Origin of the sequence: Pantoea sp. SO10 (assembly GCF_005281435.1) — a bacterium.
GTDB lineage: Bacteria > Pseudomonadota > Gammaproteobacteria > Enterobacterales > Enterobacteriaceae > Pantoea > Pantoea leporis.
In genome coordinates this window covers 1,436,626-1,494,296 of record NZ_CP040095.1, presented here as the reverse complement: position 1 = coordinate 1,494,296, position 57,671 = coordinate 1,436,626, and the positions used below count along the sequence as shown (strand labels likewise).

The 57,671-nt window shown below is 53.5% G+C and carries 49 protein-coding genes and 1 pseudogene (2 of these 50 only partly in view); 19 read left to right on the top strand and 31 right to left on the bottom strand.

Annotation, left to right across the window (positions count from 1 at the left end):
- The 12 genes and pseudogenes from FCN45_RS06885 to serC form a co-directional block, all read right to left on the bottom strand.
- Positions 1–26, bottom strand: partial view of a YcbJ family phosphotransferase gene (locus tag FCN45_RS06885; RefSeq protein WP_101760952.1) — the start only. It extends 868 nt beyond the left edge of the window; only the first 26 of its 894 coding nucleotides appear in the window; the start codon lies at positions 24–26; its stop codon lies off the left edge, out of view.
- Positions 27–136: 110 nt separating this feature from the next.
- A complete protein-coding gene (gene kdsB, locus FCN45_RS06880; RefSeq protein WP_049851021.1) occupies positions 137–886 on the bottom strand; it encodes a 3-deoxy-manno-octulosonate cytidylyltransferase in 750 nt (249 codons plus the stop codon).
- Positions 883–1,065 (bottom strand): Trm112 family protein, encoded by a 183-nt coding sequence (locus FCN45_RS06875; protein WP_007887424.1) that lies wholly within the window; start codon positions 1,063–1,065, stop codon positions 883–885. The genes kdsB and FCN45_RS06875 overlap by 4 nt, the downstream gene beginning before the upstream one ends.
- Positions 1,066–1,155: 90 nt before the next feature.
- A pseudogene (locus FCN45_RS06870) lies at positions 1,156–2,374 on the bottom strand (winged helix-turn-helix domain-containing protein).
- 22 nt (positions 2,375–2,396) lie between these two features.
- Positions 2,397–3,398: a tetraacyldisaccharide 4'-kinase gene (lpxK, locus tag FCN45_RS06865; protein WP_137385495.1), complete on the bottom strand. Its 1,002-nt coding sequence runs from the start codon at positions 3,396–3,398 to the stop codon at positions 2,397–2,399.
- Complete coding sequence (msbA, locus tag FCN45_RS06860) at positions 3,395–5,143, bottom strand: lipid A ABC transporter ATP-binding protein/permease MsbA (RefSeq protein WP_101760956.1); 1,749 nt, start codon at positions 5,141–5,143, stop codon at positions 3,395–3,397. The genes lpxK and msbA overlap by 4 nt, the downstream gene beginning before the upstream one ends.
- A 34-nt stretch (positions 5,144–5,177) precedes the next feature.
- Positions 5,178–7,436 (bottom strand): DNA internalization-related competence protein ComEC/Rec2, encoded by a 2,259-nt coding sequence (locus FCN45_RS06855; protein ID WP_137386860.1) that lies wholly within the window; start codon positions 7,434–7,436, stop codon positions 5,178–5,180.
- 205 nt (positions 7,437–7,641) lie between these two features.
- On the bottom strand, positions 7,642–7,926 hold the full coding sequence (gene ihfB, locus FCN45_RS06850; protein WP_003849360.1) for an integration host factor subunit beta: 285 nt from the start codon (positions 7,924–7,926) through the stop codon (positions 7,642–7,644).
- Between the two features lie 86 nt (positions 7,927–8,012).
- Positions 8,013–9,689, bottom strand: coding sequence for a 30S ribosomal protein S1 (gene rpsA / locus FCN45_RS06845; RefSeq protein ID WP_052025984.1), 1,677 nt, complete (start codon positions 9,687–9,689; stop codon positions 8,013–8,015).
- Positions 9,690–9,810: 121 nt separating this feature from the next.
- Positions 9,811–10,491: a (d)CMP kinase gene (gene cmk / locus FCN45_RS06840; RefSeq protein WP_137385494.1), complete on the bottom strand. Its 681-nt coding sequence runs from the start codon at positions 10,489–10,491 to the stop codon at positions 9,811–9,813.
- 197 nt (positions 10,492–10,688) lie between these two features.
- Complete coding sequence (aroA, locus tag FCN45_RS06835) at positions 10,689–11,975, bottom strand: 3-phosphoshikimate 1-carboxyvinyltransferase (RefSeq protein ID WP_137385493.1); 1,287 nt, start codon at positions 11,973–11,975, stop codon at positions 10,689–10,691.
- Positions 11,976–12,055: 80 nt separating this feature from the next.
- The gene (gene serC, locus FCN45_RS06830; RefSeq protein ID WP_137385492.1) at positions 12,056–13,141 is read right to left on the bottom strand and encodes a 3-phosphoserine/phosphohydroxythreonine transaminase; all 1,086 of its coding nucleotides are present in this window, start codon (positions 13,139–13,141) and stop codon (positions 12,056–12,058) included.
- Positions 13,142–13,451: 310 nt separating this feature from the next.
- Here serC and ycaO point away from each other — a divergent pair, with 310 nt between their 5' ends.
- The 4 genes from ycaO (at position 13,452) to pflA (ending at position 19,690) form a co-directional block, all read left to right on the top strand.
- Positions 13,452–15,215 (top strand): 30S ribosomal protein S12 methylthiotransferase accessory factor YcaO, encoded by a 1,764-nt coding sequence (gene ycaO / locus FCN45_RS06825; RefSeq protein ID WP_137385491.1) that lies wholly within the window; start codon positions 13,452–13,454, stop codon positions 15,213–15,215.
- Between the two features lie 357 nt (positions 15,216–15,572).
- A complete protein-coding gene (gene focA / locus FCN45_RS06820; RefSeq protein ID WP_101760961.1) occupies positions 15,573–16,433 on the top strand; it encodes a formate transporter FocA in 861 nt (286 codons plus the stop codon).
- Positions 16,434–16,502: 69 nt separating this feature from the next.
- Positions 16,503–18,785, top strand: a complete 2,283-nt coding sequence (gene pflB, locus FCN45_RS06815) for a formate C-acetyltransferase (protein ID WP_137385490.1) — start codon at positions 16,503–16,505, stop codon at positions 18,783–18,785.
- Between the two features lie 164 nt (positions 18,786–18,949).
- Complete coding sequence (gene pflA / locus FCN45_RS06810) at positions 18,950–19,690, top strand: pyruvate formate lyase 1-activating protein (protein ID WP_137385489.1); 741 nt, start codon at positions 18,950–18,952, stop codon at positions 19,688–19,690.
- Between the two features lie 55 nt (positions 19,691–19,745).
- Here the strand turns inward: pflA and FCN45_RS06805 are convergent, their stop codons facing one another.
- The 6 genes from FCN45_RS06805 to lrp all read right to left on the bottom strand — a co-directional run bounded on the left by FCN45_RS06805 (position 19,746) and on the right by lrp (position 28,780).
- The gene (locus tag FCN45_RS06805) at positions 19,746–20,897 is read right to left on the bottom strand and encodes an MFS transporter (RefSeq protein ID WP_110865841.1); all 1,152 of its coding nucleotides are present in this window, start codon (positions 20,895–20,897) and stop codon (positions 19,746–19,748) included.
- A gap of 313 nt (positions 20,898–21,210) precedes the next feature.
- Complete coding sequence (gene serS / locus FCN45_RS06800; RefSeq protein WP_137385488.1) at positions 21,211–22,503, bottom strand: serine--tRNA ligase; 1,293 nt, start codon at positions 22,501–22,503, stop codon at positions 21,211–21,213.
- 99 nt (positions 22,504–22,602) lie between these two features.
- On the bottom strand, positions 22,603–23,949 hold the full coding sequence (locus FCN45_RS06795) for a replication-associated recombination protein A (protein WP_137385487.1): 1,347 nt from the start codon (positions 23,947–23,949) through the stop codon (positions 22,603–22,605).
- A gap of 7 nt (positions 23,950–23,956) precedes the next feature.
- Positions 23,957–24,568, bottom strand: a complete 612-nt coding sequence (lolA, locus tag FCN45_RS06790) for an outer membrane lipoprotein chaperone LolA (protein WP_137385486.1) — start codon at positions 24,566–24,568, stop codon at positions 23,957–23,959.
- Positions 24,569–24,743: 175 nt separating this feature from the next.
- The gene (locus FCN45_RS06785) at positions 24,744–28,166 is read right to left on the bottom strand and encodes a DNA translocase FtsK 4TM domain-containing protein (protein WP_137385485.1); all 3,423 of its coding nucleotides are present in this window, start codon (positions 28,164–28,166) and stop codon (positions 24,744–24,746) included.
- 119 nt (positions 28,167–28,285) lie between these two features.
- On the bottom strand, positions 28,286–28,780 hold the full coding sequence (lrp, locus tag FCN45_RS06780) for a leucine-responsive transcriptional regulator Lrp (protein WP_006118610.1): 495 nt from the start codon (positions 28,778–28,780) through the stop codon (positions 28,286–28,288).
- Between the two features lie 522 nt (positions 28,781–29,302).
- Between lrp and trxB the strand changes: the two genes are divergently transcribed.
- The 5 genes from trxB (at position 29,303) to infA (ending at position 35,204) form a co-directional block, all read left to right on the top strand.
- Complete coding sequence (gene trxB / locus FCN45_RS06775) at positions 29,303–30,268, top strand: thioredoxin-disulfide reductase (protein ID WP_137385484.1); 966 nt, start codon at positions 29,303–29,305, stop codon at positions 30,266–30,268.
- Positions 30,269–30,413: 145 nt separating this feature from the next.
- Positions 30,414–32,183: a cysteine/glutathione ABC transporter permease/ATP-binding protein CydD gene (cydD, locus tag FCN45_RS06770; protein ID WP_137385483.1), complete on the top strand. Its 1,770-nt coding sequence runs from the start codon at positions 30,414–30,416 to the stop codon at positions 32,181–32,183.
- On the top strand, positions 32,183–33,913 hold the full coding sequence (gene cydC / locus FCN45_RS06765; protein ID WP_137385482.1) for a cysteine/glutathione ABC transporter ATP-binding protein/permease CydC: 1,731 nt from the start codon (positions 32,183–32,185) through the stop codon (positions 33,911–33,913). The genes cydD and cydC overlap by 1 nt, the downstream gene beginning before the upstream one ends.
- A gap of 33 nt (positions 33,914–33,946) precedes the next feature.
- Positions 33,947–34,639: a leucyl/phenylalanyl-tRNA--protein transferase gene (gene aat, locus FCN45_RS06760; protein WP_137385481.1), complete on the top strand. Its 693-nt coding sequence runs from the start codon at positions 33,947–33,949 to the stop codon at positions 34,637–34,639.
- 346 nt (positions 34,640–34,985) lie between these two features.
- Positions 34,986–35,204, top strand: coding sequence for a translation initiation factor IF-1 (gene infA, locus FCN45_RS06755; RefSeq protein ID WP_002211347.1), 219 nt, complete (start codon positions 34,986–34,988; stop codon positions 35,202–35,204).
- Positions 35,205–35,294: 90 nt separating this feature from the next.
- On the opposite strand, the gene clpA is transcribed toward infA, so the two are convergent.
- Positions 35,295–37,574 carry an ATP-dependent Clp protease ATP-binding subunit ClpA gene (clpA, locus tag FCN45_RS06750; protein WP_064740732.1) on the bottom strand — a complete coding sequence of 760 codons (2,280 nt, stop codon included), beginning with the start codon at positions 37,572–37,574 and terminating at the stop codon, positions 35,295–35,297.
- Positions 37,575–37,629: 55 nt separating this feature from the next.
- Positions 37,630–37,950, bottom strand: a complete 321-nt coding sequence (gene clpS / locus FCN45_RS06745) for an ATP-dependent Clp protease adapter ClpS (protein WP_007887621.1) — start codon at positions 37,948–37,950, stop codon at positions 37,630–37,632.
- A gap of 323 nt (positions 37,951–38,273) precedes the next feature.
- On the opposite strand from clpS, the gene cspD reads away from it, so the two are divergent.
- Positions 38,274–38,501 carry a cold shock-like protein CspD gene (gene cspD, locus FCN45_RS06740; RefSeq protein ID WP_007887624.1) on the top strand — a complete coding sequence of 76 codons (228 nt, stop codon included), beginning with the start codon at positions 38,274–38,276 and terminating at the stop codon, positions 38,499–38,501.
- 92 nt (positions 38,502–38,593) lie between these two features.
- Here cspD and FCN45_RS06735 read toward each other — a convergent pair whose 3' ends face one another.
- The gene (locus FCN45_RS06735; RefSeq protein ID WP_137386859.1) at positions 38,594–40,234 is read right to left on the bottom strand and encodes an ATP-dependent endonuclease; all 1,641 of its coding nucleotides are present in this window, start codon (positions 40,232–40,234) and stop codon (positions 38,594–38,596) included.
- 137 nt (positions 40,235–40,371) lie between these two features.
- Between FCN45_RS06735 and FCN45_RS06730 the strand changes: the two genes are divergently transcribed.
- The 3 genes from FCN45_RS06730 to ltaE all read left to right on the top strand — a co-directional run bounded on the left by FCN45_RS06730 (position 40,372) and on the right by ltaE (position 44,162).
- Positions 40,372–41,268, top strand: a complete 897-nt coding sequence (locus FCN45_RS06730) for a lysine exporter LysO family protein (RefSeq protein ID WP_137385480.1) — start codon at positions 40,372–40,374, stop codon at positions 41,266–41,268.
- 103 nt (positions 41,269–41,371) lie between these two features.
- Positions 41,372–43,093, top strand: a complete 1,722-nt coding sequence (gene poxB, locus FCN45_RS06725) for a ubiquinone-dependent pyruvate dehydrogenase (protein WP_137385479.1) — start codon at positions 41,372–41,374, stop codon at positions 43,091–43,093.
- A 67-nt stretch (positions 43,094–43,160) separates the two neighbouring features.
- A complete protein-coding gene (ltaE, locus tag FCN45_RS06720) occupies positions 43,161–44,162 on the top strand; it encodes a low-specificity L-threonine aldolase (protein ID WP_137385478.1) in 1,002 nt (333 codons plus the stop codon).
- Positions 44,163–44,199: 37 nt separating this feature from the next.
- On the opposite strand, the gene FCN45_RS06715 is transcribed toward ltaE, so the two are convergent.
- Together FCN45_RS06715 and FCN45_RS06710 are read right to left on the bottom strand one after the other, a co-directional pair.
- Positions 44,200–45,024, bottom strand: a complete 825-nt coding sequence (locus FCN45_RS06715; protein ID WP_137385477.1) for an N-acetylmuramoyl-L-alanine amidase — start codon at positions 45,022–45,024, stop codon at positions 44,200–44,202.
- Positions 45,024–45,344 (bottom strand): heavy metal-binding domain-containing protein, encoded by a 321-nt coding sequence (locus FCN45_RS06710; RefSeq protein ID WP_007887640.1) that lies wholly within the window; start codon positions 45,342–45,344, stop codon positions 45,024–45,026. Before FCN45_RS06710 ends, FCN45_RS06715 begins: the two co-directional genes overlap by 1 nt.
- A 98-nt stretch (positions 45,345–45,442) precedes the next feature.
- Between FCN45_RS06710 and FCN45_RS06705 the strand changes: the two genes are divergently transcribed.
- The 6 genes from FCN45_RS06705 (at position 45,443) to artJ (FCN45_RS06680) (ending at position 49,954) form a co-directional block, all read left to right on the top strand.
- Positions 45,443–45,982 carry a lipoprotein gene (locus FCN45_RS06705; RefSeq protein WP_101760977.1) on the top strand — a complete coding sequence of 180 codons (540 nt, stop codon included), beginning with the start codon at positions 45,443–45,445 and terminating at the stop codon, positions 45,980–45,982.
- Between the two features lie 239 nt (positions 45,983–46,221).
- On the top strand, positions 46,222–46,950 hold the full coding sequence (gene artP, locus FCN45_RS06700) for an arginine ABC transporter ATP-binding protein ArtP (protein ID WP_101760978.1): 729 nt from the start codon (positions 46,222–46,224) through the stop codon (positions 46,948–46,950).
- Positions 46,951–46,965: 15 nt separating this feature from the next.
- On the top strand, positions 46,966–47,697 hold the full coding sequence (artJ, locus tag FCN45_RS06695; protein WP_137385476.1) for an arginine ABC transporter substrate-binding protein: 732 nt from the start codon (positions 46,966–46,968) through the stop codon (positions 47,695–47,697).
- Between the two features lie 6 nt (positions 47,698–47,703).
- Complete coding sequence (gene artQ, locus FCN45_RS06690; RefSeq protein WP_110865829.1) at positions 47,704–48,417, top strand: arginine ABC transporter permease ArtQ; 714 nt, start codon at positions 47,704–47,706, stop codon at positions 48,415–48,417.
- 2 nt (positions 48,418–48,419) lie between these two features.
- The gene (artM, locus tag FCN45_RS06685; protein WP_008102451.1) at positions 48,420–49,088 is read left to right on the top strand and encodes an arginine ABC transporter permease ArtM; all 669 of its coding nucleotides are present in this window, start codon (positions 48,420–48,422) and stop codon (positions 49,086–49,088) included.
- 134 nt (positions 49,089–49,222) lie between these two features.
- Complete coding sequence (gene artJ, locus FCN45_RS06680; protein ID WP_101760980.1) at positions 49,223–49,954, top strand: arginine ABC transporter substrate-binding protein; 732 nt, start codon at positions 49,223–49,225, stop codon at positions 49,952–49,954.
- 63 nt (positions 49,955–50,017) lie between these two features.
- On the opposite strand, the gene rlmC is transcribed toward artJ (FCN45_RS06680), so the two are convergent.
- The 8 genes from rlmC to rimK form a co-directional block, all read right to left on the bottom strand.
- Positions 50,018–51,154 (bottom strand): 23S rRNA (uracil(747)-C(5))-methyltransferase RlmC, encoded by a 1,137-nt coding sequence (rlmC, locus tag FCN45_RS06675; protein WP_137385475.1) that lies wholly within the window; start codon positions 51,152–51,154, stop codon positions 50,018–50,020.
- A 48-nt stretch (positions 51,155–51,202) separates the two neighbouring features.
- A complete protein-coding gene (locus tag FCN45_RS06670) occupies positions 51,203–51,670 on the bottom strand; it encodes a YbjO family protein (protein ID WP_137385474.1) in 468 nt (155 codons plus the stop codon).
- A 74-nt stretch (positions 51,671–51,744) separates the two neighbouring features.
- Positions 51,745–52,590, bottom strand: coding sequence for a putrescine ABC transporter permease PotI (gene potI, locus FCN45_RS06665; RefSeq protein WP_101760983.1), 846 nt, complete (start codon positions 52,588–52,590; stop codon positions 51,745–51,747).
- Positions 52,587–53,543, bottom strand: coding sequence for a putrescine ABC transporter permease PotH (potH, locus tag FCN45_RS06660; RefSeq protein ID WP_101760984.1), 957 nt, complete (start codon positions 53,541–53,543; stop codon positions 52,587–52,589). The genes potI and potH overlap by 4 nt, the downstream gene beginning before the upstream one ends.
- Positions 53,544–53,552: 9 nt before the next feature.
- Positions 53,553–54,686, bottom strand: coding sequence for a putrescine ABC transporter ATP-binding subunit PotG (gene potG / locus FCN45_RS06655; RefSeq protein WP_158238594.1), 1,134 nt, complete (start codon positions 54,684–54,686; stop codon positions 53,553–53,555).
- 114 nt (positions 54,687–54,800) lie between these two features.
- Positions 54,801–55,910, bottom strand: a complete 1,110-nt coding sequence (potF, locus tag FCN45_RS06650) for a spermidine/putrescine ABC transporter substrate-binding protein PotF (protein ID WP_137385473.1) — start codon at positions 55,908–55,910, stop codon at positions 54,801–54,803.
- Positions 55,911–56,282: 372 nt separating this feature from the next.
- Complete coding sequence (locus FCN45_RS06645; protein WP_008102469.1) at positions 56,283–56,762, bottom strand: YbjN domain-containing protein; 480 nt, start codon at positions 56,760–56,762, stop codon at positions 56,283–56,285.
- An 87-nt stretch (positions 56,763–56,849) separates the two neighbouring features.
- A protein-coding gene (rimK, locus tag FCN45_RS06640; RefSeq protein WP_137385472.1) for a 30S ribosomal protein S6--L-glutamate ligase crosses the window boundary here: on the bottom strand, positions 56,850–57,671 show its 3' portion. The gene runs 81 nt beyond the window's last position; only the last 822 of its 903 coding nucleotides appear in the window; the start codon falls outside the window, past its right edge; its stop codon occupies positions 56,850–56,852.

The window sequence follows — 57,671 nt, the reverse complement described above, 5'->3', positions numbered from 1 at the left end:
GCGAGTTCTGAACGGAGCTGTTCCATGCAATATCCTCCGACGTCAAAGGGCTGGAATATGCTGGAGGTGATGGCGGCGCAAAACTTAGCGCCAGATCAAACTTTCAGGCCAGCGAGAGCCGCTGGCCGGTCGGAGATTAACCCTGCATAGCGAGACGAACCCGCTCAAGGTCTTCCGGCGTATCCACCCCAACACTTGGGATAGTTTTTGCCACCGCGACGTGAATCTTTTCACCGTACCACAGCACGCGCAGCTGTTCGAGCAACTCAATGTGCTCCAGCGGGCAAGGTTCCCACGCGATGTAGCGACGGATGAAACCGGCGCGATAGGCGTAGATGCCAATGTGGCGGAGCAGCGTGTCGCCAATCTGCTCGCGAGAACGCGCATAACGCTCGCGATCCCAGGGAATGGTGGCGCGTGAGAAGTAGAGCGCATAACCTTTGGCGTCCATCACCACTTTCACCGCGTTCGGGTTAAAGGCTTCTTCTGCATCGGTGATCGGCACCGCCAGCGTCGCCATCCCGGCTTCAGATTGCGCCAGATTACCTGCCACCTGACGTACAATCTCCGCCGGGATCATCGGCTCGTCGCCCTGCACGTTAACGATGATCGTGTCGTCGGCAAACTGATACTTTTCGATCACTTCGGCCAAACGCTCAGTTCCGGACTGATGATCGACCCGCGTCATGCACACTTCGCCGCCAGCCGCCGTTACCGCCGCAGCCACATCCGGATGATCGGTGGCGACAATTACGCGATCGGCACCCGATTCACGGGCGCGTTCCATAACGTGTAGCACCATCGGTTTACCCTGAATATCCACTAGCGGTTTGCCGGGCAGACGGGTTGAAGCATAACGCGCAGGAATAATGGCAACAAAACTCATGGATGGATCTCTTCAACAGACAGCGTACGCGCTTCCACTTCCAGCAGCACTGGAATACCGTCACGTACCGGGTAAGCCAGGCCATCCGGTTTACAGATCAGCTCTTGCTGCTCTTTGTTGAAATAGAGTTTTCCGTTGCATACCGGGCAAGCAACGATTTCGAGTAAACGGTGATCCATAATCTTCTCCATTCAGGACCGATTCAGACGGGTAGCATAGCATAATAGCGTGCGCGTGAATGACGCACTCAAGCCGGATAAATGGCAGCTTTATTCACCAATCGACCAGCGATTTGACCAGGCAGCCAGCAGTTCTGCCGGCGCATTTTCGATAATCACTTGGTTGGCGCCTTGCCACGCGGCGAAGCGATTAATGGCTTTTTGGACGTCATTAAGGAAAGCGTTACTGATGCGTGTGCCCTCTTCCAGCCAGAATGCACGAATCACTAATTGCTGCGCCTGACGCTCCATTTTGGCATCAATGCGCGCTTTCAATAATCCGCGATGCAGGACCGGCAGGACAAAATAACCATATTTGCGCTTTTCCGCAGGCGTGTAGCACTCAATGCGGTAATCAAAAATCAAACAGCTCCAGCGCGCGACGACGATCCCAAACCACCGGATCAAAGGGGGATAATAGCGCGGTATGCGTGGCAGAGAGTGGCTTTTCCAGCAGCGGCAATAAAGCGTGGTGTAACCACATTTCGCCCAGTTGCTCGACCTTAACACGCACAATTTCTCCGCGCGCAGCCGCATCCTCAAGCCATGATTTGAACGGTGCGCGTTTGAGCCGGTAATAATCGGCTAACCAACTGCCACGGAAAATGCCGAGACTGCGCGCGCTGTGACTCAGCATCTGTATCACCGCTTCGTCTTCACTTAACGCATGCTGTTCATCAATCCAGTCCGGCATCACGCGGCTGTGCAGATCGTAAACCCGCTGGAAGTTGCGCCGCTCCACCACCATCAACTGACCCGCGCTGAACAAATTCTCCAGATGACGCTTATGCGGCTTCCACGCCCACCAGCCCGGTTTGGTCTGTTTATCATTACTGAAATCGGCTGCTCGCACTGGGCCGTTGGCGGAGATGTGTTGCAGAAGGTCAGTGATTTCCTGTTGATGTTCCTCACCCCATCGCTGGTTGTACTTCCAGCCCAGTCGCTGCGGTTCCAGCATGCGGTGGCGCAGCAACGGGTAATCTTCGGAAGGAATAAAACAGGCTTCATGAGCCCAATATTCAAATAATGCGCCCGAGGCCAGCGCCTCTTCCAGCCAGTTGGTCTGATACGCGCCAAGGCGGCTAAACAGCACCAGATAAGGACTGCGTGCCACCACATTGATGGTATCAATTTGCAGCAAAGACATCTGACGCACAGTCGCGTGTATATCAGCAAAGCGCGCACGTCGGCCTAAAGGACGTAACAGTCCCTGAGCAGCCAGATGCAGATGACGAGCAGTTTGCAACGAGAGGGAAGCGACGAGGTTCATAACTCCATTCCCTTTTTGGTGGTTAGCGCGAACGGGCGTCGCGCGCGGTAGTGCAGAGATGGGTGATATCGTCTAACAAGGTTGTCACCGCCGTGCCTTGCAGATGCGCATCAACCGGCAAATACCACCAGTTTGGGCGAGCAAAACTACGGCATTTTACCGCATCTTTTTCCGTCATCAGCAAGCACTGATCTGCCTGAGTCAGACGCCGCAATTCGTCTTCGCTGTAAGCATGGTGATCGGCGAAGGCAATTTCAGCCACTGGCTTGATGCCTTGCTGCTTAAGCGTGTTGAAGAAGCGCGGCGGATGACCTATGCCGGCCATCGCGACAATTTCCGGCAATTGCGCTAACGCCACGCTTGCACCGTTGATCAGGTTGACCGCCAGACCGGGCTGCAATGACATCGCAATTTCGCCCGCCTGCGCATCGCCGCCGTTAACGATCACCGCATTTACGGTGCTAAGTCGTGAGGCGCGTTCACGCATCGGCCCAGCCGGTAACCACCAGCCATTGCCAAAACGACGCATCCCATCCACCACCACGATTTCGCGATCGCGCTGCAGCGCGTAATGCTGCAGGCCATCATCGGTGATAATCACATCCAGATCGTGCGCAGCGAGCAAGCCTTCTACCGCCAGACGCCGCCGTGGCGCAACGGCGACCGGCACTTGCGTGCGTTGAGCGATCAGCACAGGTTCATCGCCGGCCTGCGCCGTGGGCGTTTCAGCGGTAACCAGCAGCGGATAACGTTCAGCTTTTCCGCCGTAACCCCGCGACACCACGCCAGCACGTACTCCACGTTGTTGCAGCGCCTGCACCAACCAAATCACTACAGGCGTTTTACCATTCCCACCTGCGGTGAGGTTCCCCACCACAATCACAGGGCAAGGCGCGCGCCAACTTTTTCGCCAACCGCGCTGGAAGCTGAGGCGAATCAATAGGGTGATCGCCCCATAAAGCAGACTCAGCGGCCATAGCAGCAGCCATAACGGCGAACGCCCGCTCCAGATGCGTTCGATCATTGACCGAACTGCAGTTTGTGAAGCTGCGCATAGGCGCCCTTCTGTTCAAGCAGCACGCTGTGAGTACCGCGTTCGACAATGCGACCATCTTCAACTACGACGATCTCATCGGCTTTCTCAATGGTCGACAGACGGTGCGCAATCACCAGTGAGGTGCGATTTTTCTGCAGCTCATCAAGTGCGGCCTGAATCGCCCGCTCAGATTCGGTATCGAGCGCTGATGTGGCTTCATCGAGAATCAAAATCGGGCAGTCGCGTAGTAACGCACGCGCAATCGCAATACGCTGACGCTGACCACCGGAAAGAAGCACGCCATTCTCACCTATCACGGTATCAAGGCCATTATCCATCTTCTGGATGAAGTCCATTGCATGCGCCATGGTCGCAGCCTGCTCGATTTGCTCGCGCGTGTATTGACCATTACGGGCATAAGAAATGTTGTTGGCGACGGTGTCGTTGAAGAGATGAACGTTCTGGGAAACCAACGCCACTTGATTACGCAGTGAACGCAGGGTGTATTCGCGCAGATCGTGGCCATCCAGCAGAATTTCACCGCTATCAATGTCGTAGAAGCGCGTCAGCAAGCTTGCCATAGTGGATTTACCAGAGCCAGAACGGCCGACCAGTGCAACGGTTTTACCGGCAGGCAGCGACAGGTTGATATCACGCAGCGCAGGAATTTCTCGGCCAGGATAGGTAAAGGTCACGTTGCGGAATTCCACATCACCCTTAGCACGATCCATTTCACGCTTGCCGTTATCCACTTCCTGCTCACTGTCAAGAATCGAGAACAGCGTCTGACAAGCCGCCATACCGCGCTGGAACTGTGCATTCACGTTGGTCAGTGACTTGAGCGGACGCATCAAGGCGATCATGGATGAGAAGACCACGGTGATGGTACCGGCTGTCAGCGTTTCCATCACGCTTGGGAAACTGGCGGCATAAAGCACAAATGCCAGTGCCAGCGAGGCAATCAACTGGATTACCGGATCAGAGATTGAAGATGCTGACACCAGTTTCATGCCTTGTTGGCGCATCCTGTTACTGACCTGAGAAAAACGCTTGGCCTCCACTTCCTGGCCACCAAAGATCAGCACTTCTTTATGCCCTTTTAGCATCTGTTCGGCGCTGGTGGTGACCTGTCCCATGGTGTTCTGCATGTTCTTACTGATGCTGCGGAAACGTTTGGAAACAGTACGAATAGCAAAGGAGACGATCGGTGCCAGCACAATGAGAATCAAAGACAGCTGCCAGCTGTAATAGAACATCATGATGAACAGGCCAATGATCGAGGCCCCTTCACGCACCACCGTAACCAGTGCACTGGAAGAGGAAGAGGCCACCTGTTCAGAATCGTAGGTGATGCGTGACAGCAGCGTCCCCGTTGATTGCTGATCAAAGAAGGTTACCGGCATGCCCATCATATGGCCGAACAGGCGGCGACGCATATTCATGACCACGTTGCCGGACACCCATGAGATGCAGTAACTGGAGATGTAGCTGGTCACGCCACGTACCAGCATCAGGCCAATTACCACCAGCGGCATCCACAGCATTACGGATCTGTCTGCTTTACCGAAGCCATCATCCAGTAAAGGTTTCAACAGAGAGAGCATCAGGGTATCGCCTGCCGCATTGAGTATCAGCGCCACCGCTGACACATACAGGCCAGCCTTGTGGGGCGCAATCATCGGCCAGAGTCGACGGAATGTCTGCCACGTTGAGAGATCTTTATCTTGATGCATTATTTATTCACGCTGTTTGAAATAGCCGCTCATTCTACCTGGAATCGCGTTTGACGCCAAACCACTGATGGTACCATCGAGGCATTATTTGCTCTCTTAAGCCCTTAATTTGCCAATGACCTTGTCTGATACCCACATGAATCTGACCCGATTGTGCCGTGTCGTACCACATATAGCCTTGCTGACGATAGCGTTGCACCACGGCTGGCGCAGGCATACGCCAGGCGTTATACCGCGCCACCGAAGCAATTGCTGCTTTCCCAGCAACATTACGTAACAGTAATGCGCCTGATGAAGTCCGACTACCATGGTGCGGAACCTGCAAAATTGTCGCGTTCAGAGCCTCTTTTTCCAGCGCGACAATTTTTCTCTCGGCTTCTAACTCAATATCCCCGGTGAGTAACACGCTGAAGAGCCCGTCATCGACTCGCACCACACAGGAATCGTTATTTTGTCCCTGGGTCTGATTCTCCGGCGGCCACAAAGCGGTAAATTGCAATTTGCCCCACTGCCACCGCTGACCACGGAAGCATGGCAGGTGTCCGTCTTCCGCCAGGGCACTACGAATTGCTACCGCTGGATTAACTTTGAGCAATGAGTGTAGCCCACCACGGTGATCAAGATGCTTGTGGCTTAGTATCAAAGAATGGAGGCTTCTACCGTGATACTGCAACCATGGCAGAATGACGCGCGATCCGGCATCATCCTGTTTCCAACCCGGTCCAACGTCATATAACACAACTTCATTGCCCTGTGTAATGGCAATCGCCAGGCCATGCCCCACATCAATCATGTCGATTTGCCAGTCATCACGCTGTGCAGTGCTGCGCCAGAGGATGATTGCGAGTATCAGGCTAAAACACGGCATCACACTGCGATAAATCAGCTTGCTGCGCCAGAGAACTAATCCTACCCACAGCAGCACGACAGCAGGTAACGTATCGCTCCATGCCCACCAGCCAGCGGGTAACCACTGCAGCAGGAGCATGACCTGGCTTATGGAAAGATCCGCCAGAGACCATAATCCCGTTGAAATCAGCGGCACTGGCAATAGCATTGCCAGCAATATTAGTGGCACCGTGACAAAAGACACAACCGGCACCGCGATCAGATTTGCTAATAACGCACTCAGGCTTATTCCCTGAAACAGGAAGATTTGTAGTGGAGCCATGAGGATCATCATTCCTAACTGCAGATGTAGCAATTGCAATAACAGCCATCGACGATTTGCGCGAAAGCGATGTGTTAATGGAAACCATTGATACCAGGCAATCAGCATCGCGACCGCCAGTGCCGACAACCAAAAGCTTTCTGACAGCACAGTTAATGGATCCAGTACCAGCAAAGCGCCGATACATAACGTCCAGACTTGCCAGCCACTGAGCTGCCAACCGGCGCTGCGCATCCCTATCCATAATATGAGCGCGATCATCGCGCGCTGGGCCGGTGCATGACTGCCAGAAACCCACGTGTAAGTCGCAGCGGTCATAACACTAACCAGCAGCGGAAATAAATGACCAATCAAATGACCCGGCAAAATTACCTGGATAGCACGCGCCAACAGCCATCCAACGCTGGCAGCTAATGCAATATGCATTCCCGAGATTGCCATCAAGTGGGCAGTACCTGTTTCCCGCAGCAACTGTCGCTGCTCTTCAGTCATGTTGGTACGTATACCAAACGCTAAAGCCTGCATAATTGCCGGTTGTTTGAGCGTATCGAATGCGGGTAGATGATGATTAATTAAACGCGTCCGCCAGTTGCAAGTTAGCGATTCCACCTGCTGACTGATGATGCGCCCTTGCAGCGGCGTGTGATTAGACAAGGCAAAGCGCTGCAGATCGAACTCGCCTTCATTTAATCTGCCGTGGACGGCACGCAGTCGCAGTTTCATCTGCCAGCTCTGACCGGCACAGTACGGTTGCTCCATCGAAGCATTATTGAGCTTGACAAAGAGAGGTGGAAACTGATAGCGCTGACCGACACGCAAGATTTGCACGGTTAATTGCTGCTTCTGTTCACGAACTTCAGTCACCCGTACAGTGGCTTCAAATGTGGCGGCAGTCAGATCCCCAATGGCATTGACCATCTGGCGGGCTTCAGTCAATGTCCAGGCCACCATTAAGAGAGCAATCCCTGCAAGCCGTAGCAACGTGATTGGCATCAACCCAAGCGCCACAGCGAATACAACCATGATGACTATTCCGTTGGCTGCGGGTATGTGCGGCAATATGCCCAACGGCAATGCCGAGGCAATCATCAATCTGGCCAGAACAATCCAGTTCATATGCATCATTACTCTCCCTCATTGGCGGAAGAGTGTGCCGAGAAAAGCAGGGATTTACTTCATTGAAAAGAGAGTGTGTCGCGATGGATTCCGAAACTTTTGCAGAGATTACATTGATGAGACTTCATTTTGGAAAGCAGATCTCAATTCCGCATACTCTAAGCAAAAAAAACGACACCCTAAAGTGTCGTTTTTATCGTTCGGTAACGGCTTAGCCGTAGATGTTCGCACGGTCACGCAATTCTTTGCCCGGCTTAAAGTGGGGAACGTATTTACCTTCCAGATCCACTTTGTCGCCCGTTTTCGGGTTACGACCCGTACGCGGTGCACGGTAATGCAAAGAAAAGCTGCCGAATCCCCGGATTTCAATGCGCTCGCCCTGGGCCAACGTAGTGGCCATGTGCTCAAGCATCTCTTTGACCGCATCCTCAACGACTTTCGCCGGAATATGAGTATGCTGGCCAGCAAGTCTCTCAATTAGTTCTGACTTGGTCATGTAACCTCCGGTTAATCCTTATTTGGAAAGGTATGACAGCTTTTACCGAAACCGGACGATTTTCATCGTCCGGTGCCTTAGGTCGATTACTCGCCTTTAGCCGCTTTGAACGCTTCAGCCATCGCGCTAGAGAAGTTGCTGCCTTCATCCTGTTTGGTGTTAACAGTGTTGATAGCTTCTTTCTCATCAGCCTGGTCTTTAGCACGAACAGACAGGCTCACAACGCGGTTCTTACGGTCAACGCCGGTGAATTTAGCTTCAACGTCGTCGCCAACACTCAGAACCAGAGTTGCGTCTTCGATGCGGTCCAGAGAAGCTTCAGAAGCGCGCAGGTAACCCTCTACGCCGTCAGCTAATTCTACTGTAGCACCTTTCGCGTCAACTGCAGTGACTTTACCAGTCACGATAGCGCCTTTCTTGTTCAGGGTGATGTAGTTGTTGAATGGATCTTCAGCCAACTGCTTCACGCCCAGAGAGATGCGCTCGCGCTCTGCATCAACCTGCAGTACAACGGCAGCGATTTCGTCGCCTTTTTTGTACTCACGAACGGCTTCTTCGCCAGTCGCGTTCCAGGAGATGTCAGACAGGTGAACCAGACCGTCGATGCCACCGTCCAGGCCGATGAAGATACCGAAGTCAGTGATTGACTTGATTTTACCTTCAACGCGATCGCCTTTGTTGTGGGTCTCAGCGAACAGCTGCCATGGGTTAGATTTGCACTGCTTCAGACCCAGGGAGATACGACGACGCTCTTCATCGATGTCCAGAACCATTACTTCAACCACATCGCCTACGTTTACAACTTTAGACGGATGGATGTTTTTGTTGGTCCAGTCCATTTCTGAAACGTGTACCAGACCTTCAACGCCTTCTTCGATTTCTACGAAGCAGCCGTAATCAGTCAGGTTGGTTACACGACCAGTCAGGCGAGTGCCTTCTGGATAGCGCTTAGCGATAGCAACCCAAGGATCTTCGCCCAGCTGTTTCAGGCCCAGAGATACACGGGTACGCTCGCGGTCGAACTTCAGCACTTTAACAGTGATTTCGTCGCCCACGTTGACGATTTCGCTCGGATGCTTAACGCGTTTCCAAGCCATATCGGTAATGTGCAGCAGGCCATCAACGCCGCCCAGATCCACGAATGCACCGTAGTCAGTGAGGTTCTTAACGATACCTTTAACTTCCATGCCTTCCTGCAGGTTTTCCAGCAGCTGATCGCGCTCAGCGCTGTTCTCAGATTCGATAACTGCACGGCGTGAAACCACGACGTTGTTACGTTTCTGATCAAGCTTGATTACTTTGAATTCAAGCTCTTTGCCTTCCAGGTGCAGAGTATCGCGAACCGGACGAACGTCTACCAGTGAACCTGGCAGGAACGCACGAATACCGTTCAGCTCAACTGTGAAGCCACCTTTAACTTTGCCGTTGATAACACCGGTAACAGTTTCAGCGTCTTCGTAAGCTTTTTCCAGCGTGATCCAAGCTTCGTGACGTTTAGCTTTCTCACGGGACAGCAGGGTTTCACCGAAGCCGTCTTCTACTGCGTCCAGCGCAACGTCAACTTCGTCGCCTACCTGGATTTCCAGTTCGCCGGCTGCGTTCTTGAACTGCTCTGCAGGAATTGCAGATTCAGATTTCAGACCCGCATCAACCAGAACTACGTCTTTGTCGATAGAGACAACAACGCCACGAACGATGGAACCCGGACGGGTTTCGATTTCTTTCAGGGACTCTTCAAAGAGTTGAGCAAAAGATTCAGTCATATTGATAATCTTAGGATTCTTCAATTTAACGTCCACCTGACTTCATTGTCGGATGGGGTTGTTTCACATGCCCTGCACCGGGTCCTTGGTACAGGGTTACAGCAATTCGGTTGCCGAAAGATTAAATGCCCAGCTTACGCTTAGCATAATCAAGCGCCTTTTCAATCACTTGCTCAATCGACATACTGGTTGAATCCAGTACCAGAGCATCTTTGGCAGGCACTAAAGGGGCGATGGCACGATTACGATCGCGGTCGTCGCGTTCCTTTATCTCGGATAAAAGGCGATCAAAGTTAACATTAAAGCCTTTCTCCTGCAACTGTAGCATACGGCGATGCGCACGCTCTTCCGAGCTAGCGTCGAGGAATATTTTCACTGGCGCATCAGGGAAAACCACGGTTCCCATATCGCGTCCATCGGCGATTAAACCGGGCTCTTCGCGGAATGCGCGTTGGCGTCGAAGCAATGCCTCACGCACCCGCGGAAAAGCGGCAACGCGCGATGCGGTGTTGCTGACTTCTTGCGTGCGGATTTCACCGGTGACATCTTCACCTTCAAGAATCACCTGCATTTCACCGTCAACCGATAAAAAACGCACATCAAGATGCGCAGCCATCGGTACTAATGCTTCCTCGGACTCAATATCTACCTGATGGTGAAGTGCGGCCAATGCTAAAACGCGATAAATAGCGCCAGAATCCAGTAAGTGCCACTGCAACGACTCCGCCATCGCTTTACATAAAGTCCCTTTACCCGCGCCACTTGGCCCATCGATGGTAATAACCGGGGCGATTGCCGTCATTGTTCTCTCCTGTTGCTGCGTGCTTATTGTCAGCCCTTCCAGGCCGCCTGGATTGCGCGGCATTATACGCTGCCTGCGTCGGGTTAGTACCCTTTAGCGTAGACAGCGCTAGAAATATAGACAGATTCAGAAGAATTTCCGCCTGATAAGGCCAGAAGAGAGCAAAGAAACCCGGCGCTGTGCACCGGGTTAGACGATCAGGAAGTATGACTGATTTTCGCCAACTGCTGGAAATAGCTCGGGAAAGTTTTCGCAGTGCAGCCTGGATCAAGGATGGTTACCGGCGTATCCGACAGAGCCACCAGTGCGAAGCACATTGCCATACGGTGATCGTTGTAAGTACCGATATCCGCATGTTGCAACTGAGTCGGGGGTGTAACACGAATAAAGTCGTGTCCTTCTTCTACTTCCGCCCCCACTTTGCGTAACTCAGTCGCCATCGCAGCAAGGCGGTCGGTCTCTTTTACGCGCCAGTTATAGATGTTGCGCATCAACGTGGTGCCTTGAGCGAAGAGTGCAGTAGTTGCAATTGTCATTGCCGCATCGGGAATATGGTTCATATCCATATCGATTGCCGTCAGCGATCCGCGTGTGCAAGAGATATAGTCATCTCCCCACTCAATCACTGCGCCCATCTTTTCCAGCACATCAGCAAAACGGATATCGCCCTGCACGCTGTTGCGGCCAATACCGGTTACACGTACGGTACCCCCTTTAATGGCAGCGGCAGCGAGGAAATATGATGCAGAAGACGCATCACCTTCCACCAGATAATCGCCCGGAGACTGGTACTGTTGCTGCCCTTTAACCACAAAACGCTGATAGTCCTGATTATCAACATCCACACCAAAGCAACGCATCAGGTGCAAGGTGATATCAATGTAAGGCTTAGAAACCAGATCGCCTTTTATGGTGATGATGGTGTCTTGCTGCGCCAGTGGCGCGGTCATTAGCAATGCCGTGAGGAACTGGCTGGATACACTGCCATCGACGCTGACTTCCCCACCAACAAAACCACCATTAAGACGCACTGGCGGGTAATCGGTCTGTTCGAGATAGTCAATCTTTGCTCCGCCCTGACGCAGTGCATCAACCAGATGACCAATCGGACGCTCTTTCATGCGTGGCTCGCCAGTCAGAACGATTGACTGCTCGCCCAAACACAGCGCGGCAGCCAAAGGTCGCATCGCTGTACCTGCGTTACCGAGAAACAGCTCAAGCGGTTTTTCAGCATGTAAAGGGCCCGCGTTACCTACCACTTCGCATACGGTGCGATCGTCTGAGAGCGTATAGCTGACACCCAGCGCTTTGAGGGCATTCAGCATGTGCTTAACGTCATCGCTATCAAGCAAGTTAGTCAGGCGGGTGGTGCCCTTTGCCAGCGCGGCCAGCAAGAGTGCGCGGTTCGAGACGCTTTTTGAACCCGGTAAGTTTACCGTGCCGTCAACGCGAGCAATCGGTTGTAGAGTCAGGGAGTCCTGCATGTGAAACCAAATCTCCAGAAAATACGAGACCCCATCGTGTGACGGGGTCTGATACCAGACAAGCTGGCATGAAAAAGCAATTAGCCGTGGCGACGTTCGAAATCGACCATGAACTCAGTCAGCGTTTTAACGCCTTCCAGCGGCATCGCATTGTAGATCGATGCACGCATACCGCCAACCACGCGATGGCCTTTCAACGCGTGCAGCCCAGCCTTGAGAGACTCTTCCAGGAACACTTTGTCCAATGAGGAATCGGCTAACTGGAATGGCACGTTCATACGTGAACGGTTTTTGCTTGCGACATCGTTGCGATAAAACGCACTGTTATCAATCACGCCATACAATAAGTCGGCTTTTGCCTGATTCAGTTTGTCCATCTCAGCCACGCCGCCCTTCTCTTTCAGCCATTTGAATACCAGGCCAGAGAGATACCATGCGAAAGTCGGCGGAGTGTTAAACATCGATTCGTTTTCGGCCAGCACCTTATAATCAAGGATAGAAGGCACATAACGTTGTGCTTTGCCTAGCAGATCTTCGCGCACAACCACTAAGGTTAAGCCCGCCGGGCCAATATTTTTTTGCGCGCCAGCGTAGATCACGCCATAGCGACTCACATCGATTGGACGAGACAGAATAGTAGAAGAGAGATCGGCAACTACGACTTTATCGCCAAAATCCGGCTCTTCATCGATAGCAATGCCATCAATCGTTTCGTTCGGGCAGAAATGGACATAAGCCGCATCATCATTTAACTGCCATTCACGCATTGGTAATAAAGCACGCTTACCATCACGCGTGGTTTTAATATCAATGGTATTTGGCGAGCAGAATTTCTCGGCTTCTTTAATTGCGCTGTGAGCCCAGTAACCGCCGTCAATATAATCCGCGGTTTTTGCATCACCCAGCAAGTTGCCGGGAATGGCCGCGAACTGCGCACGCGCACCGCCATGGCAGAATAAAACTTTGTAGTTGGATGGGATCTTCAGCAGATCGCGAAAATCTTGTTCTGCCGCTTCTGCAACAGCAATAAACTCTTTACTGCGGTGACTGATCTCCATCACCGAGGTGCCTAATCCGTGCCAGTTTGTCAGTTCTTGTTCTGCGCGACGGAGCACTTCTACCGGCAGCATAGCCGGGCCAGAGCTAAAATTATAAACCTGAGTCATTTCCCCTCACCACTGTCATATCGAACGGTTATGAATACCCAACCGGTTTTATCATTGCCTCCAGATAGCTGCAATCATTAATCCGGCAGCGATCACATTTCCAGAGCCAGCTCCACCGCAGCTTATGTCATAAATGCATTCAGCCATGGAATTTTGTGAGGTTGTTCCAGAAAGAAAAATCGGCAAGCGGAATGGCGTAACAACCTTAACCAGTCTGAGATAAATTTGGCTGACTGAATAGCGAAGCACGCATAAAACCCGTATTATTGCGCGCTTTACGCCCACCCCATTGACTTAAGAGAGCGCCACCATGACGCAAACGTTTATCCCCGGAAAAGACGCCGCACTGGAAGATTCCATTGCTCGCTTTCAGCAGAAACTGCAAGACCTTGGTTTCAACATTGAAGAAGCTTCCTGGCTGAATCCGGTGCCACACGTCTGGTCAGTACACATTCGCGATCGCGACTGCCCGCTGTGCTTTACAAATGGCAAAGGTGCTAGCAAAAAAGCCGCTCTGGCTTCAGCGCTGGGCGAATATTTTGAGCGCCTCTCTACTAACTATTTCTTCGCCGATTTCTGGTTGGGTGAATCCATCGCTAATGGTGATTTTGTTCACTATCCGAATGAAAAATGGTTCCCGCTCACCGAGGACGACAGCCTGCCAGAAGGCATTTTGGATGCGCGCCTGCGCAAGTTCTATGATCCTGATGAGAGCCTGGGTGCTTCTGAGCTGATTGATCTGCAATCCGGCAATGACGAGCGTGGAATTTGTGGCCTGCCATTTACCCGTCAATCTGACCAGCAAACAGTGTATATCCCGATGAACATCATCGGTAATCTGTACGTTTCGAATGGTATGTCTGCCGGTAACACTGCGAACGAAGCGCGTGTGCAGGGTCTTTCTGAAGTGTTTGAGCGTCATATTAAGAATCGCATCATCGCCGAATCCATCAGCCTGCCAGAAATTCCAGCAGAGGTGATGCAGCGTTATCCTGGCGTAATTGAAGCAATTGAACGTATGGAAGCAGAAGGTTTCCCAATCTTCTCATACGATGCGTCACTCGGCGGCAAATACCCGGTTATCTGCGTTGTGCTGTTCAATCCAGCAAATGGTACCTGCTTCGCTTCGTTTGGCGCACATCCGGACTTTGGCGTCGCACTGGAGCGAACCGTTACTGAACTGCTGCAGGGCCGTGGTCTGAAAGATCTCGACGTGTTCACACCGCCGACGTTCGATGATGAAGAGGTAGCGGAACACGCTAATCTGGAAACGCATTTCATCGATTCAAGCGGCCTGATTTCATGGGATATGTTTAAAGACGATGCCGATTATCCTTTCGTCGACTGGAGCTTTGCGGGTACCACTCACGAAGAGTTTGATACGCTAATGGCGATCTTCCGTGCGGAAGATAAAGAAGTCTATATCGCTGACTATGAACATCTGAGTGTTTACGCTTGCCGCATTATCGTGCCGGGCATGTCTGATATTTATCCAGCAGAAGATCTGCTGCTGGCAAATAACAGCATGGGCGCACCACTGCGCAAAACCCTGCTGGCGCTGCCAGACAGCCAATGGGAACCCGAAGCCTATCTCGAGCTGATTGTGCAACTGGATGAGGAAGGTCATGATGACTTTACTCGCGTGCGCGAGCTGCTGGGTCTGGCATCAGGCAAAGATAATGGCTGGTACACGCTGCGTATCGGCGAGCTGAAAGCCATGCTGGCGCTGGCCGGCGGCGACCTGGATCAGGCTCTGATCTGGACTGAATGGACGATGGAGTTTAATCAGTCCATCTTTAGTGAAGAGCGCGCAAACTACTACCGCTGTCTGCAAACCTTGCTGCTGCTGGCAATGGAAGAGGAACGCGATCCGCTACAATATCATCGCGCCTTTATTCGTATGTACGGCCAGGCTGCTGTTGAGGCTGCTTCAGCGGCAATCAGTGGCGAAGCGCCCTTCTATGGATTGCAAGCGGTCGATCTGGATCTGAAAGCTTTCCCTGCGCATCAATCATTACTCGCTGCCTATGAAAAGCTGCAGACAGCTAAACGTCGTTATTGGTCACAAAAATAGCCTTAACGCTTAAATTTCCATTTATAGAAATTAGGGTATTGGTCAATGGCACTGAAAAAAAATCAGTGCCGTTTTTTTATATTGATTATACAAAGAGATTTAAGTGCATTATTAAATAACAATTCAGCTTTAATCGTTAATGATATTTAACAAAATCTAGTCTTGCCGCAGCCACCTTCAACTTATTTTGCATAAATTAAAAATTATTTATTAAAATAAATTCAATAACTTAATCAGCACTCAGACGCATTTACGCTTCGCTTATCAGCGACCTTCCGGTCAAATATGATCCACATCAATTTCTGACCTATACTCCTTTGTTAATATCTTTACAGGCAATTTTTGGAGAGCGTTAGTGTGAAAGCTGACAACCCTTTTAATTCATTATTACCGGCGGCAATGGCGAAAGTTGCAGAAGAAGCCGGCATATATAAAGCTACTAAACGTCCTTTAACCACCTTCTTCCTTGCCATCACTGCTGGCGTATTTATCTCAATCGCATTTGTCTTCTATATCACTGCGACCACCGGAAGTGGAGCAATGCCCTACGGCATAGCAAAACTGATCGGCGGTATCTGTTTCTCGCTCGGTTTAATGTTAGTCGTGGTGTGCGGTGCTGACCTGTTCACCTCAACTGTTTTGATCGTGGTAGCAAAAGCCAGCGGCCGTATCACCTGGCTGCAACTCGGTCGACACTGGTTGACGGTCTATATCGGTAACCTGTTTGGTGCGCTGTTCTTTGTCGCGCTGATCTGGTTAGCCGGTGAACACATGGTGGCGAATGGTGCCTGGGGTTTGAATGTCCTGCAAACCGCTGACCATAAAATGCATCACACCTTTATTGAAGCAGTGAGTCTCGGCACGCTCGCCAACCTGATGGTTTGCCTGGCGGTATGGATGAGTTATTCCGGCCGCAGTCTGATGGACAAAATGTTTGCGATGATCCTACCGGTGGCGATGTTTGTTGCCTGCGGTTTTGAACATAGCATTGCCAACATGTTCCTTATCCCGATGGCCATCGTTATCCGTGATTTTTCCAGCCCGGAATTCTGGCAAATGGCTGGTGCAAGCGCAGCACAGTTCCCATCACTAAGCGTTAGTGACTTTATTGTTAACAACCTGATTCCCGTGACCATCGGCAACATTATTGGCGGCGGATTATTAGTCGGTTTGACCTACTGGGTAATCTATCTGCGTGGCGATGAGCCGGTGCATTAATGAATTGGTACGGGCGTGCTGAGTCAGCGCGCCATACGTCAAAGTCTCCCTAAATAAGGCAGGTATATCATGTCCGAACTGAATGAAAAAATGGCGTCAGCCTGGGAAGGATTTAGCGCCGGCGAATGGCAGAACAGCGTCAACGTCCGTGACTTTATCCAGAAAAACTACACACCGTATGAAGGCGACGAATCCTTCCTCGCTGGCGCGACGCCGGCCACAACTAAGCTGTGGGACAGCGTACTTGAAGGGATCAAAATCGAGAACCGCACCCACGCGCCGGTAGATTTTGACACCGATCTGGCTTCAACCATCACCTCTCACGATGCCGGCTACATCAGCAAATCGCTGGAAAAAATCGTTGGTCTGCAAACTGAAGCACCTTTGAAACGTGCCATCATCCCGTTTGGCGGCATCAAAATGGTTGAGGGTTCTTGCAAGGTTTATGGCCGCGAACTTGATCCCGCGCTGAAAAAAGTCTTCACTGATTACCGCAAAACCCATAACCAGGGCGTGTTCGATGTTTACACCCCTGACATCATGCGCTGCCGTAAATCAGGCGTGTTGACGGGTTTACCGGATGCCTATGGCCGCGGTCGTATCATCGGTGACTATCGCCGCGTTGCGCTGTACGGCATCGATTTTCTGATGAAAGACAAAGTTGCGCAGTTCAATTCTCTGCAGAGCGATATGGAGAATGGCGTTGACCTCGAAGCCACCATTCGCCTGCGTGAAGAGATCTCTGAACAGCACCGCGCACTGGGTCAGATCAAAGAGATGGCTGCGAAGTATGGTTCAGATATCTCGCTGCCCGCTGCCAATGCTCAAGAAGCCGTTCAGTGGACTTACTATGGCTATCTCGCGGCGGTGAAATCTCAGAACGGTGCGGCAATGTCCTTTGGTCGCGTATCTACCTTCCTTGATGTGTATATCGAGCGCGATATTCAGGCCGGAAAACTGACTGAAGAAGAAGCACAGGAACTGATTGACCATCTGGTGATGAAACTGCGTATGGTGCGCTTCCTGCGTACGCCTGAATACGATGAGCTGTTCTCCGGTGACCCAATCTGGGCAACAGAATCACTGGCGGGTATGGGCGTCGATGGCCGTACTCTGGTGACTAAAAGCACCTTCCGTTTCCTGAATACGCTTTACACCATGGGGCCATCTCCGGAGCCAAATATGACCATCCTGTGGTCAGAAAAACTGCCGGTTAACTTTAAGAAATACGCCGCAAAAGTGTCTATCGATACATCCTCATTGCAGTATGAGAATGATGACCTGATGCGTCCTGACTTCGACAACGATGACTATGCTATCGCCTGCTGCGTTAGCCCAATGATTGTCGGTAAGCAGATGCAGTTCTTCGGTGCGCGTGCCAACCTGGCAAAAACCCTGCTGTACGCAATCAACGGTGGCGTTGATGAAAAACTGAAAATGCAGGTGGGTCCGAAAGAAGCACCAATCACTGACGAGATTCTTGATTACGACATCGTGATGGAGCGCCTGGATCACTTCATGGATTGGCTGGCTAAGCAGTACGTCACCTCCCTGAATATCATTCACTACATGCACGATAAGTACAGCTACGAAGCTTCACTGATGGCGCTGCACGATCGTGACGTTTATCGCACCATGGCCTGTGGTATCGCTGGTCTGTCTGTTGCGGCTGACTCACTTTCTGCCATCAAATACGCCAAAGTGAAAACCATTCGTGATGAAGATGGTCTAGCGGTAGACTTTGAAATTGAAGGCGAATATCCGCAGTTTGGTAATAACGACTCTCGCGTTGATGACATGGCGTGCGATTTGGTTGAACGTTTCATGAAGAAAATTCAGAAACTGCAAACCTACCGTAACGCGGTGCCAACGCAGTCAGTGCTGACCATCACTTCTAACGTGGTTTACGGTAAGAAAACCGGTAATACGCCAGACGGACGTCGTGCGGGTGCGCCATTCGGTCCGGGTGCTAACCCAATGCACGGCCGTGATCAGAAAGGTGCGGTGGCTTCACTGACCTCCGTCGCGAAACTGCCCTTTGCTTACGCGAAAGACGGCATCTCTTATACTTTCTCCATCGTGCCAAATGCGCTGGGTAAAGATGATAACGTGCGTAAAACCAATCTTGCTGGCCTGATGGATGGATATTTCCACCATGAAGCCAATATTGAGGGCGGTCAGCATCTGAACGTTAACGTGATGAACCGTGAGATGTTGCTGGATGCGATGGAACATCCTGAAAAGTATCCGCAGCTGACCATTCGCGTATCCGGTTATGCTGTGCGCTTCAACTCGCTCACCAAAGAGCAGCAGAAAGATGTAATTACCCGTACGTTCACTCAGTCGCTGTAATCGTAGTTCACTGAGATTGAAAGGCTCCTGCGGGAGCCTTTTCTCCACAAGTCCGTTTTGCCAGTTTGCTGGTGCTGGCGACCTGGCAAAATCGACTTTCACTTTTAGAGCACAACATAGATTGTGCTGCCTGATATTCAGGCCCACCTGGAGAACTCATCGCAATGTCAACCATCGGTCGTATCCACTCCTTTGAATCCTGCGGCACCGTTGACGGCCCAGGCATCCGCTTCATTACCTTTTTTCAGGGCTGCCTCATGCGCTGCTTGTATTGCCATAACCGCGATACATGGGACACGCATGGCGGTAAAGAAGTTACCGTTGAAGAGTTGATGAAGGATGCGCTCTCATATCGTCACTTCATGAATGCATCTGGCGGTGGCGTGACGGCGTCGGGTGGCGAAGCGATCTTACAAGCGGAGTTCGTGCGTGACTGGTTCCGCGCTTGCCAGGCAGAAGGCATTCATACCTGTCTCGACACTAACGGCTTTGTTCGTCGCTACGATCCGGTGATCGATGAATTGCTTGATGCCACTGATTTGGTAATGCTCGATTTAAAACAGATTAACGATGATGTGCATCAGATTCTGGTGGGCGTTTCCAATCATCGTACGCTGGACTTTGCGCGCTATCTGCAGAAGAGAGGCAAACGCACCTGGATCCGCTTTGTAGTGGTGCCTGGCTACTCCGATGATGATGACTCCGTTCATCGCTTGGGTGAGTTTACCAAAGATATGGATAACATAGAGAAGATCGAATTGCTGCCTTACCACGAGTTAGGCAAACACAAATGGATCGCCATGGGCGAAGAGTACAAGCTGGATGTTGTTAAGCCGCCGAGCAAGGAAACCATGGAGCGAGTGAAGAATATCCTCGCCAGCTACGGCCATGAAGTGATGTATTAACCGCAAACAAAAGGGGAACCACCGGCTCCCCTTTTTACTATTTCATGGGAATGCGTTAAGCATGTGCGACAGGAGTAGCCTGATGATCGGCTTTGCGCAGTAACATCACCAGATAAACCAGTGCAACTGCAGCAATCATCACAAACAGCAGGCGGTCAGAGTAATTCTGCATCAGCATTGACGTCATTCCCGGCCCCACCAAACTGCCCACGGTATAGCTAAACAGTAACGCCTGATTCATTGCCACTAACTCATGATGCGCGACGGTTTCGCACGCCCAGGACATCGCCACCGGATAAAGTGTAAAACCCGCAAGACCCAGCACAAACAGCGCTGGCGCCATCGCAGTATCACCTAACATAGCAATCGCACCCAGGATAACCACAAACACTTGCACACGCAGCACCATCAGGCGACCAAAGCGATCGGCTAAACGTCCTACCGGCCACTGACCGACAATGCCGGAGCTGACCAGTAACGCCATCCAGTAACCGACGTTTGCATCACTCATGCCCTGATGTGACAGATACAATGGCATCAAGCCATAAAGTGAGCCGAGAACGATACCGGAAATAATGCAGCCATTGATGCCGAGACGAGAACTACGACGACGCAACATAACCCAAAGGCGCCCCGTTGAAGCTTCTTCTGTCGCAGCGCTGGAATTGACATGCACAAATACTACCGGCAATACCGCACAGATAATCAGTGCAGTCACCCATGGAATCACGTGGAGCAGCTCGGTTGACACGCGGCTCACCAGCAACTGGCCTGCAACAGTGCCGAGGTAATAGATGATCATATAAGCCGCCAGCAACTGACCGCGATTGCGCACGGTACCGCTGCATAACAAGGCACTCTCAACCACCACCCAAATCAGTGCACAACCGACACCTGCGGTAAAGCGCAGTAATGTCCAGCTATAGAAACCATCCAGTATCACCATGCCCATGGTCGCTACGGCAAAAAGCACGCTGGCGAGGTAAAAACAGCGATTAAAACCATAACGAGTAATCAACCAGCCCGCGAGCAAGGTGCCCAGCAAGTTTCCGGTGTAATACGATGAGCTAGCCATTCCCACTTGCCAGGTTGGCAATTGATCATGGGTAAGCCAGAGCGGTACCAGCGTATTAAGCACAGCGATAGACACCGTCATAAGCATTAAGCCGCAAAGCAGCAAAACGACGGGGCGCGACCAGGTTGACATAGGGAATAAAACCAAAAGAAATGACGATAATTGCGCGCAGTTTGCCATCGGCTATCTTAAAGTCAATGTGCAAAAATTCGTCGCCGCACGATTTGCTGCGGAACAATTTATTTTTTTTATCTTCAGAGGGTTAGAAGCATGATGAGGGATACAAGTGCGGCATCTATCTATTTGAATTTACGATTTTTAATGGTTAATAGCCATTTCTTGTCGATAACGTTTATTTCTTATTAATTCCGACTAAAAAATAATTATTTTGCCGCTTAAGAAACAGAAAACCCGGCATTGCCGGGTGTATATAATTGCGCGTTGATTAGCCAACGAATTCCAGTCCGCCCATATAAGGACGTAGTACTTCTGGCACTTCGATGCGGCCATCTGCTTGCTGATAGTTTTCAAGCACAGCCACCAGAGTACGACCCACTGCCAGACCAGAACCGTTCAGCGTGTGCACCAAACGCGGTTTCTTGTCGGTTTTGCTACGGCAGCGCGCCTGCATACGACGAGCCTGGAAATCACCCATGTTGGAGCAAGAAGAGATTTCACGATAGGTGTCCTGTGCTGGCAGCCAAACTTCCAGGTCGTAAGTCTTGGAAGAGCCAAAGCCCATATCGCCGGTGCAAAGCAGCACTTTACGGTATGGCAGATTGAGCAACTGAAGCACTTTCTCTGCATGGCCCACCAACTCTTCCAGTGCATCCATGGAGGTTTCAGGCGCCACAATCTGCACCATTTCCACTTTATCGAACTGGTGCATACGGATTAAACCACGCGTATCGCGCCCGTACGAACCGGCTTCAGACCGGAAGCATGGCGTGTGCGCAGCAAGTTTGAGCGGCAAAGATTCTTCTTCAACGATCTCATCACGCACCAGATTGGTCAGCGGCACTTCAGCGGTAGGGATTAGCGCATAATTGCTGCTACCCGCTTCTTCGCCCAGCGGCTTGGTATGGAACAAATCTTCACCAAACTTCGGCAGCTGTCCGGTGCCATACAACGTTTCCTGATTCACCAGATACGGAACATAGGTTTCAAGATAACCGTGCTGCTGCGTGTGCAGGTCAAGCATAAACTGGCTAAGCGCACGGTGCAGACGCGCAATCTGGCCCTGCATCACAATGAAACGTGAACCCGTCAGTTTCACCGCGGCGGCAAAGTCCAGACCTTTGGCGGCTTCACCCAGCTCAACATGATCTTTCACCGGGAAATCGAACTGGCGCGGCTGGCCCCAGCGGCTGACTTCCTGATTCTCGCTGTCATCTTTACCCAACGGGACTTCGTCAACCGGGAGGTTTGGCAATGCGAAGGCAAAGTCACGAATTTCGTTCTGCAGGGCATCCAGTTCTGCTTTAGCCGCATCCAGGCGTTCGCCCAGCGCGTTCACTTCCTGACGCAGCGGCTCGATGTCTTCCCCACGTGCTTTGGCCTGACCGATGGATTTGGATCGGGAATTACGCTCAGCCTGCAGATTTTCAGTTTCTACCTGCAAGACTTTACGACGCTCTTCAAGCGAACGTAAGGTTTCCACATCCAGTTTAAATCCTCGGCGTGCCAGTTTTTCTGCGACTGCGTCTGGCTCGTTACGCAGCAGGTTGGGATCGAGCATGCTAATCCTGTGTAATAAAAGGTTGATTGAACGAATGGCGGGACTTGCATCCCTATGGAATGCAATGAAATCCTTGCTCACCTTACCGTAAGGTGTTTATCAGCGGTAGCGTTTTATCGGGCTATTTTGATCCTGCTCAGCCAGCCAGGCGAGTTTTTCGCCAATTTTCCCTTCGAGCCCGCGATTAGTCGGTTGATAGTAGCGCGTCTGCGCCATTTCAGGCGGGAAATAGACTTCGCCAGCGGCATAGGCGTTAGTCTCGTCGTGCGCATAACGATACTCTTTGCCCAGCCCCATCTCTTTCATCAATTTGGTTGGGGCGTTGCGTAAATGTTCCGGCACATCGTAGTCAGGAAATTCGCGCGCATCGCGCATCGCGGCTTTGAAAGCGGTGTAAACGGCATTACTTTTGGGTGCACTGGCAAGGTAAACAATCGCCTGCGCAATCGCCCTTTCGCCTTCGGCTGGACCGACGCGCGTAAAGCAATCCCATGCTGCTAACGCAACCTGCATGCCGCGCGGATCGGCGTTACCCACATCTTCCGAGGCGATAGCCAGCAAACGGCGTGCGACATACAGCGGATCGCCGCCTGCGGTGATGATTCTTGCATACCAGTAAAGTGCCGCATCAGGTGCTGAACCGCGAACAGACTTGTGCAGAGCGGAGATCAGATCGTAAAAACGATCGCCTTTGTTATCAAAACGCGCCGCTCTTTCACCGGAAACTTCGTTGAGTAATTGTGGCGTTAATTCACGCTGGCCTTCGGCATTGCTTTCAGCCATATCCGCCATCATTTCAAGCGTATTCAATGCCCGACGTGCATCACCGTTCACCAGTTCCGCTATCATACGGCGCGTATTATCCGGCAGCACAATATCGCTTTTGCCATAACCGCGTTCGTCATCCTGCATCGCCTGCAACAGAACCTGTTCAATATCTGCAGTGGTAAGAGACTTGAGTAAATATACGCGGGCACGCGAAAGCAGCGCCGAGTTGAGTTCAAACGAGGGATTTTCTGTGGTGGCACCAATAAACGTAATGGTGCCATCTTCAATATGCGGCAGGAAAGCATCCTGCTGACTTTTGTTAAAGCGATGGACTTCGTCGACAAACAGGATGGTGCGTCGACCCACCTGACGATTTTGTCGGGCACGCTCGATCGCTTCACGAATCTCTTTCACCCCAGAAGTGACAGCAGAAATGCGTTCAACATCAGCTTTACCGTAATGGGCGATAATCTCGGCTAATGTCGTTTTCCCTGTCCCAGGCGGTCCCCACAAAATCATCGAATGCAGATGCCCGGCCTCAATGGCGCGCGGCAGCGGTTTCCCGGGCGCCAGCAAATGCTGTTGCCCAATGTAGTGTTGCAGCGTCGCCGGCCGCATACGCGCGGCCAGCGGCTGAAACTCATTCGGTGGAGCGAAATCCAGAGACAGGTTACTCACCGTGACCTCACTGACGTTGATCGTCCACCGTTACCCCTTTTGGCGGCGTAAAGGTGAATTTGTCTGGGCTAATAGCGCCGTTGTTTTGGCTCTTCAGCTGATAATCGCTGTGCTGACCATCTTGCTCAACCGCGCTGAACTTATTGATGGTGCCAGACGATGTCACATTGATGGTGAACTGCTTAAGGTTGCCATCACTGCTCTTTGGCGTTAGCTCGAAGTTATCGCCCTGCTGCTTGATGTTGTACTGTTTCCAGTCGCTTGGCTGGTTACGCGCAATCAGCATAAACGGCGTGTTGCTGGCTGCATTTTGCAACAGGCTAACGCTGGCTTGTTCAACGAAGGGATTGTAGAACCACAGATTTTTGCCATCAGAAATAATTACGCTTTCATCCGGCGCGGTCATGTGCCAGTTAAACAAGCTTGGGCGCTTCACCCACAGCTCGCCTTCACCATCCTGCACGTTGGCACCGCTGCCATCGGTCACTTTCTGACTGAAGCTGGCATGGAAGCTGTTCACTTTATTAAGACGCTGTTGCAGATCGCTGGACGCATCCGCCAATACTGATGCGGAAACAAAACTGGCCAACAGGCCACAGGCAATAACGCGTAATTTCATCTGATTCGATTCCTTATTTATTGTTTCCCGACACTTACAGCATTAAACGTAGTTGCCATCCTGTCTCTTCGACAGGAGAAAAAGCCGAAAGCTCCCGAAGATATGGGGATCGACCAACAGATAAACAATGGGCCAGTGTTAACTGGCCCATAAGCAGACAACTGCACGCGATAAATTACATCTCGTGTGGCGGCGGCGAAAGCACTTCGCGGTTGCCGTTATGTCCCGGTTCAGAAACGATGCCCTGCGCTTCCATCTGCTCGATGATACGTGCGGCACGGTTATAACCGATACGGAACTGGCGCTGAACCCCAGAAATGGAGGCACGACGTTTTTCCACCACGAAAGAGACCGCCTGGTCAAACAGCGGATCCAGCTCTTCATCGCCCATCATTCCGCCAGCTGCACTCTCGCTCTCTTCACCAGCAGTAATGCTTTCGATGTATTGCGGGCGACCGCGTGCTTTCCAGTCCTGAACCACCGCATGCACTTCCTGATCGCGCACGAATGCACCATGCACACGTACAGGCATTGAGGAGTTTGGCGGCATGTACAGCATGTCACCCATCCCCAGCAGCGATTCTGCACCGCCCTGATCGAGGATGGTACGTGAGTCGATCTTGCTGGAAACGGTGAAGGCGATACGCGTCGGGATGTTGGCTTTGATCAGGCCGGTAATCACATCAACCGACGGACGCTGTGTCGCCAGCACCAGGTGAATACCCGCCGCTCGCGCTTTCTGTGCCAGACGAGCAATCAACTCTTCGACTTTCTTACCGACCGCCATCATCAGATCGGCAAATTCATCGACCAGCACCACGATATAGGGCAGTTTTTCCAGCACCGGAGGTGTGGTGTCCATGCTATCGCCCGGTTTCCAGAACGGATCCGGAATCGGTCGACCCATCGCGGCAGCCTGCTCAATCTTCTCGTTATAGCCGGCCAGATTACGCACGCCCAGCGCAGACATCAGTTTATAGCGACGCTCCATTTCACCAACACTCCAGCGCAGCGCATTGGCCGCATCTTTCATGTCTGTAACCACTTCGGTCAGCAAGTGAGGGATGCCTTCGTAGACTGACAGCTCGAGCATTTTCGGGTCGATCATGATAAAGCGCACTTCTTCCGGCGTGGCTTTATACAGCATGCTAATGATCATGGTGTTAACGCCCACTGATTTACCGGAACCGGTGGTACCGGCAACCAGCAAGTGCGGCATTTTCGCCAAATCAGCCACCACCGGCTGGCCAGCAATGTCTTTACCCAACACCACTGCAAGCGGTGACGGGTTTTCACGAAATTTAGGGCAATCCAGTACTTCGCGCAGATAAACGGTTTGACGATGTTTATTTGGCAGTTCAAGCCCGACGTAAGGCTTGCCTGGAATCACTTCCACCACGCGCACGGCAACCGCAGACAGAGAACGCGCCAGGTCACGCGACAAGTTAGAAATACGGGAAGCTTTAACGCCTGGCGCTAAATCGAGCTCGAAGCGGGTAATAACCGGACCAGGTGAAATACCTACAACCTCCGCCTTCACTCGATAATCAGCCAGGCGTGCTTCAACCAGCCGCGCGGTTTGCTCCAGCGCAAACATATCCACCGGCTCTTCTTCTGCCGGTGGTGACGTGAGCAGATCCAGCGTGGGCAGCGGCGTAGAAGGTTTTTCCAGCGGCTGTTCATTGCGAACCAGGAACGGATGGAACAAGCTGTCCTGCACCGGCGCAGCAGGTTTCACTGGTGCAGGCGGCGCAGAATAAGCTTCCTGTTCCGGCGACGACCATGGGCTGGATTCAGCACTCAACGACGGCATTGCCGCTGGCTCCGGCGCAGCAGGTTGTTGCCACGGCGCGGGCTCTTCCGGCTCTGGCGATGCAGAAATAGTGAACAGTGGCTCGCTCGGGCTATCGTCGACCAAATCTTTCATGGGTGAAAAATCAAAGGCAGACGACGTATCCAGATTAAATACCGGTGCTTCCTTCACTTCAGGTTCGGTATAGCGTTGCTGCTGCTGATCGGCGAACTGACGTGCAAGTTGAGCCTGCTGCAATGCATGCTCATCATCAGGCTCAGACGCTTCCTGCCAGCTTTCACCGTAACGATTCTGCTGCTGCGACGCGAAGGCTTCACGCAACTGCGCCTCTTGCAGCTCAACATCCTCTTCCTGTGGAGGAACGCTGTAAGACGCAGTGACTTCCGGCTGTTGCTGCTCAGCATCTTTAGCCTGTTCTTCCGCCATGCGCTGCGAGGGCAACTTAATGCCGTACGAAGCTAACTCACGTCGTGTTGGCAACTTAACTTTGTTTGGACGCGGCAACTCTGGACCAATGCCCTGCTTCACCTGCGGGTTGTAATCACGCTCAGGTACGATATCGAAGGCAGGTGAATAAGCAGCAGGTGATGTCGCTGCTTTGACTGCTCCAGCGGCAAGTGAAGCGGCGGCGAGACTGTTTAAAGGTGCAGAAGATGAAGCGGCATCCTGCCAGTTGCCCATGCTCGGGCCCTCATCGTCATCAGCCGGCGAAAACGGTGAAGGTGCTGCTTCACCTGGCATCTCGAAACGATAGAGCGGAGCAGAAGGCTGCGCGATTGGTTGTTGTGCTGCAGCAACAGGCTGAGGAGCCGGAATCGACTGAGCCGTGGCTTCGGCAACGCGTGGCATTGCGTCGGGTTCGGCAGATGCGGCTGGAGCAGGCTGCATAGCAGCTGGAGTTTGCTGTGCAGCTGGAGTTTGCTGTGCAGCTGGAGTTTGCTGTGCAGCTTGCGTAGTAACCGCAATTGCAGCGGCAGTTGCCGCACTCGCCTTCGCCAGCAGCGGATCGTCGCCCAACTCCGCAGCAACCGGTTCGCTCACCTTGCGCGGTTTAGCTAACAAGACATCATCGTCGTCATTAACGGACTGTGCAGCATGCATCGGAGGCGACACCTCATCAGCAAGCTCTTCGTCGTCGTATTCTTCTTCCTGCCAGGGTTCGTCATGTCGTGAACGGTTGCTGGCAAAGGTCAGAACACCCATCACCACGCCGCCGATCTTCTCGGCAATCGTCAGCCATGACCATCCGGTGTAAAGCGTGATGCCGGCAGCCCAGACGCACAGCAGCGTCAAGGTGCCGCCAGCCGAACTGAACCACGGCGCCATCGCATTGCTGACCAGGCTGCCGATTACGCCGCCGGAAGCAAAATACCAGATGTCATCTACGTTGAGCGCCGCCAGACCACAGGTCGTTACCACCAAGGCCAGCACGCCAATCAGGCGTAAACCAACGGCAAAATAGTCGATGTAATCCTGACGATCGCGTTGGCGGAAGGTGATCCAACACAGACCAATAATGACGGGAGGAATGGCGTAGGCCATCACGCCAAAGATGAACAATAGCGTATCGGCCAGCCATGCGCCGACGCTACCACCCAGATTATGGATAGGTTCGTGCCATGCGGTTTGTGACCAGCTTGGATCTGACGGGTTAAAACTAACCAGCGACACCATCAAATAGATGGCGAACAAGGCCACAAGAATGAGCAACGCTTCCAGCAGACGACGTCCACTGCTCAGCGGTTGTAACGAAACATCTTTATCTTCTGTATATTCCTGGCTCAAGAGAACTCTCCAGGTGCCTGTAAATTAAGAAGGCAACAACGTCGGGCATGCCCGACGCTGGTCCTGTATGAATTCACAGGAGTGTACCGAAATCCTGCAAGCTTTGCACCTGCCCTGCACTACCGGGTTTTAATCACCAGACGATTGCTCTGTTTGACCTCTTCCATCACCACGTAAGTACGGGTGTCGTTTACGCCCGGCAGACGCAGCAAGGTCTCACCCAGTAGTTTACGATAAGCGGACATATCCGGTACGCGGGTTTTCAGCAGGTAGTCAAAATCACCGGAAACGAGGTGACATTCTTGAGTTTCCTCAAGTTTTTGCACGGCGGCGTTAAATTGTTCAAATACATCTGGCGCACCACGATTCAGAGTAATCTCAACGAAAACCAGCAGTGAAGCATCCAGATAATGCGGGTTGAGCTGCGCGGTGTAGCCCAGAATGAAGCCTTGACGCTCGAGGCGGCGCACGCGCTCAAGACATGGAGTTGGCGATAATCCAACACGTTTGGAAAGCTCGACATTAGAAATTCGACCGTCTTTCTGCAGTTCATTCAGAATATTTCTGTCGATACGATCTAAATCTTTTCCGGGGCGTTTCTTATTGTCTACCATTATTATTGTCTCTCTTAATTCCTTCCCTTTACCTGCCACACCCTGAAAACGCTCATTGTTCAGGGCCTTACTGAAGTGAAGACCATAAGCCTGTGCAGTAACGCGTCCATCCGTATGACGCATGTTGTCTGTCCACATCATGCGTCACTACCAATGTCAGGCTGAGTTTATTCGGCTAAAAAGCCCAAAACAGAAATGAAATTCTGTTTTGAATCGCTAAATATTCTCTGCTTCTCCCAATGTTTTCGCAAAAGCGCAGGCGATTGTCAAAGTAAAACATCCAAATTCAGTACAAGATGCCAGATAGAGTTCTGGGTTGCTGTTTTTAAATGAGAATTTTTATGCTGCTGCACCACTAATTGCCGAGCATTGCCCCCTTTTGGCGCAACGCGCGTGCAAAAGTTGCACTCATCGTCTACGCCGCTCGCAGTGATTGTTAACAAAATTGCTGGAGCCTTTTTTTGCAGCGTTAATTTCCCTACAATCAAAAACTATGTTGTCAGAGAAAAAATTGAGGAACGCATGAGTACGGCCAAACACAGTAAGCTGCTCATTCTGGGCTCCGGCCCTGCCGGTTACACTGCAGCAGTATATGCAGCGCGCGCTAACCTGAATCCGGTGTTAATTACCGGACTGGAGAAAGGAGGTCAGCTCACCACCACCACCGAAGTGGAGAACTGGCCAGGCGATGCAAACGATCTGACAGGTCCAGCGTTGATGGAGCGTATGCAGGAGCATGCCGAGAAATTCAACACCGAGATCATTTTTGACCACATTCATACCGTCGATTTGCAGAACCGTCCGTTCCGTCTGGTCGGCGACAGCGGTGAATACACTGCTGATGCGTTGATCATCGCCACTGGCGCATCGGCACGTTATCTCGGATTGCCATCAGAAGAAGCGTTCAAAGGCAAAGGCGTCTCTGCTTGTGCGACCTGCGACGGCTTCTTCTACCGCAATCAGAAAGTTGCCGTCATTGGTGGCGGTAACACTGCCGTTGAAGAAGCGCTTTATCTGGCTAACATTGCTGCAGAAGTGCATCTGATTCACCGTCGCGACAGTTTCCGCGCTGAGAAAATCCTTATTGACCGTCTGATGGAAAAAGTGCGCAATGGCAACATCGTGCTGCACACCGACCGCACGCTGGATGAAGTGGTTGGCGATCAAACGGGCGTGACGGGCTTGAAACTGCTGTCTACCAAAGGTGAAGCGGCTGAATCACTGGACGTCGCTGGTTTGTTTGTCGCCATCGGCCACAGTCCAAATACCGCAATTTTTAGTGGTCAGCTGGATTTGGAGAATGGCTACATCAAAGTGCAGTCTGGTTTGCACGGCAACGCCACGCAAACCAGCATCCCAGGCGTGTTCGCTGCCGGCGATGTGATGGATCATATCTATCGCCAGGCAATTACCTCTGCCGGTACCGGCTGTATGGCGGCGTTGGATGCGGAACGCTTCCTCGATGGACTGGTTAAAAACGATAAGTAAGTTGTTAATAACCTGATCATAATCGCTAAAAGGCGGCCAGTTTTGGTCGCCTTTTTTGTTACCTGCGTGCTACAGTTCACGCGCCCGATATTGCTGGGTTTTCATCCGGGATTTACATCTCTTTTGAGTTACCAAACGGCATCGCATGAACAAATCACGGCAACAAGAACTTCTCCGCTGGCTCCGTCAGCAACGTCATCACGGTGCGCGCAACTTACGTGCGGCTTCGCTGCTGGGTTTTGCTGGCGCATTGGTCATTATCGCCCAAGCCTGGTTACTGGCTTCGCTGCTGCAAAATCTGCTTGTCGCACAGCAACCGCGCGCATCACTGCTCACCGATTTTCTGTTGCTGCTGCTGTGCTTTGTTTTGCGCGCCGGATTGCATTACGCCCGCGAAATGGCAGGACATCGCGCCGGCGTTGCCATTCGCCGTGCGCTGCGTCAGCAGGTTCTGGATCGACTCAATGTGCTCGGTCCCGCCTGGATTCAAGGTAAGCCAGCAGGCAGTTGGGCTACGCTGCTGCTCGAACAAATTGAAGAGATGCAGGAATACTACGCGCGGTATCTGCCTCAGATGTCGCTGGCACTCTTTATTCCGTTAGCCATATTGATCGCCATTTTTCCAATTAACTGGGCGGCGGGATTGATTCTGCTGGTCACCGCGCCACTGATTCCCCTATTTATGGCGATGGTTGGCATGGGCGCTGCAGATGCCAATCGCCGAAACTTTGTTGCTCTCGCCCGGCTAAGTGGTGATTTTTACGATCGTCTGCGTGGACGTGAAACGCTGCGCCTGTTCTATCGCGCTGCGGCAGAGCAAGAAGCAATTGCCGCCAGCACCACCGATTTTCGGCAACGCACTATGGAAGTGTTGCGCCTGGCGTTTCTCTCATCTGCCGTGCTGGAATTTTTTGCCTCACTGGCGATTGCTGTCGTCGCGGTCTATTTCGGTTTCTCTTATCTCGGCGAACTGAATTTTGGTCATTACAGCACCGGTGTAACGCTGTTTGCTGGTTTCCTGGCACTTATTCTGGCGCCTGAATTTTTCCAGCCGTTGCGCGACTTAGGCACCTTTTATCACGCCAAAGCGCAAGCGATTGGCGGAGCTGATGCGCTGGACCAGTTTCTACGCGAAAGTCCCGATCCACACGAAGAGCATGCTTCTCGCGAGCTTTCTCTCACTACACCGCTGCATATTCAGGCTCTGAATTTGGTGGTCATGACTGCTGGCGGTGAAGCGCTCTCTCAATCGCTCAATTTCACTCTCGATACTGGTAAACGTGTAGCGCTGGTAGGACAAAGCGGTGCAGGCAAAACCGCGCTGATGAACGTCTTGCTGGGTTTCCTGCCTTATCAAGGTTCACTGCAGGTTAATGGGCAGGAGCTGCGTGATATCAACCGCGATAGCTGGCAACAATATATTGCCTGGGTTGGCCAGAATCCGCATTTACCCGCGCAAACGCTACGCGAAAATCTGCTGCTTAATAGCCCCATTGATGACGCTACGCTCATTTCAGTTCTGCAGCGCGCGGGCGTTGACGAGTTTTTAGATCGTCTGCCAAACGGATTAGATACTCTTTTAGGCGATGGCGGCGTGGGGCTTTCCGTCGGTCAGGCGCAGCGTATTGCCGTGGCGCGAGCCCTGCTTAAACCGGCACAACTGCTGCTGCTTGATGAGCCCGGTTCTGGGCTGGATAGCCAAAGTGAGCAACATGTTATTCGCGCACTGCAGCAGGCGGCCACCCAGCAAACCACGCTGATGATCACGCATCAACTCAACGAGCTCGCTAGCTGGGATGAAGTGTGGGTGATGCAGGCCGGGCAACTGGTGCAACAAGGTCCCTGGCAGCAGCTGATTAAACAAGATGGACCTTTGCGTGAAATGGCGCAGCATCGTCAGAAGGAGATCGCATAATGAATAATTTGTTGCCTTTCCTGCGTCTGTTTAGCCGTCATCCATGGCGTTTGGGACTTGGCATTATTCTCGCCATTATCACTTTGCTTGCCAGCATCGGATTGCTGACTTTATCCGGCTGGTTCCTTGCCGCCTCTTCGCTGGCGGGCGTAGCAGGACTGTATACGTTCAACTATATGTTGCCCGCTGCCGGCGTGCGCGGCGCGGCGATCACGCGCACGGCTGCACGGTATTTTGAGCGCCTCGTGAGCCACGATGCCACCTTCCGCGTTTTGCAACATTTGCGCGTGTTCACCTTTAGCAAACTTATCGCCCTATCGCCGGAACAGCTGGCTCGTTTTCGTCATGGCGAATTGCTCAACCGTTTTGTCAGCGACGTGGATACACTCGATCATCTTTACCTGCGTGTGATCTCGCCGTTAATCGGTGCAGCGGTGGTAATTGTGGTGGTCACCTGCGGTTTGGCGCTGCTGGATGTACCGTTAGCTTTGCTGCTCGGCGGTATGATGCTTTTGACGCTGCTGCTCATGCCGCCGCTGTTCTGGCGGCTTGGCACCTCAGCCGGACACCAAATCGCCCAGCATCAGGCCAGTTGGCGCGTGCAGTTGACGCACTGGATTACTGGCCTGTCTGAGCTGAAAATTTATGGTGCAGCACAACAGTGGCGCGACCAACTTGATAGCGATGAACAGAAGTGGCAACAGGCGCAACGCAGACAACATTGCCTGCAGGCACTGGCGCAAAGTCTGTTGCTGGTCATCAGCGGCGCGACGGTTACGCTGTTGCTATGGATTTCCGCGAATGGCGTGGGTGGAAACAGTTCGCCGGGCGCATTGATCGCGCTGTTTGTGTTCTGCGGACTGGCGGCGTTTGAAGCGCTGGCCCCGGTTGCCGGAGCGTTTCTGCCGCTGTCGCAGGTGACCAGCGCCGCTAAGCGGGTACAGGAAATCATTGAACAGCCCGCCGCGATCCGTTTTCCCAGCGCAAAAATCAGTAGCCCATCAGATATCAGCCTGAAAATGGAAAACATCCGCTTCAGCTATCCGCAGCGCCCCGAACCGGTGTTGCAGCATTTTTCCCTATCGTTAAATGCAGGTGAGCATTTGGCGCTGCTCGGTCCAACCGGCTGCGGCAAATCCAGTCTGCTGGCGCTGATTACCCGCGGTTGGGAAGCGCAGCAAGGTTCAATTAGCCTCAACGATAGCGATCTCGCCGCCTGGGATGAAGCTTCGTTGCGTAGCCGAATTAGCGTGGTAACACAGCGCGTGCATCTGTTTAGCCAAACGCTGCGCGACAATCTCCTGCTGGCAAAACCCGATGCCAGCGATGAGCAACTGGTTGATACGTTGAACAAGGTGGGTCTGGCCCATCTCGCCGAACACAACGAAGGATTGAATGCGTGGATGGGCGATGGCGGTCGACCGTTGTCCGGCGGCGAACTGCGTCGTCTGGCAATAGCGCGTGCCCTGCTGCATGATGGCGATTTGTGGCTGCTGGATGAACCTACCGAAGGTTTGGATGCCAGCACCGAGCAGCAAATTCTGGCGTTATTGCAACACGTCACCCGCGGCAAAACGCTGATTATGGTGACGCATCGCTTAAGTGGTTTAGACGCCATGGACCGCATTTGCGTTATGGATCAGGGACAAATTATCGAATCCGGTTCGCACGCCGAATTAATCTCAAAAGCAGGCCGCTACTGGCGTTTCCATCAGCGCTTTACGCTATAGTCTTAGCCAACAGCCCTGAGTGTGATTGATGCAATGAGACTGATACAGCTTTCACGAGATTCATTAAATTTCCCACCACCGGAAATGGCGCTGCGCGAGCCCAATGGATTATTGGCGATGGGCGGCGATCTCTCCCCTGCCCGCCTGATGAATGCTTATCAGCAAGGCATTTTTCCGTGGTTTTCTCCTGGCGATCCGATTCTCTGGTGGTCGCCGGATCCCCGCGCGGTCATGCTGCCAGAATCTTTTCATCTCAGCCGCAGTATGGCGCGCTTCCATAAGCGCTCACCGTATCGCGTCACCATGAATCATGCGTTTCCGCAGGTGCTGGAAGGCTGCGCCAGCGGCCGTCAGGAAGGGACATGGATCACTTTCGAAGTGAAACGTGCGTGGATGCGGTTGTACGAACTGGGCCATGCACATTCGATTGAAGTCTGGTGCGAGCAGCAACTGGTCGGCGGGATGTATGGCCTGGCGCTGGGGCAAATTTTTTGCGGTGAATCGATGTTCAGCCGTCAGGAAAATGCCTCGAAAACCGCGCTCTGGGTGTTCGCACAACATTTTCTGGCGCATCAGGGCCGGCTGATTGATTGTCAGGTGCTGAATCCGCATACCGCGTCCCTCGGTGCGGTGGAAATTCCTCGCGTTGATTATCTGCAGTACGTGCAAACGCTAGCATGGCAACCGGTTTCCGAGAGTTGCTGGCACACACAAACCCTTTTTTGACATCGGTCACCGATGTTTTGCACACAATTCCCGACAAAAGTGATACAATAAGCGAGTTTGGTATGTCGTCCGCGCTTCGCTGTGGCGAGCCGGAATTGCCAGGTTGGGAATCTCACACATTTCCCGAAGCTGTTTTGATTGTGCAACTGATGCCGATTGCTACAGATTCTTAGCCCGCTAATCCCCCGCAGACGTCAAAAAACACCCTAATTTATCCGTACTGCACGCGCAACGGCGCGACGCACGGCGAAGCGTTGGCAAAATCATCAACGGTTCTTTACATAAATCATGGAATTCGGCATTATCTTGCCGGTTCAACAGTTTGGTAGTACACCCAGAGGATTCGATGGCCAAAGAAGACAATATTGAAATGCAAGGTACCGTACTGGATACGTTACCGAACACCATGTTCCGCGTAGAGCTTGAAAACGGGCACGTGGTTACCGCTCATATCTCCGGTAAAATGCGCAAAAACTATATCCGCATCCTGACGGGCGACAAAGTGACTGTCGAGTTGACCCCGTACGACCTGAGCAAAGGCCGCATTGTCTTCCGTAGTCGCTAAGTAGATATTTCTATCTCGCGCTGATGGCACAAACTTAGCGCAAAAAAAAGGCCGGATTCGCATCCGGCCTTTTTCATATCTGCATAATGCTTAGTGTACTGTACCTTCGGTTTTACGTTTTTCCGCACTCAGGAAGTGGTAAGTAAGCTGGTTTTTATCTTTATCCAGCGCTACTGATACCGATCCACCATCAACCAGCGAACCAAACAGCAGTTCATTCGCCAACGGTTTCTTCAGATTTTCCTGTACGGCACGTGCCATCGGACGCGCACCCATCGCTTTATCGTAGCCTTTATCAGCCAGCCAATCGCGCGCATCATCGCTAACTTCCAGCGATACGCCTTTCGCATCCAGCTGAGCCTGCAACTCGACGATAAACTTATCCACTACCTGATGAATCACTTCCTGAGACAGGTGACGGAACCAGATAATGTTATCGAGACGGTTACGGAACTCTGGGGTGAAGATCTTTTTGATCTCTTCCATTGCGTCTGTGCTGTTGTCCTGATGAATCAGGCCAATCGACTTACGTTCAGTCTCACGCACACCGGCGTTGGTGGTCATCACCAGCACCACATTGCGGAAATCTGCTTTACGGCCGTTGTTATCGGTCAGCATACCGTTGTCCATTACCTGCAGCAGCAGGTTGAACACATCCGGGTGTGCTTTCTCAATTTCATCCAGTAACACCACAGCATGTGGATGCTTAATCACCGCATCCGTCAGCAAACCACCCTGATCGAAGCCAACGTAGCCCGGAGGCGCACCAATCAAACGGCTGACGGTGTGACGCTCCATATATTCGGACATATCAAAACGCAGCAGCTCGATACCCAGCGCTTTTGCCAGCTGGACGGTAACCTCTGTTTTACCGACACCGGTTGGGCCCGCAAACAGGAAGGAACCGACCGGTTTACGATCCTGGCCCAAACCTGCACGGCTCATTTTGATCGCTTCAGTCAGTGCTTCAATCGCATTATCCTGACCAAACACCAACATTTTCAGGCGATCGCCGAGATTTTTCAGCGTATCACGATCGGTTTGTGACACGCTCTGCTCAGGAATACGCGCAATACGTGCCACCACCGTTTCAATATCCGAAACGTTAACGGTTTTCTTACGCTTGCTGACGGGCACCAGACGCGCACGCGCACCGGCTTCGTCAATCACGTCAATCGCTTTATCCGGCAGATGACGATCGTTGATGTACTTCACCGCCAGCTCCACCGCCGCACGCACCGCTTTGGCGGTATAACGCACGTCATGGTGCGCTTCGTACTTCGGTTTCAAGCCGTTAAGAATTTGCACGGTCTCTTCCACAGAAGGCTCGGTGATATCGATCTTCTGGAAACGACGCGCCAGCGCACGATCCTTCTCAAAAATGTTGCTGAATTCCTGATAGGTCGTTGAACCCATCACGCGAATTTTGCCGCTGGAGAGCAACGGTTTAATCAGGTTCGCCGCATCCACCTGGCCACCCGATGCCGCACCGGCACCGATAATGGTATGAATTTCATCAATAAACAGGATGCTGTTACTGTCCTGCTCCAGCTGTTTCAGCAGCGCTTTGAAGCGTTTTTCAAAATCACCACGGTATTTGGTACCCGCCAGCAGCGAACCGATGTCGAGTGAATAGATGGTGCACTCTTTCATCACTTCCGGTACGTCGCCCTGCACAATGCGCCAGGCAAGCCCTTCGGCAATCGCGGTTTTACCCACGCCCGATTCCCCCACCAGCAGCGGGTTATTCTTACGACGACGGCATAACACCTGAACAGTACGTTCCAGCTCTTTATCGCGGCCGATCAGCGGATCGATTCCGCCGACACGAGCAAGCTGATTAAGATTGGTGGTGAAGTTTTCCATACGATCCTCCCCGCCTGCTTGCTCTTCGTTAACCGGATTCTCCGCATTGTTCTGCGGCTGGCCGGGTTCGTCTTTACGCGTACCATGGGAGATGAAGTTCACCACATCGAGACGGCTCACTTCGTGTTTGCGCAGCAGATAAGCCGCTTGCGACTCCTGCTCGCTGAAAATCGCCACCAGCACGTTCGCGCCTGCGACTTCGCTGCGACCGGAGGACTGGACGTGGAATACCGCGCGCTGCAGCACACGCTGGAAGCTGAGCGTAGGTTGGGTATCGCGCTCCTCTTCACTGGCAGGCAGCACCGGCGTGGTTTGTTCGATGAAGGCTTCGAGTTCCTGACGCAGAGCCACGATATCCACCGAACAGGCTTCCAGTGCCTCTCTGGCCGACGGGTTACTGAGCAATGCCAGCAACAGATGCTCGACGGTCATAAACTCATGACGGTGCTCGCGCGCTCTGGCGAAAGCCATGTTTAAACTGAGTTCCAGTTCTTGATTGAGCATTTGGCACCTCCCCCAATTATCGCTCTGACAACCTATCTCCTATATGGAGATGGCTTCAGGCTTTTTCTAGCGTACACAGCAACGGATGTTCATTATCTCGTGCGTAATTGTTCACCTGGGCTACTTTGGTCTCCGCCACTTCTGCAGTGAATACACCACAGATTGCTTTTCCATGGTAGTGAACTTTCAACATCAGCTGCGTTGCACGTTCAATATCATAAGAAAAGAACTTTTGCAGAACGTCAATAACAAATTCCATAGGTGTATAATCGTCATTATTCAGAATGACTTTATACATTGAAGGCGGCTTTAACCCTTCGCGTACTTTATCTTCAGCTAGATGTTCAAAATTAAGCCAGTCGTTTGTGTTTGCCATAATGTTCCGTCGAAATTCTGCGTTACGGTTGTGCACATCTCTGCGCCCATTTCTAAAGTTTAACATGCCTGTCAAGCCGGTTTTCAGTTGATAAAAACTGGCCCTAAAAGCACATGCGCGACCTGTATCACAAAATTTGCAATAGCGTTAACTGCCTCAAATTTTGATGAATTTATCCCCGTCCGCCAGGGCCGTTTGCTTGACGATAAGGTCCGTTTCTCTACATTCTACTAACACAAGCTGATTGAGTTTTAAACAAACTCGACTCACAGCTTCAATGACCTCACCTACTTATCAAAATGTCTTGCGAGGGAAGTAAAAGCATGGAGACGGGTACAGTAAAATGGTTCAATAACGCCAAAGGCTTCGGGTTTATCTGTCCGATTAGCGGCGGCGACGATATCTTCGCACACTACTCCACGATTCAGATGGAGGGATACAGAACGCTGAAAGCTGGCCAGCAGGTTCAGTTTGATGTCCATGAAGGACCAAAAGGCAATCATGCCAGCCTGATCGTGCCCTGTGAAGCCACGCAAGCCGCGGTCGCTTAACGCGCATGCTGTTTCACGTATTCTGACCACTCCCGAAAAAAAATGCCAGCCGCAGACGCTGGCATTTTTATTTGGCGCATCTCACCCTTTCCTCAATCCGCCCGGCCGCGAGCCAACCACATCACGCGCGCAAACAGCTGATCCAGCAACGGCGGAATCGCCTGTGGCCCGCGTTCAGCCGCAGCCATCGCGACGGCAATCGCCAGCTCAGGTTTCGAGCTGTGCTGAATGGCTTTACTAATAATACGCCGCGTGTTCATCGGCGCGTTTAACGGCAGGTGCGCCGTCTGGTAATAAACATCGCTGAAACCCTGCTTAAAGAGAAAATGTTCAATATCCGGTGCCGGAAACTGCGTGAGATGATCGCTTTCCCGTGCCGCCGACGGCAGCTGGCTGCGGGCAGTAGCCGCATATTTGCTGCCCGCCTGGTCGCCGTCGGTCAGCACATGCCAGGCGATGCCCATGCGTTGGGCGAACTTCAGCAGCGGTTTCAAACCCGATTGCGCAAACTCAATGACTTTCACCCCTTCCGCCGCGAAGTGATAGCCACGCTGCCGCGCCAGTTCATTGATAATCCACACTTCGGTCTCGCCTTCCACCAGCAGCCAGCAGCGGGCAAACAGCGCCGACGGACGATTCACGCGGATGTGGAAACCGATACGGCGACTCTCTTCAGCACTTAAACCTTCCGGCCCAATGCGCCATGCCGCCACGCGCGCGGGTTCACGCACCAGCCGACACATATTTTCCAGTGGCACCTGCGATAGCAGTTCACCCGAGTTGGTGGTGGCGATTTTTTGTAGCGGCATCAGTTCCAGTAAATTCCACGCCACCGACAGCATAATGGGATGCAGCCGCGTCTCCGGATCTTCCACCAGCAGCAGCGGATGCGCACCCGCCGGCAGCGGCTCGTTGCCGTGCGCCTGAATCAACAGCGAGAACATGCGCAGCAGAATCACCTGACGACTGCGTGATTCAGTGCCGGCAATCAGGTGATTAAGTTTATCCAGCGATCGCCAGCCTTCGCTGCCATCGCGAACTTCCGGTGCCACGCGCGGCGCGCTGCTGCCTGACTGCTGCACCAGAAAATAGTGTTCCAGCAGCTGCTGCATAGTATGCAATCCCTGACGCAGCAGATCGTCGCTGAGCGTTTGCGGACGCACCACCAAATCGCGCGTCAGCTTTTCCACTTCCTGCGCCAATGCCGTCAGCGTCGTCTCGCGGCGCTCCGCATCGCTGTCAGCATGGCGGTTACGACGGCCAAAACGCGCATCGCGTAAACGCAATACCGGATAATAAGCGCGCAGATGTGCCAACGCTGCGTCGGTGCCTGCCGCTGGCAACACATCGTTATGCTGATCGATGAAACGCCAGCTGGTTTTTACACCCTGATCCTGACGTTTAGCACGCGTGCTGAAACGGATATAGCGGCCATGCTCATCGTGCTGCCAGAAGGGCTGAAACAACGCACTCTCATCATCGCTCTGGGCACGAAAACGAAATACCAGCTGCAACTGGCGCATGCGGGCATCAATATCGCCGGGCGGGAAGTGAAAGTCGTGTTCGGTAAACTGATAAGGCTCGGCGGCGGGCGCCAGCAACAGCGTCAATGCATCGAGCAGGCTCGATTTACCCCAGGCATTTTCCCCAATCAATACATTGGTGTTGGTCAACGGCAATGACAGCCGATTAATACCGCGAAAACCGTGAATATCGATATGTTCCAGAATCATCATACATTCCATCTGCTACTTTGCCTGAGCATGGTCCGCCACGCTGCGTTGGTCAAGTCAGCGCCAGGGGAAAAGGTTTACACTTCAACCGTTTTTCGCTAGCGTGGCAGCCCGCAAATCATGGATAGAAACCTCACATGTACGGATTGATTATCATCCTTTTGCCGCTGATTTTCGGCTATCTGCTGCCGCTGCGCCACACCACGCTTTTACAGGCGGTTGCCCGCACGCTGAGCGCGCTGGTCTACATCATTCTGTTCTTTATGGGCACCAGCCTGGCATTTCTCGATAACCTGAGCAGCAATTTGCTGGCCATTTTCCACATCGCGCTGGTGAGCATGCTGAGCATTCTTGCCTGCTCGCTACTGGCGCTGTGGCTGCTGGAGCGACGCTGGCCTTGGCGTCATCAGCACAAGCCACAAGCGCTGCCGTCGCGTCTGCATATGGCGCTGGAGTCGCTCAAGCTGTGCGGTTCGGTGCTGGCGGGCTTTCTGCTCGGTTTGAGTCAATGGGCGCCGCTGCGTAACGCCTCGACCATCAGTGAATACGCCTTGATGCTGATGCTATTGCTGGTCGGTATTCAGCTGCGCAGCAGCGGCATGACGCTGCGTCAAATCACCATCAACCGTCGCGGCATGCTGGTGGCGCTGGTATCGCTGTGCAGTGCGCTGGTGGGCGGCGTAATGGCCGCGCTGCTGCTGGATCTGCCGATCAAAACCGGCCTGGCGTTAGCCAGCGGTTTCGGCTGGTATTCGCTCTCCGGCATTCTGATGAGCGAATCGTTCGGCCCGGTGATAGGCAGCGCCGCCTTCTTCAACGACCTGCTGCGTGAGCTGATCACCATTATGCTGATCCCGCTGCTGATAACCCGTCAACGCAGCATGACGCTGGGCTTGAGCGGCGCAACCTCGATGGATTTCACGCTGCCAATCCTGCAACGCACCGGCGGCCTGGAGATCGTGCCCGCTGCGATTGTGCACGGTTTTATTATGAGTTTGCTGGCGCCAATCCTTATCGCCCTATTCTCGGCATAACGCATTTTTTCACGCCTGCACGCCAGCTTCATCGTCTACGCTTTCTGACTGACACGTTTTCGCCATCGGCATGGATGGCTCAACACCAGAAAGGAGCATAACGATGAAGCAAACTGTGGCGGCAATGCTGGCAAAAACTTTGGAAAACGCCGGCGTGAAACGTATTTGGGGCGTCACCGGTGACTCTCTCAACGGGCTGAGCGACAGCCTGAATCGCATGGGTACCATCGAATGGATGCCGACGCGCCATGAAGAAGTGGCAGCCTTCGCGGCCGGCGCTGAAGCACAAATCAGCGGTGAATTGGCGGTATGCGCCGGTTCCTGTGGACCGGGCAACCTGCATCTCATCAACGGTTTGTTTGATTGCCACCGCAATCACGTTCCGGTTTTGGCCATCGCCGCCCACATTCCTTCCAGCGAAATTGGCAGCGGCTATTTTCAGGAAACCCACCCACAAGAATTATTCCGCGAATGCAGCCACTATTGCGAGCTGGTTTCCAATCCGGAGCAGCTGCCGCAGGTGCTGGGCATTGCGATGCGTAAAGCGATTCTCAATCGTGGCGTATCAGTGATTGTGATCCCCGGCGACGTGGCGTTGCAGCCGGCCCCGGAAAGCGCACGCAGCGAATGGTATCCGCCGCAGTTGCCGCACGTGGTGCCAACCGCCCGCGAAGTGGCCGCCTTAGCTGAAACGTTGAATGCAGCGAAAAATATCACCCTGCTGTGCGGCAGCGGTTGCGCTGGCGCGCATGACGACGTGGTGAAGCTGGCAGAAACGCTAAAAGCGCCGATTGTGCACGCGATGCGCGGTAAAGAGCACATCGAATACGATAACCCTTACGATGTCGGCATGACCGGATTGATTGGCTTCTCCTCTGGTTTCCACGCCATGATGAATGCCGATACCTTAGTGCTGCTGGGGACGCAATTCCCCTATCGCGCCTTCTATCCGGCCGATGCCAAAATCATTCAGATCGACATCAATCCGGGCAGCCTTGGCTCACACAGCCATGTGGATATGGCGCTGGTGGGTGACATCAAAACTACCTTGCATGCGCTGCAGCCGCAGCTCACCAGCAAAACCGATCGTCAGCATCTGGACAAAGCGCTGGAGCATTATGTCGATGCGCGCAAAGGGCTGGACGAACTGGCCACCGCTAACGATAAGCTGGCGATTCACCCGCAATATCTGGCCCAGCAAATCAGCGAATACGCCGATGACGACGCCATCTTTACCTGCGACGTCGGCACGCCAACCGTGTGGGCAGCGCGCTATCTGAAGATGAACGGCAAACGTCGTTTGATCGGCTCGTTCAATCACGGTTCGATGGCCAACGCCATGCCGCAGGCGTTGGGCGCGCAGTCGCTGGACAAGCAGCGTCAGGTGGTGGCGCTGTGTGGCGACGGCGGTTTTAGCATGTTGATGGGCGATTTCATTTCGGTGGCGCAGCTCAAGCTGCCGGTGAAACTGGTGATCTTCAATAACAGCGTGCTGGGCTTTGTGGCGATGGAGATGAAAGCCGGTGGCTATCTGACCGACGGCACCGACCTCGAAAACCCGGATTTCGCCGCCATCGCCGCCGCCTGCGGCATCAAAGGCATTCGCGTCGAGAAAGCCTCCGATCTTAACGGCGCGCTGCAGGAAGCCTTTGCGCACGATGGCCCGGTGTTGCTTGACGTGATTACCGCCAAAGAAGAGTTGTCGATGCCGCCGCAGATTAAAGCCGAGCAGGCCAAAGGTTTCAGCCTCTACATGATGCGTGCCATTCTGAATGGACGCGGTGATGAGATCGTGGAGCTGGCGAAAACCAACTGGCTGAGGTAAAACAATTCAGACCAGACATGATGATAACGCGGGCACTTCGCCCGCTTTTTTATTTCAGGAGAGCGACGTGATCGATCTACGCAGTGATACCGTAACCCGCCCAAGTGCTGCCATGCTCGATGCCATGATGGCAGCCGAAACCGGCGATGATGTCTACCGCGATGACCCCACCGTATACGCACTGGAAGTCGAAGCCGCACGCTTGAGCGGCAAAGCCGCCGCCCTGTTCTTCCCCACCGGCACGCAAGCTAATCTGGTAGCGCTGCTCTGTCACTGCCAGCGCGGCGATGAATATATCGTGGGTCAGCAGGCGCACAACTACAAATATGAAGCCGGCGGCGCAGCGGTGCTCGGCAGCATTCAGCCGCAGCCGATTCTGCATGCGGAAGATGGTTCCCTGCCGCTGGCGGAGGTGGCCGCCGCCATCAAACCCGACGATTTCCACTTCGCCCGCACCCGTCTGTTGAGCCTGGAAAACACCCATCACGGTAAAGTGCTGCCGCTGAGCTATCTGGAGCAAGCGTGGAGTTTCACCCGCGAGCATAAGCTGGCGCTGCACATTGATGGCGCACGTATTTTTAACGCCGTGGTGGCACAGAATGTGGAGCTGGAAGCGATTGCGCGTTACTGCGACACCTTAACCATCTGCCTGTCAAAAGGCCTTGGCACGCCGATTGGTTCGCTGCTGTGTGGCGATGAGGCCTACATTGAGCAAGCGCGTCGCTGGCGCAAAATGACCGGCGGCGGCATGCGCCAGTCGGGCATTCTGGCCGCGGCGGGGCTGTATGCGTTGAAGCACAACGTCGCGCGTCTCAAAGAGGATCATGATAATGCGGCATGGTTAGGCGAGCAGCTCAGCGCCATCGGTGTTGAAGTGCTCAATCAGCATACCAACATGCTGTTTGTGAAGGTGCCAACAGAGAAAGTTGACGCGCTGAAAAGCTGGATGCAGTCGGGCGATGTGCTAATCAGCGTTGGGCCCGTAACGCGTATTGTCACGCATCTGGATGTCAGCCGTCAGGATCTGCAACGGCTGGTGGCGCACTGGCAGGCATTCCTGCAGCAGTAAACAAGGGGCCGCCATTTATGGCGACCAATGCCGCGTATCACTGCGCCGCACCGTACTTGGCTAATAACGCGCGGGCGATCGCCAGGGTTTCTGCATCGGCGATGCCGCGATAATCACGCGGGCGGAAATGCATTTGAAACGCCGCAATCAGCTTGCGCTGCATCTGCGGCGTGGTGGCCGCCGCCACGTCGTAGCCATAGCGCTGCAGCACATCCAGCAGTTCTGCCTGATCCACGCCTTCATCCGCCGCGCGTCCGTTAAGATAGCGCTGCAGCGTTGCCTGCTCGGGCCACGCGCCTAAACCGTGCTCTGCCAGCTGCTGCCAGGGAAACAGCGGACCGGGATCCTGCTTACGCTGCGGCGCGATATCGCTGTGCCCGACCACATTTTCCGGCGCGATGCCGTAGCGCTGAGTGATATCTTCGACCAGCGCCATCAGCGCGCTGATCTGCTGCGGCGTAAAGGGCTGCCACTGCAACCTCGTTAAGGTTCGACGATAACCACTGTTGACGATTTCAATACCAACCGAAGTGTCATTAATGCGCGTTGCGCCGCGCCAGAAACTCGGGCCTGCGTGCCACGCGAGTTGGCTTTCCGGCACCAATTGCCACACCACGCCTTTGCCGTTTTTCTGCGGCGGATGCTGCGGAATCAGGTAGTGCGCGCTAACTTCCCGATCGGTCAGCGTCGCCAGCGAACTGGAGAAATCCTCGGCGGTGTAGTGAATCACCACCACCTTAATGCGCGGTCGCGCGCCCTGCGCCGGGTGTGCGGTATCCACCCAGTAACCGTGGCGCGCTTCAATCGATGACTGACAAGCGCTGAGTAACAGCGCCATCGCCAGCAGGACAACCACGCGCATTAGCGAATAATCACGGCGGTGCCGGTGACGCTCACCATCAACATGCTGCCCTCTTTACCGACAGTTTCGTAGTCGATATCGATGCCCACCACCGCGTTGGCGCCGAGCGCTTTCGCCTGCTCTTCCAGCTCTTTGAAGGCGATCTGGCGCGCTTTGCGTAACTCTTTTTCGTAGGCGCCAGAGCGGCCACCGACGATATCGCGGATACCGGCGAAGAAATCGCGGAAAATATTGGCGCCGAGAATCGCTTCACCGGCGACCACGCCGCAATATTCACTGATGCTGTGTCCTTCCAACGTGGGCGTTGTAGAAAATTTCATGGTGTTCTCCTTTTCTGAATCAGCTCGTAGCGCTTAAAAGCAAGGCTATACTCTATGCTAAAAATGGCGCTTTGCCAGTGAACAATAAGGAAATCGAGATGAGAAACAATGCCTTTGCGCTGCTTATTCCCGCAGCGTTGCTGCTAAGTGCTTGTACCACCGTTGAGCCAGTGATTAAGGATAATGGCCCGCGCACCGCTGCCTGCGTTGACGGGGGTCCGGACAGCGTGGCGCAACAGTTCTACGATTTACGCGTCAGTCAGCCGACGCAAGGTTTGCCAGACAGCAACACACTGGCGAAATATCGCCCTTACCTGAGCGATCGCCTGTATCAAAAGCTGCTGAGTGCCAGCAGCCAGAATCCGAAACCAGCGGCGTGGACCCGCGGCGATCTCTTTTCCAGCCTGGCGCAAGGCCCAACTTCAGCGGACGTGGCCAGCGCATCCACCATTCCTAACCGCGACGCGCGCAATATTCCGCTGCGGGTTGAGCTGAGCCGCGACAGCAAAACCTGGCAAGATGAAGTGCTGATGATCCACGAAGGCACCTGCTGGGTGGTTGATGATGTGCGTTATGTCGGCCAGGTGCCCCACGCTGGCGGCGGTTCGCTGACGCAGCTGCTGGAAGCGAAAAAGTAACCGTTCACTTTTCCCGCCGTTAATACCATTGTTTAGCGCGCCGCATCCTTGCGGCGCTTTTTGTTGATATTTTGTGAACAAAATAGGGCTCGCCAGCCCTCATCCACCTTGAGTTGCGCGATTTTGTGCTACGCTTTGGAGGTTTCACTGCTCTTTAATAAATATTAACCCACCACAATTGCATAACTATTCTGGTGACGTTAAAATCCGCGACACTAATTACTATTCATTTTTTGCGCATGAGTATTCAACTAAACGCCATAAACTGTTTTTACGGTACCCATCAGGCCCTGTTCGATATCAACCTGGCTTGTCCGCAGGGTGAAACGCTGGTGTTGCTCGGCCCGAGTGGCGCGGGTAAAAGTTCGCTCCTGCGCGTCCTCAACTTGCTGGAGCAACCGCGCTCCGGCAGCCTGCAGATTGCCGGCAACCAGTTTGATTTCACCAAAGCCCCTTCCGACAGCGCGATTCGCGAGCTGCGGCAGAACGTGGGCATGGTATTCCAGCAATATAATCTGTGGCCGCACCTGAGCGTGCTGCAAAACCTGATTGAAGCGCCGTGCCGCGTGCTCGGCCTCAGCAAGGACGCCGCGCGTGCGCGTGCTGAAAAGCTGCTGGACCGTCTGCGCCTGACGCCTTACGCCGATCGCTTCCCGCTGCATCTTTCCGGCGGCCAGCAGCAGCGCGTAGCGATTGCCCGTGCGCTAATGATGGAGCCGCAGGTGCTGCTGTTTGATGAACCGACCGCCGCGCTCGATCCCGAAATCACCGCCCAGATCGTCAGCATTATTCGTGAGCTGGCACAGACCAACATCACACAAGTGATCGTGACGCACGAAGTGGAAGTGGCGCGTAAAACCGCCAGCCGCGTGGTGTATATGGAAAACGGTCACATTGTTGAGCAAGGCGATGCCAGTCACTTTACACAGCCGCAAACCGACGCGTTTGCTAATTATCTTTCGCATTAAGTCAGGATGCTTCTAATGAAAAAAGTTGTAATTGCTGCCCTCCTTGCTGGCCTGAGCCTGAGCGCTTCAGCGGCACAGACATTGCGTTTTGCTACCGAGGCTTCTTATCCTCCGTTTGAATTCGTCGACTCTGACAACAAAATTCAGGGCTTTGATGTCGATCTGGCTAACGCGCTGTGTAAAGAGATGGATGCGACCTGCACCTTCACCAATCAGGCGTTCGATAGCCTGATCCCCAGCCTGAAGTTCCGTCGTTTTGACGCGGTGATGGCGGGCATGGACATCACGCCAGATCGTGAGAAGCAAGTGCTGTTCTCCAAGCCGTACTACGACAACTCGGCCATCTTCATCGCGCAGAAAGGCAAAATGGCTGACGTGTCCGCGCTGAAAGGCAAACGTGTAGGCGTGCAGAACGGCACCACGCACCAGAAATACCTCTCTGATAAACACAGCGACATCACCGTTGTGCCTTACGACAGCTACCAGAACGCCGTGCTGGATCTGAAAAATGGTCGTATCGATGCGGTATTCGGTGACACCGCGGTAGTGAACGAGTGGCTGAAGCAGAACGCCAACCTCGCGCCGCTGGGTGAGAAAGTGACGGACAAAGATTACTTCGGTACCGGTTTGGGTATTGCTGTGCGTCAGGGCAACAGCGAGCTGCAGGGCAAGTTCAATGCGGCGCTGGAGAAGATCAAAGCTGACGGCACCTACAAAACCATCTACAGCAAATGGTTCCAGCAGTAATTTCTGATGAATGAAATGATTCCACTCGCAAGTGCCGCCGGTATGACCGTCGGCCTTGCCGTTTGTGCACTGATCGCCGGCCTTGTGCTGGCGATGATTTTTGCTGGCTGGGAATCGCTGCGCTGGAAACCACTGGCGTGGCTCGGTACCGCGCTGGTCACACTGATTCGCGGCCTGCCGGAAATTCTGGTGGTGCTGTTTATCTATTTCGGCGCCTCACAGCTGCTGCTAACGCTCTCCGATGGCTTCCACATCAATCTCGGCCTGTTCGCTATTCCGGTGCAGGTGCAAATTGAAAACTTCGACGTCAGTCCCTTCCTGTGTGGTGTGATTGCGCTGGCGATGCTCTATTCCGCCTATGCATCACAAACCCTGCGCGGCGCGCTGAAAGCGGTGCCGGTGGGTCAATGGGAATCGGGCCAGGCGCTGGGGATGAAGAAGTCGGCGATTTTCCTGCGCCTGATCATGCCGCAGATGTGGCGTCACGCGCTGCCCGGTTTGGGTAACCAATGGCTGGTGCTGCTGAAGGATACTGCGCTGGTATCGCTGATCAGCGTGAATGATCTGATGCTGCAAACCAAAAGTATCGCTACGCGCACGCAAGAGCCGTTTACCTGGTATCTGGTGGCGGCGGCGATCTATCTGATTATCACGCTGTTCAGTCAGTTCGTGCTGCGCCGCATTGAATTGCGCACCACGCGTTTCGAGCGAGGGGCTTAAGCATGCTGGATTACTTACCCGAGCTGCTGAAAGGGCTACACACCAGCCTGACGCTGACCGTGGCATCGCTGATTGCGGCATTGGTGCTCTCTGTACTTTGCACCATCGTGCTGGCGCTCAAAGTGCCGGTGCTCAATTGGCTAGTGAAAGGCTATATCACGCTGTTCACCGGCACGCCGCTGCTGGTGCAGATCTTCCTGATCTATTACGGTCCCGGCCAGTTCCCCAGCATCCAGAACATTCCCTGGTTGTGGCATCTGTTATCGCAGCCGTGGCTGTGTGCGCTGCTGGCGCTGTCGCTCAACAGTGCGGCTTATACCACGCAGCTGTTTTACGGTGCGGTGCGCGCCATTCCGTCCGGTCAATGGCAATCCTGCGCGGCGCTCGGCATGAACCGCAAAGATACGCTGCGCATTCTGCTGCCGTACGCCTTCAAGCGCGCCTTGTCGTCCTACTCCAACGAAGTGGTGCTGGTATTCAAAAGTACCTCGCTGGCCTACACCATTACGTTGATGGAAGTAATGGGCCACGGACAACTGCTGTATGGCCGCACTTACGATATCTCGGTATACGCTGCCGCTGGCCTGATCTATCTGGTGGTTAACGGCTTGCTGACGCTGATGATGCGTCTGGTCGAAAAGCGTGCGCTGGCATTTGAGCGCCGTAACTGATTTATTCCCTGCGGGCGCACTAAAAAAGCGCCCGCTGTTCGTTTAAATTAATAAGCAAAAATATTGCATATAAATTCATTAACTGGCATCGTGTAACCCGTTCCGTCTCTGGCATGGTTTACAGGAGTTACATAATGAAAAAATGGATCGTTGCTGCTGCGCTGGCAACTCTGGCAATGAATGCTTATGCGGCGGAAAAAATCCGCTTCGCCTCTTCCGCCACTTATCCCCCGTTCGAATCCCTTGATCACGACAACCAAATCGTGGGCTTCGATATCGATCTGGCAAAAGCACTGTGTCAGCAGATGAAAGCGGATTGCACCTTCACCAACAACGCCTTCGATAGCCTGATTCCGTCGCTGAAATTCCGTCGCTATGACGCAGTGATTTCCGGCATGGATATCACCGCCGATCGCAGCAAGCAGGTCGATTTCACCCAACCTTACTACGCTAACTCGGCGATTGTGATTGCGCATAAAGGCCAGTTCACCGACTTCAGCCAGCTGAAAGGCAAACGTGTTGGCGTTGAGAACGGCACCACACATCAGAAATACCTGCTGGAGAAACATCCGGAGGTGATTGCGGTGGCGTATGACAGCTATCAGAACGCGATTCTCGACCTGAAAAACGGTCGCCTGAACGGCGTGTTTGGTGATACGGCGGTGGTGAATCAGTGGCTCAAGGCCAATGACGATCTTAGCGCGGTAGGCGAGCACATCACCGATACCGACTTCTTCGGCACCGGTTTAGGTATCGCGGTACGCAAAGGCAATGCGCCGCTGCTGAACGAGCTGAACAGCGCGTTAGTGGCATTGAAAGCCAACGGCACATGGCAGCAAATCAACCAGAAGTGGTTCCCGGAATAAGCATTATGGGATGGCGGAGCGTGCTGCCTGCCAGGTTCTGCACGTCCTCCGTGCAGGTGAACGTTACGCCGTCCCACCCTTCTTGCTCAGCAAGCACAGCACTTCAAAATGCGCGGTATGCGGGAACATGTCGAACAGCTGTACGCGGCTCACGTCATAATTGCCCAGACGCGCGATATCCTGCGCCATGCTGCTGGGATTGCAGCTGGAATAGAGAAGGTAATCCGGCGCCATCTCACTGAGATAAGCACACAACTCTGCGCCAATACCACGACGTGGCGGATTCACCAACACCAGCTGCGGCACCGCTTCCCGTGAAGTGGCGAACTGCGTGGAATCCAGCGCGGCAAAACTCACTTTTTCTAATCCCAGCTGCTGCGCCGACTGCTGCGCACAGGTGATGGCTTCAGCATTGATTTCGATGCCGGTCAGCTGCATTTCGGGCGTTGCGCAGTGCAGGCCAAATCCCCCAACGCCACAAAACAGATCCCACATGCTGCTCACCGGCAACTGCGCGACCCAATCGCGCGCGGTGGCATAGAGATCGGCTGCAACCTGTGGGTTGGTCTGGAAGAAGCTTTGCGGGCGAATATAGAGCGGCACCTGATTAAAGCGCTCCGCCAGCGCCTGATCCGGCGTCAGCGCAATCTCTTCGTCGCCTTCAAGAATCGCCATATGCACCGGCTGAATATTAGCGGAAATCACCTTCAGCTGCGGCAGTTGCTGTTGCAGCCACGGCAAGGCGTCGCGCAGCTGCTGCAGCTTGCTGGTGGAACGCAGCACAAAACGCAGCATCATGCCGCCCTGCGTACTCTCCGTCAGCAGCAGAAATTTCAGCTCACCGCGTTTACGCGCCACGTTGTAGGGCGTTAAACCGGCGCGGGCGATAAAGGGTTTGAGCTGCGCGAACACCGCACTGAAGCTGTCAGGATAGAGCGGACAAGCGCAGAGATCGACCGGTTCACCGTCGCGCGCCACCATGCCCAAAATCGGCCGCTCCACGCTCCCACTGACTACCATTTTGGCCTTATTGCGAAACCCTTGCTGCGCGGATTGCACCGGCGGCAGCCATTCGCCCACCGACTTCTCGGCCAGCAGTTGTTCAAGCAGCGACTGCTTATCGTTGAGCTGTTGCGGATAGGGTTTTTCCAGCCACTGACACGAACGACAGCGACCGGCATCATAAAGCGCGCAATGCATGCAAATGCCTGTAGTCAGAATCGGGAGAAAAAATGGGGGGCGATTGTATCACCGGCGCCGGAAAAAAGCGCGACTGCTGGCGGGCACATACAGCAGCCCTAATACCAACACATCCGGGAGCTTTTGCAGCAGCGTGTGATGAATGATTTGCGCATTACTCTCACCGGGAATGCTAAAAATCTCCGGGTAGATCCAGCCCACCGATGCCATCAACATGTAGATCAGCACAATGATTTGCGTCGCGACATAGCCCCAGCGCCCACGATTGTTGCCGCGCATCAGAATAAAGGCGCAGCGCAGTTCAAACAGGAAAATCAGCTGGCTGGCGATAAAGATCAGGGTGGAATCCCAGGCTTGCGCGCTGCGATGCACGAAGTTGGCGAGTTCGTCGTAACCCAGTTCGTTGGCCAGCATCAACACGCTGAGGCAACGCGTAATGATGATAGCGCTGCCCGCCACCATCACGGGCACCGGTGTAGCGTTAATGATTGAACCGTGTTTCAGGGTTTCCGACATGGTGTCGCTCCGTAACCATAATAAAACGGGCCGATAAAATCAGCCCGTTCTTATAGTGACAAATGTTACGGCTTTCAGCCACGTTTTGCTTTCTGAATATCGCGTAAACGCTGCTTTTCTTCGTGCGCCATAAAGCGCCAGGCGATAAAACCAACTAAACCGACGACAAACAGAATCAGCGAGGCTAAAGCGTTGATCTCTGGATTGACGCCACGACGCACGGTGGCGAAAATCGCCATCGGCAAGGTGGTCGCGCCTGGGCCGGTCACGAAGCTGGCAATCACTAAATCGTCCAGCGACAAGGTAAACGCCAGCAGCCAGCCGGTAACGATCGCGGGCGCGATCATCGGTACGGTGATCACAAAGAACACTTTCACCGGCGTTGCGCCGAGATCCATCGCCGCCTCTTCAATTGAGCGATCCAGTTCACGCAGACGCGAATTGATCACCACCGCCACGTAAGCAGTACAGAAGGTCACGTGCGCCAGCCAGATGGTCAGCATGCCGCGATCGCTCGGCCAGCCAAGAGTATTGCCCATCGCCACAAACAGCAGCAGCAAGGACAAACCGGTGATCACATCAGGCATCACCAGCGGCGCCGTCAGCATAAAGGCGAAGCCGTTGTGTCCACGGAAGCGGCCAAAGCGCACAATCACCACCGCCGCCATGGTGCCGAGCACCACCGCCATGGTGGCTGAGAGCGCGGCGATGGTCAGGCTGAGTCCTACCGCATCCAGCATCGCCTGATCCTGGAACAATACGTTGTACCAGTGGAACGAGAAGCTCTCCCATACCGTGACCAGCGGCGAACTATTGAAGGAATAAACCACCAGCAGCAGCATCGGCGCGTAGAGGAACATAAAGCACAGCAGCAGAATCACAGTGCGCCACGGAGAGCGAATAGTCGGTAACTGGCTCATTCTTTCTCTCCCACTTCACGGTTCTGATGCTTGTGGAACCAGATAATCGGCAATATCAGAATCAGCAGGATGATCACCGCCAGCGCGGACGCTACCGGCCAGTCACGGTTGTTAAAGAACTCCTGCCACAAAATACGCCCAATCATGATGCTGTCCGGACCGCCGAGCAGTTCCGGGATCACGTACTCGCCGACCGCCGGAATAAACACCAGCATTGAGCCGGCAATAATCCCGCCTTTGGTCAGCGGCACAATCACGCTGAAAAAGGTCTTCAGCGGACGTGCACCGAGATCCAGCGAGGCTTCCACCAGCGAATAATCAATACGCGTCAGCGCGGTATAAATTGGCAGCACCATAAACGGCAGATAGCAGTAAACGATCCCGATATACACCGCCGTGTTGGTGTAGAGGATCACCAGAGGATGATCGATAACGCCGAGCCACATCAGGAAGCGGTTGAGAATGCCGTTGTTGTTGAGCAGGCCCATCCACGCGTAAACGCGCACCAGGAACGAGGTCCACGATGGCAGGATCACCAGCAGCAGCAAAATAGTGCGCATTGACGGCTTGCTGTGCGCCACCGCCCACGCCAGCGGGTATCCGATCATCAGGCAGATAATGGTGGAGATGCCCGCCACTTTCAGCGACGTCAGGTACGCATCGGCATACAGCGGATCGTCGGTCAGCGTGAAGTAATTACCGAGATTGAGTACCAGATTGAGCTGACCATCGGCCCAAGTGACCAAATCGGTGTACGGCGGAATAGCGCGCGCAATATCGGCAAAGCTGATCTTCAGCACGATCAGGAACGGCAGCAGGAACAGCAGGATCAGCCACAGATATGGCATGGCAATCACCAGCTTGCGGCCGTGCTGCATCTTGATGCGCGTCGCCCAGCGCTGCAGCGGCGTGCCCACCACTTCGGGCTCGCTGCGTTGAGAAATCTGGCTCATATCGCCCCCTTAAACCGTCAGAACCACACAGCTGTCGGCGTCCCAGCAGAGACGCACTTCATCGCCCCACGTTGGCGCGCCTTTGCGGTAGCGATGGGCGTTTTGCAACTGTGCGCTGATCATCTGGCCGCTGCGCAGGCGCACGTGATAAATCGACAGGTCGCCGAGATAGGCGATATGCACCACTTCACCTACGGCAAAGTTACAGCCATCGGCAGGCACCTCTTCACACAGCATCACTTTTTCCGGACGCAGCGCCACATGGACCGGCACGTTATCGACGACAGAAACATCGGTCTGCACTTTCAGCGGATGCACCAGTCCCGGCGCATCAATGATCAGCGCGTCTTCACCGCGTTCGCGCAGCAAGCCTTCGAACACGTTCACCGAACCGATGAACTCGGCGCTGTAGCGGCTGGTGGGATGCTCGTAGATCTCTTCCGGCTCACCAATCTGCACGAATTTACCGCGGTTCATGATGGCGATGCGGCCCGCCATGGTCATCGCTTCTTCCTGATCGTGCGTCACCATCACGCAGGTGGCACCGACACGCTCGAGAATATCGACCACCTCGTGCTGCATGCGGTCACGCAGCTTTTTATCCAGTGCGCCCATCGGCTCGTCGAGCAGCAGCAGTTTTGGCCGCTTCGCCAGGCTACGCGCCAGCGCCACACGCTGACGCTGACCGCCAGAGAGCTGATGCGGCTTACGCTTCGCGAACTCCTGCATATGCACCAGCGACAGCATCTCTTCAACGCGGCTGCTGATTTCGCCTTTCGGCAGTTTGTCCTGCTTCAGGCCAAAGGCGATGTTCTGCTCCACCGTCATGTGCGGGAACAGTGCGTAGGACTGGAACATCATGTTGATCGGGCGCTGATACGGCGGAACATGGGAGAGATCCTGGCCATCCAGCACAATCTGGCCGCTGGTGGGCGGTTCGAATCCCGCCAGCATGCGCAGCAAGGTCGATTTACCACAGCCGGATGCGCCCAGCAGCGCAAAAATCTCACCTTTGTAAATGGTCAGACTGACATCATCCACGGCGTGCTGGCCGTCAAACGATTTAGTCAGGTTGCGAATTTCCAGCAGCGGCGTCATCGCCTTAGCCGTTTTATTTGGGGGGCGGGGAATCGCGTCGTTCACTAACATTTCTCCGGCGCTAAAATCGCGCGGCACAGCCAGCCGCTAAAAATGGCACAACAGAGGCCATTACTGCGCCTCTGCTGTCGTCTTCAGGCAATAATCGTTCAGAACGAATTACTTACCACTTTTTACTTTAGTCCATGCACGGGTGCGCACACGATCCAGTTTCGGATCCTGGACCTTGAGCACAAACAGTTTGGCCATGGCATCCGGCATTGGGAAAATGCCCGGATTGTTGCGCACGTCCGCATTGATCAGCGGCAGCGAGGCTTTGTTACCGTTGGCATAGTTCATGTTGTTGGAAACATCAGCGATGACTTTGGGATCCATCATGTAATTAAGGAATTGGTAGGCGCCTTCCACATTTTTCGCGTCTTTGGGAATCGCGAACATGTCAAAGAATGCCAGAGCGCCCTGCTTCGGCACGATATAGCCGACATGCACGCCATTGTTGGCTTTGTCCGCACGATCTTTCGCCTGCAGGATATCGCCCGACCAGCCAATCGCCACGCAGATGTTGCCGTTCGCCAGGTCGTTGATGTACTGCGACGAGTGGAAGTAACGGATGTTCGGACGCAGTTTCAGCAGCAAATCAGTGGCTGCGCCAGAGTAATCTTTCGCGTCAGAGCTGTTGGGATCTTTGCCAAGGTAGTTCAGCACAGTAGCGAAAATCTCTTCCGGCGCATCAAGGAAGGAAACCCCACAGCCTTTCAGTTTTTCCAGGTTTTCCGGTTTCAGCACCAGATCCCAGCTATCCAGCGGCACATCTTTGCCCAGTGCGGCTTTCACTTTATCGACGTTATAGCCGATGCCGGTGGTGCCCCACAGATAAGGAATCGCAAATTTATTACCCGGATCGTGCTGCTCCAGTTTCTTCATCAGTTCGGGATCAAGGTTTTTGTAGTTTGGCAGCTTGCTCTTATCCAGCTCCTGGAATACGCCGGATTGCAGCTGACGCGCGAGGAAGCTGGACGACGGCACCACCACGTCGTAGCCAGTACTGCCCGCCATTAATTTGCCTTCCAACACTTCGTTGGAATCAAAGACGTCATACACCACTTTATCGCCGGTCTGCTTTTCGAAGTTCGGCACGGTATCCGCCGCGATGTAATCGGACCAGTTATACACATGTACCGTACTGCCTTCGGCCTGCACACCACCGGCCGCAGCCATCAATGCACCAGCAACCACACCTGACAACCATTTTTGACGTTGGTTGAACATGTTTTACTTCCTCCTGAGCGGGTCATCACAACGCTGCATACACGGCGATCCGGACGTTGCGTTTTCTGTTAAATCACAGGCACACAATGAATCAATATTCAGCGGGAGTTTAATAGCAAAAACCTATACCTGCGCTGAGGTTGCACGTCTCAAGCAGCCCCGCAAGAATAGCCCCCCCGCACCACCTTCACCAGATCCCAGCTTAAAAAACGCCTTTTTGCGATGAGTTATGCATGTTTCTGCTATGGGGTTTGGCACTAGTGGCATTAAGCACGACTAATATCTGGCAATAAAGGGCAAAATGCAGAATAAAAAGTGGTGGGACAAAAATGAAAACTGCCGCAAAAAGCGGCAGTTAGCGAGGCGGGGAACTCAGTGCAGCATCGCGTGGCTGCTGGAGCTCGGCTGTCGCTCCTCTTCTTCTTCAACCACCAGCAGGTGGTTAGCAAAGGCTTCCATGATTACCATAGAAACGCCCTCTTCACTCTGCTTCATAAAGTGGGAGAACTGCCCGAAGGTTAATCCGGCGCTGGTACTGATCGACTGGCAGACAATCAGCTTCGGCAGATTGTCGTCCTGAATATCAACAAAGGCTTTAATCGTTAGCGAACTGGCATTGATCTGCGAGAGATCGCCCACCAGCGGAATCAGCGCCGTCGGTTTTACTTCTGCCAGCGCGGAGAAGAGGATAACGTTATCCACCAGGTCAATTTTTGCATCAAACACCCCGTCAAAATTCTGCATGTGCGGCAGGTGCAGTGCCTGACAGGCATCGCATTCGAACCAGGTGATATTTTGTTGATCCAGCCAGCGACGCAGTACGTCAATGTCCGGAACGACCAGTGAATCCATCGTAATATCCTGTGGGGTGAAGAAATAAGCGCCTTAGCTTACGGAAAAACCGATCTGGATGCCACGAAAACCGCTGAAAAGCGCCGGTTAGCCGCCGGTTTTAGGACGATAGCCGGGACAAGCGTGCTGCTCAATCCACGTGATCATCATGGTGGCGATATCTAAACCGGTAATGCCCTCAATCCCTTCCAGTCCCGGCGAGGCGTTCACTTCCATAACCAGCGGACCACGCTGGGCGCGCAGGATATCCACACCGGCCACTTCCAGCCCCAGCGTACTGGCGGCTTTCACCGCGATTTCGCGCTCCTGTTCAGTGATCTCCACCGCACGCGCTTTGCCGCCGCGATGCAGATTGGAACGAAAATCGCCCTCTTTCGCTTCGCGCTCAATCGCCGCCACCACTTCATTGCCAATCACCAGGCAGCGAATATCGCGCCCTTGCGCTTCCTTGATGAACTCCTGCACCAGAATATGAGCATTGAGGCCACGAAAGGCGTCAATCACGCTCTCCGCTGCCTGCCGCGTTTCCGCCAGCACCACACCGATGCCCTGTGTGCCCTCCACCAGTTTCACCACCAGCGGCGCACCGCCCACCATCGCGATCAAATCATCAGTATCATCCGGCGAAGAAGCAAAACCGGTGATCGGCATATCAATGCCCTCACGCGCCAGCAGCTGCAGCGAACGCAGTTTGTCGCGCGCGCGGGTAATGGCCACCGATTCATTGAGGGGGTAGCTGCCGCGCACCTCAAACTGGCGCAGCACCGCAGTGCCATAAAAAGTGGTAGCGGTGCCAATGCGCGGGATCACCGCATCAAAATGCCCCAGCGCCTCGCCGCGGTAGTGCACTGCGGGCGAATCGGAATTGATGTTCATGTAGCAGGAGAGCGGATCGATCATCTGCACTTG

What these genes read in the sequence shown, in the direction of transcription:
- kdsB (WP_049851021.1), bottom strand. Translation starts at nt 886, where the DNA reads ATGAGTTTTGTTGCCATTATTCCTGCGCGTTATGCTTCAACCCGTCTG.
- FCN45_RS06875 (WP_007887424.1), bottom strand. Translation starts at nt 1,065, where the DNA reads ATGGATCACCGTTTACTCGAAATCGTTGCTTGCCCGGTATGCAACGGA.
- lpxK (WP_137385495.1), bottom strand. Translation starts at nt 3,398, where the DNA reads ATGATCGAACGCATCTGGAGCGGGCGTTCGCCGTTATGGCTGCTGCTA.
- msbA (WP_101760956.1), bottom strand. Translation starts at nt 5,143, where the DNA reads ATGCATCAAGATAAAGATCTCTCAACGTGGCAGACATTCCGTCGACTC.
- FCN45_RS06855 (WP_137386860.1), bottom strand. Translation starts at nt 7,436, where the DNA reads ATGCATATGAACTGGATTGTTCTGGCCAGATTGATGATTGCCTCGGCA.
- ihfB (WP_003849360.1), bottom strand. Translation starts at nt 7,926, where the DNA reads ATGACCAAGTCAGAACTAATTGAGAGACTTGCTGGCCAGCATACTCAT.
- rpsA (WP_052025984.1), bottom strand. Translation starts at nt 9,689, where the DNA reads ATGACTGAATCTTTTGCTCAACTCTTTGAAGAGTCCCTGAAAGAAATC.
- cmk (WP_137385494.1), bottom strand. Translation starts at nt 10,491, where the DNA reads ATGACGGCAATCGCCCCGGTTATTACCATCGATGGGCCAAGTGGCGCG.
- aroA (WP_137385493.1), bottom strand. Translation starts at nt 11,975, where the DNA reads ATGCAGGACTCCCTGACTCTACAACCGATTGCTCGCGTTGACGGCACG.
- serC (WP_137385492.1), bottom strand. Translation starts at nt 13,141, where the DNA reads ATGACTCAGGTTTATAATTTTAGCTCTGGCCCGGCTATGCTGCCGGTA.
- ycaO (WP_137385491.1), top strand. Translation starts at nt 13,452, where the DNA reads ATGACGCAAACGTTTATCCCCGGAAAAGACGCCGCACTGGAAGATTCC.
- pflB (WP_137385490.1), top strand. Translation starts at nt 16,503, where the DNA reads ATGTCCGAACTGAATGAAAAAATGGCGTCAGCCTGGGAAGGATTTAGC.
- pflA (WP_137385489.1), top strand. Translation starts at nt 18,950, where the DNA reads ATGTCAACCATCGGTCGTATCCACTCCTTTGAATCCTGCGGCACCGTT.
- FCN45_RS06805 (WP_110865841.1), bottom strand. Translation starts at nt 20,897, where the DNA reads ATGTCAACCTGGTCGCGCCCCGTCGTTTTGCTGCTTTGCGGCTTAATG.
- serS (WP_137385488.1), bottom strand. Translation starts at nt 22,503, where the DNA reads ATGCTCGATCCCAACCTGCTGCGTAACGAGCCAGACGCAGTCGCAGAA.
- lolA (WP_137385486.1), bottom strand. Translation starts at nt 24,568, where the DNA reads ATGAAATTACGCGTTATTGCCTGTGGCCTGTTGGCCAGTTTTGTTTCC.
- lrp (WP_006118610.1), bottom strand. Translation starts at nt 28,780, where the DNA reads ATGGTAGACAATAAGAAACGCCCCGGAAAAGATTTAGATCGTATCGAC.
- trxB (WP_137385484.1), top strand. Translation starts at nt 29,303, where the DNA reads ATGAGTACGGCCAAACACAGTAAGCTGCTCATTCTGGGCTCCGGCCCT.
- cydD (WP_137385483.1), top strand. Translation starts at nt 30,414, where the DNA reads ATGAACAAATCACGGCAACAAGAACTTCTCCGCTGGCTCCGTCAGCAA.
- cydC (WP_137385482.1), top strand. Translation starts at nt 32,183, where the DNA reads ATGAATAATTTGTTGCCTTTCCTGCGTCTGTTTAGCCGTCATCCATGG.
- aat (WP_137385481.1), top strand. Translation starts at nt 33,947, where the DNA reads ATGAGACTGATACAGCTTTCACGAGATTCATTAAATTTCCCACCACCG.
- infA (WP_002211347.1), top strand. Translation starts at nt 34,986, where the DNA reads ATGGCCAAAGAAGACAATATTGAAATGCAAGGTACCGTACTGGATACG.
- clpA (WP_064740732.1), bottom strand. Translation starts at nt 37,574, where the DNA reads ATGCTCAATCAAGAACTGGAACTCAGTTTAAACATGGCTTTCGCCAGA.
- clpS (WP_007887621.1), bottom strand. Translation starts at nt 37,950, where the DNA reads ATGGCAAACACAAACGACTGGCTTAATTTTGAACATCTAGCTGAAGAT.
- cspD (WP_007887624.1), top strand. Translation starts at nt 38,274, where the DNA reads ATGGAGACGGGTACAGTAAAATGGTTCAATAACGCCAAAGGCTTCGGG.
- FCN45_RS06735 (WP_137386859.1), bottom strand. Translation starts at nt 40,234, where the DNA reads ATGATTCTGGAACATATCGATATTCACGGTTTTCGCGGTATTAATCGG.
- FCN45_RS06730 (WP_137385480.1), top strand. Translation starts at nt 40,372, where the DNA reads ATGTACGGATTGATTATCATCCTTTTGCCGCTGATTTTCGGCTATCTG.
- poxB (WP_137385479.1), top strand. Translation starts at nt 41,372, where the DNA reads ATGAAGCAAACTGTGGCGGCAATGCTGGCAAAAACTTTGGAAAACGCC.
- FCN45_RS06715 (WP_137385477.1), bottom strand. Translation starts at nt 45,024, where the DNA reads ATGCGCGTGGTTGTCCTGCTGGCGATGGCGCTGTTACTCAGCGCTTGT.
- FCN45_RS06710 (WP_007887640.1), bottom strand. Translation starts at nt 45,344, where the DNA reads ATGAAATTTTCTACAACGCCCACGTTGGAAGGACACAGCATCAGTGAA.
- FCN45_RS06705 (WP_101760977.1), top strand. Translation starts at nt 45,443, where the DNA reads ATGAGAAACAATGCCTTTGCGCTGCTTATTCCCGCAGCGTTGCTGCTA.
- artP (WP_101760978.1), top strand. Translation starts at nt 46,222, where the DNA reads ATGAGTATTCAACTAAACGCCATAAACTGTTTTTACGGTACCCATCAG.
- artJ (WP_137385476.1), top strand. Translation starts at nt 46,966, where the DNA reads ATGAAAAAAGTTGTAATTGCTGCCCTCCTTGCTGGCCTGAGCCTGAGC.
- artQ (WP_110865829.1), top strand. Translation starts at nt 47,704, where the DNA reads ATGAATGAAATGATTCCACTCGCAAGTGCCGCCGGTATGACCGTCGGC.
- artM (WP_008102451.1), top strand. Translation starts at nt 48,420, where the DNA reads ATGCTGGATTACTTACCCGAGCTGCTGAAAGGGCTACACACCAGCCTG.
- artJ (WP_101760980.1), top strand. Translation starts at nt 49,223, where the DNA reads ATGAAAAAATGGATCGTTGCTGCTGCGCTGGCAACTCTGGCAATGAAT.
- rlmC (WP_137385475.1), bottom strand. Translation starts at nt 51,154, where the DNA reads ATGCATTGCGCGCTTTATGATGCCGGTCGCTGTCGTTCGTGTCAGTGG.
- FCN45_RS06670 (WP_137385474.1), bottom strand. Translation starts at nt 51,670, where the DNA reads ATGTCGGAAACCCTGAAACACGGTTCAATCATTAACGCTACACCGGTG.
- potI (WP_101760983.1), bottom strand. Translation starts at nt 52,590, where the DNA reads ATGAGCCAGTTACCGACTATTCGCTCTCCGTGGCGCACTGTGATTCTG.
- potH (WP_101760984.1), bottom strand. Translation starts at nt 53,543, where the DNA reads ATGAGCCAGATTTCTCAACGCAGCGAGCCCGAAGTGGTGGGCACGCCG.
- potF (WP_137385473.1), bottom strand. Translation starts at nt 55,910, where the DNA reads ATGTTCAACCAACGTCAAAAATGGTTGTCAGGTGTGGTTGCTGGTGCA.
- FCN45_RS06645 (WP_008102469.1), bottom strand. Translation starts at nt 56,762, where the DNA reads ATGGATTCACTGGTCGTTCCGGACATTGACGTACTGCGTCGCTGGCTG.